Origin of the sequence: Roseovarius sp. Pro17, from assembly GCF_035599575.1 — a bacterium.
Taxonomy (GTDB): domain Bacteria; phylum Pseudomonadota; class Alphaproteobacteria; order Rhodobacterales; family Rhodobacteraceae; genus Roseovarius.
This window is the reverse complement of the sequence record NZ_CP141179.1, coordinates 3,728,232-3,783,102: the sequence shown is the minus strand read 5'-3', so window position 1 is coordinate 3,783,102 and position 54,871 is coordinate 3,728,232. Positions and strand designations below refer to the sequence as shown.

The 54,871-nt window shown below is 61.5% G+C and carries 59 protein-coding genes (2 of these 59 only partly in view); 27 read left to right on the top strand and 32 right to left on the bottom strand.

What is annotated here, in order from left to right:
• The 12 genes from U3654_RS18305 to U3654_RS18250 all read left to right on the top strand — a co-directional run.
• A protein-coding gene (locus tag U3654_RS18305) for a phage major capsid protein (RefSeq protein ID WP_324752964.1) crosses the window boundary here: on the top strand, positions 1-198 show its final stretch. Its footprint begins 993 nt before the window's first position; only the last 198 of its 1,191 coding nucleotides appear in the window; its start codon lies off the left edge, out of view; its stop codon occupies positions 196-198.
• Positions 199-351: 153 nt separating this feature from the next.
• Positions 352-951 carry a head-tail connector protein gene (locus tag U3654_RS18300; RefSeq protein WP_324752963.1) on the top strand — a complete coding sequence of 200 codons (600 nt, stop codon included), beginning with the start codon at positions 352-354 and terminating at the stop codon, positions 949-951.
• Positions 951-1,289: a head-tail adaptor protein gene (locus U3654_RS18295; RefSeq protein ID WP_324752962.1), complete on the top strand. Its 339-nt coding sequence runs from the start codon at positions 951-953 to the stop codon at positions 1,287-1,289. Before U3654_RS18300 ends, U3654_RS18295 begins: the two co-directional genes overlap by 1 nt.
• Positions 1,286-1,693 (top strand): DUF3168 domain-containing protein, encoded by a 408-nt coding sequence (locus U3654_RS18290; RefSeq protein WP_324752961.1) that lies wholly within the window; start codon positions 1,286-1,288, stop codon positions 1,691-1,693. Before U3654_RS18295 ends, U3654_RS18290 begins: the two co-directional genes overlap by 4 nt.
• Before the next feature lie 24 nt (positions 1,694-1,717).
• Positions 1,718-2,131: a phage major tail protein, TP901-1 family gene (locus tag U3654_RS18285; RefSeq protein WP_324752960.1), complete on the top strand. Its 414-nt coding sequence runs from the start codon at positions 1,718-1,720 to the stop codon at positions 2,129-2,131.
• A 1-nt stretch (position 2,132) separates the two neighbouring features.
• A complete protein-coding gene (locus U3654_RS18280) occupies positions 2,133-2,453 on the top strand; it encodes a gene transfer agent family protein (RefSeq protein WP_324752959.1) in 321 nt (106 codons plus the stop codon).
• On the top strand, positions 2,450-2,653 hold the full coding sequence (locus U3654_RS18275) for a rcc01693 family protein (RefSeq protein WP_324752958.1): 204 nt from the start codon (positions 2,450-2,452) through the stop codon (positions 2,651-2,653). Before U3654_RS18280 ends, U3654_RS18275 begins: the two co-directional genes overlap by 4 nt.
• A complete protein-coding gene (locus U3654_RS18270) occupies positions 2,646-3,308 on the top strand; it encodes a phage tail tape measure protein (protein ID WP_324752957.1) in 663 nt (220 codons plus the stop codon). The genes U3654_RS18275 and U3654_RS18270 overlap by 8 nt, the downstream gene beginning before the upstream one ends.
• A gap of 14 nt (positions 3,309-3,322) precedes the next feature.
• Positions 3,323-3,955, top strand: a complete 633-nt coding sequence (locus U3654_RS18265) for a DUF2460 domain-containing protein (protein ID WP_324752956.1) — start codon at positions 3,323-3,325, stop codon at positions 3,953-3,955.
• Complete coding sequence (locus U3654_RS18260; protein ID WP_324752955.1) at positions 3,952-4,839, top strand: DUF2163 domain-containing protein; 888 nt, start codon at positions 3,952-3,954, stop codon at positions 4,837-4,839. Before U3654_RS18265 ends, U3654_RS18260 begins: the two co-directional genes overlap by 4 nt.
• Positions 4,836-5,285, top strand: a complete 450-nt coding sequence (locus U3654_RS18255) for a peptidase (protein WP_324752954.1) — start codon at positions 4,836-4,838, stop codon at positions 5,283-5,285. Before U3654_RS18260 ends, U3654_RS18255 begins: the two co-directional genes overlap by 4 nt.
• Positions 5,285-9,298 (top strand): baseplate multidomain protein megatron, encoded by a 4,014-nt coding sequence (locus U3654_RS18250; protein ID WP_324752953.1) that lies wholly within the window; start codon positions 5,285-5,287, stop codon positions 9,296-9,298. The genes U3654_RS18255 and U3654_RS18250 overlap by 1 nt, the downstream gene beginning before the upstream one ends.
• On the opposite strand, the gene U3654_RS18245 is transcribed toward U3654_RS18250, so the two are convergent.
• Positions 9,295-9,651 carry a TraR/DksA family transcriptional regulator gene (locus tag U3654_RS18245; protein WP_324752952.1) on the bottom strand — a complete coding sequence of 119 codons (357 nt, stop codon included), beginning with the start codon at positions 9,649-9,651 and terminating at the stop codon, positions 9,295-9,297. The two genes, U3654_RS18250 and U3654_RS18245, sit on opposite strands and share 4 nt — an antisense overlap.
• A 66-nt stretch (positions 9,652-9,717) precedes the next feature.
• On the opposite strand from U3654_RS18245, the gene cysE reads away from it, so the two are divergent.
• On the top strand, positions 9,718-10,524 hold the full coding sequence (cysE, locus tag U3654_RS18240; protein WP_324752951.1) for a serine O-acetyltransferase: 807 nt from the start codon (positions 9,718-9,720) through the stop codon (positions 10,522-10,524).
• 135 nt (positions 10,525-10,659) lie between these two features.
• Here cysE and U3654_RS18235 read toward each other — a convergent pair whose 3' ends face one another.
• From U3654_RS18235 to U3654_RS18210, 6 genes are all read right to left on the bottom strand, one after another.
• Positions 10,660-11,580, bottom strand: a complete 921-nt coding sequence (locus U3654_RS18235; protein ID WP_324752950.1) for a hypothetical protein — start codon at positions 11,578-11,580, stop codon at positions 10,660-10,662.
• 188 nt (positions 11,581-11,768) lie between these two features.
• On the bottom strand, positions 11,769-13,082 hold the full coding sequence (locus U3654_RS18230; RefSeq protein WP_324752949.1) for a pyruvate dehydrogenase complex dihydrolipoamide acetyltransferase: 1,314 nt from the start codon (positions 13,080-13,082) through the stop codon (positions 11,769-11,771).
• Positions 13,082-13,336, bottom strand: coding sequence for a hypothetical protein (locus U3654_RS18225; RefSeq protein WP_324752948.1), 255 nt, complete (start codon positions 13,334-13,336; stop codon positions 13,082-13,084). Before U3654_RS18225 ends, U3654_RS18230 begins: the two co-directional genes overlap by 1 nt.
• Positions 13,333-14,706, bottom strand: a complete 1,374-nt coding sequence (locus U3654_RS18220) for a pyruvate dehydrogenase complex E1 component subunit beta (RefSeq protein ID WP_324752947.1) — start codon at positions 14,704-14,706, stop codon at positions 13,333-13,335. The genes U3654_RS18225 and U3654_RS18220 overlap by 4 nt, the downstream gene beginning before the upstream one ends.
• Positions 14,707-14,718: 12 nt before the next feature.
• Positions 14,719-15,729, bottom strand: coding sequence for a pyruvate dehydrogenase (acetyl-transferring) E1 component subunit alpha (pdhA, locus tag U3654_RS18215; protein WP_324752946.1), 1,011 nt, complete (start codon positions 15,727-15,729; stop codon positions 14,719-14,721).
• A 237-nt stretch (positions 15,730-15,966) separates the two neighbouring features.
• Positions 15,967-16,266, bottom strand: coding sequence for an FtsB family cell division protein (locus tag U3654_RS18210; protein ID WP_416384532.1), 300 nt, complete (start codon positions 16,264-16,266; stop codon positions 15,967-15,969).
• Positions 16,267-16,429: 163 nt separating this feature from the next.
• On the opposite strand from U3654_RS18210, the gene U3654_RS18205 reads away from it, so the two are divergent.
• Positions 16,430-18,058, top strand: a complete 1,629-nt coding sequence (locus U3654_RS18205; protein ID WP_324752945.1) for an acyl-CoA dehydrogenase family protein — start codon at positions 16,430-16,432, stop codon at positions 18,056-18,058.
• 69 nt (positions 18,059-18,127) lie between these two features.
• Here the strand turns inward: U3654_RS18205 and U3654_RS18200 are convergent, their stop codons facing one another.
• The 3 genes from U3654_RS18200 to U3654_RS18190 form a co-directional block, all read right to left on the bottom strand.
• On the bottom strand, positions 18,128-19,048 hold the full coding sequence (locus U3654_RS18200; protein WP_324752944.1) for an HNH endonuclease: 921 nt from the start codon (positions 19,046-19,048) through the stop codon (positions 18,128-18,130).
• Between the two features lie 83 nt (positions 19,049-19,131).
• A complete protein-coding gene (locus U3654_RS18195; protein WP_416384605.1) occupies positions 19,132-20,025 on the bottom strand; it encodes a fructose bisphosphate aldolase in 894 nt (297 codons plus the stop codon).
• An 88-nt stretch (positions 20,026-20,113) separates the two neighbouring features.
• Complete coding sequence (locus U3654_RS18190; protein WP_324752942.1) at positions 20,114-21,298, bottom strand: phosphoglycerate kinase; 1,185 nt, start codon at positions 21,296-21,298, stop codon at positions 20,114-20,116.
• 132 nt (positions 21,299-21,430) lie between these two features.
• On the opposite strand from U3654_RS18190, the gene U3654_RS18185 reads away from it, so the two are divergent.
• The 4 genes from U3654_RS18185 (at position 21,431) to U3654_RS18170 (ending at position 24,330) form a co-directional block, all read left to right on the top strand.
• Positions 21,431-21,937, top strand: coding sequence for a peptidylprolyl isomerase (locus tag U3654_RS18185; protein ID WP_324752941.1), 507 nt, complete (start codon positions 21,431-21,433; stop codon positions 21,935-21,937).
• The gene (locus U3654_RS18180; protein WP_324752940.1) at positions 21,930-22,481 is read left to right on the top strand and encodes a peptidylprolyl isomerase; all 552 of its coding nucleotides are present in this window, start codon (positions 21,930-21,932) and stop codon (positions 22,479-22,481) included. Before U3654_RS18185 ends, U3654_RS18180 begins: the two co-directional genes overlap by 8 nt.
• A gap of 1 nt (position 22,482) precedes the next feature.
• Positions 22,483-23,289 carry a DUF4336 domain-containing protein gene (locus U3654_RS18175; RefSeq protein ID WP_324752939.1) on the top strand — a complete coding sequence of 269 codons (807 nt, stop codon included), beginning with the start codon at positions 22,483-22,485 and terminating at the stop codon, positions 23,287-23,289.
• Between the two features lie 78 nt (positions 23,290-23,367).
• On the top strand, positions 23,368-24,330 hold the full coding sequence (locus U3654_RS18170; protein WP_324752938.1) for a DUF3179 domain-containing protein: 963 nt from the start codon (positions 23,368-23,370) through the stop codon (positions 24,328-24,330).
• A gap of 138 nt (positions 24,331-24,468) precedes the next feature.
• On the opposite strand, the gene U3654_RS18165 is transcribed toward U3654_RS18170, so the two are convergent.
• The 3 genes from U3654_RS18165 to secA form a co-directional block, all read right to left on the bottom strand.
• Complete coding sequence (locus U3654_RS18165; RefSeq protein ID WP_324752937.1) at positions 24,469-26,028, bottom strand: phosphate ABC transporter substrate-binding/OmpA family protein; 1,560 nt, start codon at positions 26,026-26,028, stop codon at positions 24,469-24,471.
• A gap of 23 nt (positions 26,029-26,051) precedes the next feature.
• Entirely contained in the window at positions 26,052-27,077 is a 1,026-nt protein-coding gene (locus U3654_RS18160) for a hypothetical protein (RefSeq protein WP_324752936.1), read from the bottom strand.
• Between the two features lie 129 nt (positions 27,078-27,206).
• The gene (gene secA / locus U3654_RS18155) at positions 27,207-29,927 is read right to left on the bottom strand and encodes a preprotein translocase subunit SecA (RefSeq protein WP_324752935.1); all 2,721 of its coding nucleotides are present in this window, start codon (positions 29,925-29,927) and stop codon (positions 27,207-27,209) included.
• 193 nt (positions 29,928-30,120) lie between these two features.
• On the opposite strand from secA, the gene U3654_RS18150 reads away from it, so the two are divergent.
• Genes U3654_RS18150 through mutT form a run of 3 tightly spaced genes read left to right on the top strand, consistent with a single transcriptional unit; the run spans position 30,121 to position 32,621 of the window.
• On the top strand, positions 30,121-30,990 hold the full coding sequence (locus tag U3654_RS18150; RefSeq protein WP_324752934.1) for a peptidylprolyl isomerase: 870 nt from the start codon (positions 30,121-30,123) through the stop codon (positions 30,988-30,990).
• Between the two features lie 6 nt (positions 30,991-30,996).
• Positions 30,997-32,226: a bifunctional glutamate N-acetyltransferase/amino-acid acetyltransferase ArgJ gene (gene argJ, locus U3654_RS18145; RefSeq protein WP_324752933.1), complete on the top strand. Its 1,230-nt coding sequence runs from the start codon at positions 30,997-30,999 to the stop codon at positions 32,224-32,226.
• A complete protein-coding gene (gene mutT / locus U3654_RS18140) occupies positions 32,223-32,621 on the top strand; it encodes an 8-oxo-dGTP diphosphatase MutT (RefSeq protein ID WP_324752932.1) in 399 nt (132 codons plus the stop codon). Before argJ ends, mutT begins: the two co-directional genes overlap by 4 nt.
• A 90-nt stretch (positions 32,622-32,711) precedes the next feature.
• On the opposite strand, the gene infB is transcribed toward mutT, so the two are convergent.
• The 5 genes from infB to pip all read right to left on the bottom strand — a co-directional run bounded on the left by infB (position 32,712) and on the right by pip (position 39,195).
• Positions 32,712-35,201: a translation initiation factor IF-2 gene (gene infB, locus U3654_RS18135; RefSeq protein WP_324752931.1), complete on the bottom strand. Its 2,490-nt coding sequence runs from the start codon at positions 35,199-35,201 to the stop codon at positions 32,712-32,714.
• Positions 35,198-35,830, bottom strand: a complete 633-nt coding sequence (locus tag U3654_RS18130; protein ID WP_324752930.1) for an RNA-binding protein — start codon at positions 35,828-35,830, stop codon at positions 35,198-35,200. Before U3654_RS18130 ends, infB begins: the two co-directional genes overlap by 4 nt.
• 22 nt (positions 35,831-35,852) lie before the next feature.
• Positions 35,853-37,466 carry a transcription termination factor NusA gene (nusA, locus tag U3654_RS18125; RefSeq protein ID WP_324752929.1) on the bottom strand — a complete coding sequence of 538 codons (1,614 nt, stop codon included), beginning with the start codon at positions 37,464-37,466 and terminating at the stop codon, positions 35,853-35,855.
• A gap of 5 nt (positions 37,467-37,471) precedes the next feature.
• Positions 37,472-38,053, bottom strand: coding sequence for a ribosome maturation factor RimP (gene rimP / locus U3654_RS18120; protein WP_324752928.1), 582 nt, complete (start codon positions 38,051-38,053; stop codon positions 37,472-37,474).
• A 170-nt stretch (positions 38,054-38,223) separates the two neighbouring features.
• Positions 38,224-39,195 carry a prolyl aminopeptidase gene (pip, locus tag U3654_RS18115; RefSeq protein ID WP_324752927.1) on the bottom strand — a complete coding sequence of 324 codons (972 nt, stop codon included), beginning with the start codon at positions 39,193-39,195 and terminating at the stop codon, positions 38,224-38,226.
• 48 nt (positions 39,196-39,243) lie between these two features.
• Here pip and ubiG point away from each other — a divergent pair, with 48 nt between their 5' ends.
• Positions 39,244-39,990, top strand: a complete 747-nt coding sequence (gene ubiG, locus U3654_RS18110) for a bifunctional 2-polyprenyl-6-hydroxyphenol methylase/3-demethylubiquinol 3-O-methyltransferase UbiG (RefSeq protein WP_324752925.1) — start codon at positions 39,244-39,246, stop codon at positions 39,988-39,990.
• On the opposite strand, the gene U3654_RS18105 is transcribed toward ubiG, so the two are convergent.
• From U3654_RS18105 to U3654_RS18090, 4 genes are read right to left on the bottom strand one after another with little or no spacing between them, the layout of a single operon-like run.
• Complete coding sequence (locus U3654_RS18105) at positions 39,987-40,433, bottom strand: MarR family winged helix-turn-helix transcriptional regulator (protein ID WP_324752924.1); 447 nt, start codon at positions 40,431-40,433, stop codon at positions 39,987-39,989. The two genes, ubiG and U3654_RS18105, sit on opposite strands and share 4 nt — an antisense overlap.
• Positions 40,433-41,263, bottom strand: coding sequence for a carbon-nitrogen hydrolase family protein (locus tag U3654_RS18100; protein WP_324752923.1), 831 nt, complete (start codon positions 41,261-41,263; stop codon positions 40,433-40,435). Before U3654_RS18100 ends, U3654_RS18105 begins: the two co-directional genes overlap by 1 nt.
• On the bottom strand, positions 41,260-41,517 hold the full coding sequence (gene grxC / locus U3654_RS18095) for a glutaredoxin 3 (protein WP_324752922.1): 258 nt from the start codon (positions 41,515-41,517) through the stop codon (positions 41,260-41,262). The genes U3654_RS18100 and grxC overlap by 4 nt, the downstream gene beginning before the upstream one ends.
• A 36-nt stretch (positions 41,518-41,553) precedes the next feature.
• On the bottom strand, positions 41,554-42,291 hold the full coding sequence (locus U3654_RS18090) for a ComF family protein (protein WP_324752921.1): 738 nt from the start codon (positions 42,289-42,291) through the stop codon (positions 41,554-41,556).
• A gap of 35 nt (positions 42,292-42,326) precedes the next feature.
• On the opposite strand from U3654_RS18090, the gene U3654_RS18085 reads away from it, so the two are divergent.
• Both U3654_RS18085 and hemH read left to right on the top strand, forming a co-directional pair.
• Positions 42,327-43,142 carry a methyltransferase domain-containing protein gene (locus tag U3654_RS18085; protein ID WP_324752920.1) on the top strand — a complete coding sequence of 272 codons (816 nt, stop codon included), beginning with the start codon at positions 42,327-42,329 and terminating at the stop codon, positions 43,140-43,142.
• Positions 43,143-43,212: 70 nt separating this feature from the next.
• The gene (hemH, locus tag U3654_RS18080; RefSeq protein ID WP_324752919.1) at positions 43,213-44,274 is read left to right on the top strand and encodes a ferrochelatase; all 1,062 of its coding nucleotides are present in this window, start codon (positions 43,213-43,215) and stop codon (positions 44,272-44,274) included.
• 71 nt (positions 44,275-44,345) lie between these two features.
• Here hemH and U3654_RS18075 read toward each other — a convergent pair whose 3' ends face one another.
• On the bottom strand, positions 44,346-44,534 hold the full coding sequence (locus tag U3654_RS18075; protein WP_324752918.1) for a hypothetical protein: 189 nt from the start codon (positions 44,532-44,534) through the stop codon (positions 44,346-44,348).
• Positions 44,535-44,678: 144 nt separating this feature from the next.
• The gene (locus tag U3654_RS18070; RefSeq protein WP_324752917.1) at positions 44,679-45,272 is read right to left on the bottom strand and encodes a L,D-transpeptidase; all 594 of its coding nucleotides are present in this window, start codon (positions 45,270-45,272) and stop codon (positions 44,679-44,681) included.
• A gap of 172 nt (positions 45,273-45,444) precedes the next feature.
• Between U3654_RS18070 and U3654_RS18065 the strand changes: the two genes are divergently transcribed.
• Entirely contained in the window at positions 45,445-45,963 is a 519-nt protein-coding gene (locus tag U3654_RS18065) for a CAP domain-containing protein (RefSeq protein ID WP_324752916.1), read from the top strand.
• 114 nt (positions 45,964-46,077) lie between these two features.
• Here U3654_RS18065 and U3654_RS18060 read toward each other — a convergent pair whose 3' ends face one another.
• From U3654_RS18060 to U3654_RS18040, 5 genes are all read right to left on the bottom strand, one after another.
• Complete coding sequence (locus U3654_RS18060; RefSeq protein ID WP_324752915.1) at positions 46,078-46,575, bottom strand: L,D-transpeptidase family protein; 498 nt, start codon at positions 46,573-46,575, stop codon at positions 46,078-46,080.
• Positions 46,576-46,657: 82 nt separating this feature from the next.
• Positions 46,658-47,872: a class I SAM-dependent RNA methyltransferase gene (locus U3654_RS18055; RefSeq protein WP_324752914.1), complete on the bottom strand. Its 1,215-nt coding sequence runs from the start codon at positions 47,870-47,872 to the stop codon at positions 46,658-46,660.
• A complete protein-coding gene (locus U3654_RS18050) occupies positions 47,869-49,023 on the bottom strand; it encodes a CCA tRNA nucleotidyltransferase (protein WP_324752913.1) in 1,155 nt (384 codons plus the stop codon). The genes U3654_RS18055 and U3654_RS18050 overlap by 4 nt, the downstream gene beginning before the upstream one ends.
• The gene (locus U3654_RS18045) at positions 49,020-49,625 is read right to left on the bottom strand and encodes a CoA pyrophosphatase (protein WP_324752912.1); all 606 of its coding nucleotides are present in this window, start codon (positions 49,623-49,625) and stop codon (positions 49,020-49,022) included. The genes U3654_RS18050 and U3654_RS18045 overlap by 4 nt, the downstream gene beginning before the upstream one ends.
• Complete coding sequence (locus U3654_RS18040) at positions 49,622-50,632, bottom strand: Hsp33 family molecular chaperone HslO (RefSeq protein WP_324752911.1); 1,011 nt, start codon at positions 50,630-50,632, stop codon at positions 49,622-49,624. The genes U3654_RS18045 and U3654_RS18040 overlap by 4 nt, the downstream gene beginning before the upstream one ends.
• An 82-nt stretch (positions 50,633-50,714) precedes the next feature.
• On the opposite strand from U3654_RS18040, the gene U3654_RS18035 reads away from it, so the two are divergent.
• Positions 50,715-51,158, top strand: coding sequence for an NUDIX hydrolase (locus tag U3654_RS18035; protein ID WP_324752910.1), 444 nt, complete (start codon positions 50,715-50,717; stop codon positions 51,156-51,158).
• Here the strand turns inward: U3654_RS18035 and U3654_RS18030 are convergent.
• A complete protein-coding gene (locus U3654_RS18030; protein ID WP_324755325.1) occupies positions 51,133-52,416 on the bottom strand; it encodes a fused response regulator/phosphatase in 1,284 nt (427 codons plus the stop codon). The genes U3654_RS18035 and U3654_RS18030 overlap by 26 nt on opposite strands.
• 154 nt (positions 52,417-52,570) lie before the next feature.
• Between U3654_RS18030 and U3654_RS18025 the strand changes: the two genes are divergently transcribed.
• Entirely contained in the window at positions 52,571-52,903 is a 333-nt protein-coding gene (locus U3654_RS18025) for an Hpt domain-containing protein (RefSeq protein ID WP_324752909.1), read from the top strand.
• A gap of 10 nt (positions 52,904-52,913) precedes the next feature.
• Here U3654_RS18025 and ilvA read toward each other — a convergent pair whose 3' ends face one another.
• Positions 52,914-54,152 (bottom strand): threonine ammonia-lyase IlvA, encoded by a 1,239-nt coding sequence (ilvA, locus tag U3654_RS18020; RefSeq protein WP_324752908.1) that lies wholly within the window; start codon positions 54,150-54,152, stop codon positions 52,914-52,916.
• Positions 54,153-54,210: 58 nt separating this feature from the next.
• Positions 54,211-54,871, bottom strand: partial view of a hypothetical protein gene (locus tag U3654_RS18015; RefSeq protein ID WP_324752907.1) — the 3' portion only. The gene runs 86 nt beyond the window's last position; 661 of the gene's 747 nt are visible here — the last part of the coding sequence; its start codon lies beyond the right edge, outside the window; it ends in the stop codon at positions 54,211-54,213.

The window sequence follows — 54,871 nt, the reverse complement described above, 5'->3', positions numbered from 1 at the left end:
GACATGGCGAGCGGTTCGATGTCGGTCGCGTTTGGTGATTTCGGCGCGGGCTATACCGTCGCCGAGCGCCCGGACCTGCGCGTTTTGCGCGACCCCTTCAGCGCCAAGCCGCACGTTCTATTCTATGCGACCAAGCGCGTCGGCGGTGACGTCAGCGACTATGCAGCGATCAAGCTGCTGAAATTCGCGACCTCCTAAGCGAGGCGCGGATCGGGCGGGGGTATCTGCCCCCGTCCGTGGCGCGCGCCGCCATTCACTTGATGCGTTGTCCAGCTGCTCCCCTCCGTCCGAGCAACGCTGGTGGCGCGCGCCTGAACCACCGGAGGGATCCGGGACTATCGGAGTTATTCCATGATGTTGATTGAAGAAACCGCCGTTCCCGAGGCCGCGCTGCCGATAGCGCAATTCAAGGCGCATCTGCGGCTGGGAACGGGATTTTCCGACGATGATGTGCAAGGCCCGGTTCTGGCGAGTTTCCTACGCGCTGCTATCGCGTCGATCGAGGCGCGCACCGGCAAGGTGCTGATCGAGCGGGTATTCTCGTGGGAATTGACGGCGTGGCGCACGGGCTATGGGCAGGCGCTTCCGATTGCGCCGGTGAAGGCCATCGAGGATGTCGTGCTGCGGCATATGTCAGGCAGTGAGGACGTGGCCAATCCGGCACATTTCCGGCTGGAGAAGGACACTCATCGGCCCCGGTTGGTGCCAGTGGGCACTATCCTGCCGCCCGTCCCGTCAGGTGGGGCCGTGGTGGTGCGATTTCGCGCAGGCTTTGGCGCGGCGTGGGGCGATCTGCCTGCCGACTTGGGCCAGGCGGTGCTGCTGTTGGCCGCACATTTCTATGAGTATCGCGCCGACACGGCGCTGGGCGGGGGCTGTATGCCTTTTGGCGTGACCAGCCTGATCGAGCGATATCGTACCGTGCGCCTGCTGGGCGGGGGGGCTGCGTGATGAAGCGTATCAACCTTAACCGGCATCTGGCGCTGGAGGCACCGGAGCGCGCACCCGATGGCGCGGGCGGCTACGCCGAGACGTGGCAACAAGTGGGTGAAGTGTGGGCGGAAATCATCGCGCGCACGGGACGCGAAGTCGTGGGCGGTACAGCGCAACTGTCAAGCATCGGCTACAAGATCACGGTCAGAGCGGCGCCCTATGGTGCGCCCTCGCGCCCAAAGCCCGAACAGCGGTTGCGCGAGGGCAGCCGCATTTTCAGGATCGAAGCGGTGACGGAGCGCGACCCGCTGGGTCGCTACCTCACCTGCTATGCGCAAGAGGAGGTGGCGGTATGAGCTATGGCGGATCGGCGGCGCTACAGGCGGCGGTTTACGGGCAACTCATCGGCGATGCGGAGCTATCGGCGCTGGTTGGCGGGGCGATCTATGACGCACCTCCGGCGGGCGCGCTGCCCTCGCTCTATGTGACGCTGGGTCCTGAGGATGTGCGGGATCGCTCGGACGCGACATCGGGCGGGGCGTGGCATCGGTTCACGGTGTCGGTCGTCAGTGATGCCGCCGGTTTTGCGGCGGCCAAACAAGCGGCGGCGGCGGTCGGTGATGCGCTGACAGACGCGGAGCTGAGTCTGGACCGGGGGCATCTGGCGGCGCTGAATTTCTACAAAGCACGGGCGCGGCGCGACGATCAGCTGCGGCGGATCGATCTGACGTTTCGCGCGCGCGTCGACGACGCAGTTTAACCTATTCAATCGGAGACGAGACACATGGCAGTTCAAAACGGCAAGGACCTTCTGATCAAGGTCGATCTAACGGGTGATGGCAACTTTGAATCGGTGGCAGGGCTGCGCGCGACGCGCATCAGCTTTAACGCCGAAAGCGTGGATGTAACGAGCCTGGAGAGTGCGGGCGGCTGGCGTGAATTGCTGGGCGGTGCCGGCATCAAATCGGCGGCGATCAGCGGATCGGGTATTTTCCGCGACGCGGGTTCGGACGAGCGGACGCGGCAGATCTTCTTTGACGGCGAGACGCCCGCCTTTCAGGTTGTCATCCCAGATTTCGGCATTATCGAGGGGCCGTTTCAGGTGACGTCGATCGAATATGCGGGCAGCCATGATGGTGAGGCGACATACGAGCTGTCGCTGGCCAGCGCCGGTCGCATGATCTTTACGGCGATCTGAGATGGCAAACCCTTGGGCAGGTGAGGTGGCGGTAGTCATCGACGGTGAGCGGCGCGCACTAAAGCTGACTTTGGGCGCTTTGGCCGAGCTGGAAGCAGGGCTGGCGGCAGGCTCATTGGTGGATCTGGTCGAACGGTTCGAAGCGGGTGCGTTTTCGACCCGCGACGTGCTGGCGCTGATCGTCGCGGGTCTGCGCGGCGGGGGCTGGCAAGGCACGTCGGGCGACTTGATCGCTGCCGAGATCGAAGGCGGGCCGCTGGCGGCGGCCCGCGCGGCGGCGGAGTTGCTGGCACGGGCCTTCATGTTGCCTGAAAACCGATGAGCGGGTTCGACTGGCCGGGGCTTATGCAGGCTGGGCTGCGAGGTCTGGCGCTGAGGCCCGCCGAATTTTGGGCGCTGACCCCCGCCGAGCTGCGGGTGATGCTGGGCGAGGCGCAAGGCGGCGCGCCTTTGGTGCGGGATCGGCTGGATGCCTTGATGCAGGCCTATCCCGATACGCGAGGAGAGAATGACGATGAGTGACGGTGAAAATCTTGACGCGTTGGACGCACAGATCGAGGCGCTGGACGGGTCTTTGGGCGCTGCCACAGATATGGCAGCGGCGTTCAACGCGGAGCTGGCAAGGGTACGCGGCACGTTCGAAAAGACCGGATATGACGTGGCAACCTTGGACCGCGGGATGAGCCGAGGTTTGAGGCGCGCGATCAAGGGGGCGGTGGTCGACGGAGACAGCCTGTCGTCATCACTACGCACGCTGGCCAGTTCGATGATCAACACGGCCTTTAACGCTGCCGTGAAACCGGTGAGCGATCATGTGGGCGGACTGTTGGCCGGTGGGGTCGGCAGCATTGTCGGGAACCTATTTCCCTTTGAGAAGGGTGCGAGCTTTTCGCAGGGGCGCGTGCAGCCATTCGCCAGCGGCGGAGTTGTTAGTGGGCCGGTGACCTTTCCGATGCGTGGCGGCACCGGATTGATGGGCGAGGCGGGGCCGGAGGCGATCATGCCGCTGGCGCGCGGCGCTGACGGCAAACTGGGTGTGCGCGGCGGCGGTGGCGGCGGAAATGTAAGCGTAGTGATGAACATCACGACGCCCGATGCCGAAGGGTTCCGCCGCAGCCAAGGCCAGATCGCAGCGCAGATGAGCCGGGTTCTGGGGCGCGGTCAGCGCAATCGGTAAAGGGGAGAAAGACCATGGGTTTCCACGAAGTAAGATTTCCGGCGAACCTGAGCTTTGGCTCGGTCGGCGGGCCGGAGCGGCAAACGGATGTCGTAACGCTGGCCAACGGATTCGAAGAACGTAACACGCCTTGGCAACATTCGCGTCGCCGCTATGACGCAGGCGTCGCCATGCGGGGCCTCGATGATATCGAGGCGCTGATCGCGTTTTTCGAGGCGCGGCGCGGGCAGATCCATGGTTTTCGCTGGAAGGACTGGGCCGACTATAAATCGGGAGGTGCGCTGCTGGATCCTGCCTATGACGATCAGCTAATTGCGTTCGGCGACGACCTGTCGCCAACCTTTCAACTGATCAAGACCTATCGGTCGGGCGAGCATACCTACGCGCGCCCCATTACCAAGCCAGTTTGCGGGTCGATTCGAATCGGCATTGGCGGGGACGAGCAGGACGAAGGCGTGCATTACCAGGTGGATTGCAGCACTGGGATCGTGACGTTCAACCACCCGCCGAACGACGGCGAACGGGTGACGGCCGGCTATGAATTCGATGTGCCGGTGCGGTTCGACACAGACCGCGTTTTGGTTAGTGTTGCAAGCTTTCAAGCTGGAGACGCACCGAACGTGCCCGTGGTGGAGATCCGGGTATGAGCGGGCTGGATAGCGCGCTGCACGCGCATTTGCAGACGGGTGTCACCACGACCTGCCGGGCCTGGGCGCTGGAGCGCAAGGATGGTGTCGTATTGGGATTCACCGATCACGACGGTCCGCTCAGTTTTAATGGGCTTACGTTTCGCGCCGATACGGGGCTGAGCGCCTTGGCGATTCAACAGACGACGGGCTTGTCGGTGGACAATACCGAGGCATTGGGTGCGCTGAGCGATACATCAATCCGCGAGGAGGATATCGAGGCGGGCCGCTATGACGGCGCCGAGATCCGCGCCTGGCTGGTCAATTGGCAGGACGTGCGCCAGCGGCATTTGCAGTTTCGTGGCACAATTGGCGAATTGCGCCGCTCGGGCGGGGCGTTCGAGGCGGAGTTGCGCGGCCTGACCGAGGCGCTGAACCGGCCCTTGGGGCGGGTTTACCAAAAGCCGTGCTCGGCTGTGTTGGGAGATCGCAGCTGTGGGTTCGATATGAATACTTCTGGCTACTCCAAGGAAGTGGCCGCAGATGAGATCGAGGATAGGCGGGTTTTTCGATTCGCACCCTTTGGCGGTTTCGACGCGGAATGGTTTCGGCATGGCCGTTTGATCGTTTTGGATGGCACAGCCAAGGGGTTAGGCGGGCTGATCAAGCGCGATGGTATGGACGGCAAACAGCGCGCGATCGAATTGTGGCACCCGCTGCGCGCGGATGTGCGCGTGGGCGACATTCTTCGGCTGGAAGCCGGTTGCGATAAGCGCGCTGTGACTTGTCGTCTGAAATTCCAGAACTTTTACAACTTTCAGGGTTTTCCGGACATTCCCGGTGATGACTGGTCGATCACTGATCCGTCCCGGTCCAGTAGCCTTGATGGAGGGAGTCGGCGATGACCGATATATTTCATCAGCGGGTCGTGAGCGCCGCACGCGGCTGGATCGGCACGCCTTATCTGCATCAGGCGTCTTGCAAGGGGGCCGGGACCGACTGTCTGGGTTTGCTGCGAGGCGTCTGGCGCGAGGTGCTGGGCACCGAACCCGAAACGCCGCCCGCTTATTCGATGGACTGGTCCGAGCCTGCGCGCATCGAGGCGCTCTGGCAGGCGGCGCAGCGACACTTGGTGCCCAAGAATCTGTCAGAGGAAGCGCCGGGCGATGTGCTGCTCTTTCGCATGCGTGACGGCGCGGTGGCCAAACATCTGGGCATTGCAGGTCGCCTGGGCGCTGAGGCGTCCTTTGTTCATGCCTATTCAGGTCATGCGGTCGTCGAAAGCCCGCTAAGCCTGCCGTGGCGGCGCCGGATTGTGGCGCGGTTTACTTTTCCCGAGGAGCGTATCTGATGGCGACTATTCTATTATCTGCTGCGGGTGCGGCCATTGGTGGATCAGTCGGCGGCACGGTACTGGGCCTGTCCATGGCTGCTGTCGGGCGGTTTGCCGGGGGGGTCATCGGGCGCTCGATCGATCAACGACTTATGGGACAAGGCTCGGACGTGGTTGAGACAGGCCGTGCCAGCCGTCTGCGCCTGACCGGATCAGGTGAGGGCGACGCGATCGCGCAGATCTACGGGCGGATGCGCGTCGCTGGGCAAATTATTTGGGCAACTGAATTCCGCGAGGAGGTGAATGTCACCGGAGGGGGCGGAAAAGGTGCGCCCAGCAGCCCCAAAACGAAGCAGTTCAGCTATTCGGTCAGCGTTGCGCTGGCGCTGTGCGACGGCGAGATCAGCCATGTTGGCCGCATTTGGGCAGACGGTAGCGAGATTGCGCGCGACTCGGTCGTAATGCGGGTCTATCCCGGTACCCGCGATCAGCTACCCGACCCCAAGATTGAAGCCGTTGAGGGTACAGGCACCGTTCCTGCCTATCGCGGCACGGCCTATGTGGTGATCGAAGATCTGGACCTCGGCCCATTTGGAAACCGCGTGCCACAATTCACCTTTGAGGTGACGCGCCCATCGCAACTGGAAGTAGAAGGCGCCGAGTTGGACCCGGTTCGCAGCGTGCGGGCGGTTGCATTGTTGTCCGGCAGCGGTGAATACACATTAGCGACGACACCTGTGACGCTGAATTACGGGCCGGGCGCGTCAGCGCTGGTTAACGTGAACACACCCTCGGGCAAAACCGATTTTGCCACGTCGCTTGAGTCGCTCACCGGTGAGTTGCCAGCCTGTCGCAGCACGTCGTTGGTGGTTAGCTGGTTCGGCGATGACCTGCGCTGCGATAATTGCAATCTGCGTCCGAAGGTCGAGCAAAAAAATTATGATGCGCGAAACATGCCGTGGTCAGTCGCTGGGCAGTCGCGGCGACAGGCACTTGCCGTTCCGCAAACCGATGAGGGCAATGCCATCTACGGTGGCACGCCGACCGATACGTCGGTCATTGAGGCGATCATTGCGCTGAAAGACGCCGGGCAGGATGTGATGTTCTATCCGTTCATCCTGATGGACCAGGTCGCAGGCAATGCCCTGCCCGATCCTTACAGCGATGCGGAGTCGCAGCCGCCCTTGCCGTGGCGCGGTCGCATTACGCTGTCCGAGGCGCCGGGACGCGATAACAGTACGGATGGAACAGGCGGGGCCGACGCGGAGGTTGCTGCGTTCTTCGGCACGGCAAGCGCCGCCGATTTCGGTCTCTACCCACAAATTCCAGAGACTCCCGCACCGATCAGCGGAGCGAGGGAAAACGAGTATTTTGATCTGTTGAAACTCGAGCCGCTCCAGCCGATCAGCCCGGTCACCTATACCGGTCCGGATGAGTGGAGCTATCGGCGATTTATTCTGCATAACGCTGCAATTTGCGCGATCGCGGGCGGGGTCGAGAGTTTCTGCATCGGCTCGGAGATGCGTGGACTGACGCAAATTCGCGGCTCAAACGGCAGCTTTCCTGCGGTGTCGGCACTGATCGATCTGGCAGCCGAAGTGCGTGCACTGCTCGGGCCCGACGTCAAGATCGGCTATGCTGCCGACTGGTCAGAGTATTTCGGCTATCAGCCGCAGGATGGATCGGGCGACCGGTACTTCCATCTGGATCCGCTCTGGGCGGATGAGAATATAGATTTCATCGGGATCGATAATTACATGCCGTTGTCCGATTGGCGCGACGGGCAGGACCACGCGGATGCGGCTTGGGGGTCGATCTATGATCTGGACTATCTCAAGGCGAACATCGAGGGCGGCGAGGGCTATGACTGGTTCTACCATTCGCCCGAGGCGGCACAGGCGCAAATCCGAACCCCGATCACTGATGACGCCTATGGCGAGCCGTGGGTGTGGCGCAACAAAGATATCCGGGGTTGGTGGCAGAACGTGCATCACGACCGGGTGGATGGCGTGCGCGCGACACAGCCCAGCGCCTGGGTCCCACGGTCGAAGCCGATCCGCTTTACCGAGATCGGCTGTGCCGCGATCGACAAGGGCACGAACGAGCCGAACAAATTCGTCGATGCCAAGTCGTCTGAATCGGCTCTGCCGAAATTCTCTAACGGGCGGCGGGACGATTTGATCCAGCGGCAGTATATGCGCGCCATGAGCGACTACTGGGCCGACCCGACGCATAATCCCGTGTCGTCAGAATACGGCGCGCCGATGATCGACATGGATCATGCGTATGTTTGGGCATGGGACGCGCGGCCTTTTCCGTTCTTTCCAAACAATCGTTCGCTCTGGGACGACGGGCGGAATCATGCGCGCGGACATTGGATCACGGGACGCACATCGGCACGGTCGCTGGCGTCGGTCGTTGAAGAGATCACCGCGCGCGCGGGTCTCCTGTACGTCGATACCTCGCAGCTCTTCGGTTATGTCAGCGGGTATTCGGTCGAACAGGTCGGCGAAGCGCGCTCGGCCCTTCAGCCGCTGATGCTGCGCTATGGATTCGACGCGATCGAGCGGGACGGGGTGCTGGTGTTTAGGATGCGCGATGGGCTCCCGGCGGCGCAGATTGGCATTGATCATCTGGTGCGCGACGCCGAAAGCGGCACGCGGCTGGAGGAGACACGCGGCGGCGCGGCCGAGATCGCCGGGCGGGTTCGCCTGCGGTTCATCGAGGCTGACGGTGATTTCAAGGTGATTTCGGAAGAGGCGATTTTGCCCGACGACGCCACCCATGCCGTATCAAGCTCGGAAGTGCCGCTGGCGATGACGCGGGCCGAAGGGCGCGCAGTGACGGAGCGGTGGTTGTCGGAGGCGCGCGTATCCATTGATACCGTGCGGCTGACGCTGCCTCCATCGCTGCTGGCGTTGGGCGCGGGCGACGTGATCGGGTTGGACGAAGCCGGGGGCAAGGGGTTGTTCAGGATCGACCGCGTCGAACAGATGGGCAATGCCCAGCGCATCGACGGCGTACGGATCGAACCCGAAAGCTATCAGCCCATTGACATCGCCGAGACGCCGCCCGACGTGCGCCCGTTCGTGGCGCCGGTTCCGGTGTTACCGCTATTTCTGGATCTGCCGCTAATGACTGGCGAGGAGGTGCCAAATGCGCCCCACCTCGCGGTAACGGCGCGGCCCTGGCCGGGGTCTGTCGCCCTCTTCTCCTCGGGAAGCGATTCCAATTACCGCCTAAACCGGACAATCGAGGGGCGTTCGAAGATCGGACTGCTGGAGACGGCATTGGCACCGTATGACGGCGCGTTGATTGACCGGCGCGATGGGCTGACGGTGCGGATGCTTTCGGGACGGCTCGAAGGTGTGGACGACGACGCGCTGTTGTCGGGTGCGAACCTCTGCGCGATCGGAGACGGCACGCCGGACGGATGGGAAATGGTTCAATTTCGCGACGCCGCTCTTATTGGGCCCGATACTCATTTTCTGAGCCATAGGTTGCGTGGCCAACTGGGCACAGAAAGCGCCGGAGCCAAGGGCTGGCCCGAGGGCAGTTTTCTGGTGATGATCGACGGAATCCCAGGCCAGATTGAACTGGCTGATGCGTTGCGGCGACGGGCGCAGCATTTCAGGATCGGTCCGGCCGGGCGTCCGGTGGACGATCCATCCTACCAGCATGCGGTTCTTGCATTCGAGGGAATCGGCCTGCGGCCTTACAGCCCAGCGCATCTACGCGCCGTTACGTCAGTGGACGGTGCCACGGACGTCACATGGATCCGCCGCACGCGAATTGATGGCGATCGTTGGGACTCGCCCGAGGTTCCGCTGGGCGAAGAAAGCGAAAGCTACCTTTTGCGCATCATGCGCGGCGGAACTGTATTGCGCGAAGTGACGCTGACCGCGCCCACGTGGCGTTATGACACCGCCCAAAAAACGGTAGATGGGGCCGGACCGTTTGAAGTGCATGTGGCGCAACTATCGGCAAAGTTTGGCCCCGGCATATTTGCGCAGGTGGCTGTCGCGGGCTAACCCCGCGCGCACGAAATGCAGAGCGGCGCGGCTGGATCTAAGTCCAGTCGCGCCGGAGCGATGGAATCACCGCAATCCACACAATAGCCGAATTCGCCCTCGTCCATACGGGCGAGCGCCCTCATAAGCCTTTGACGCTCCGCCGCGTGGCGAGCATGATGGGCCTTGGCCATCGCTTGGGCTTGCAATGCATCCATCCGGCTCAGACGGCCCACTGATTGCTGATCCAGCTGGACCGTTGCGCGGTTGTCCGCGCCCAACGCGTCCTCTTGGTCCAGAGAGCGCAGGCGCTTGGCAATCACGCAGCGTAGATGGGCAAGCGGCATATCATCCATTGCAGTGATCTGCTTCATCACGGCTTTGCATTTTGCCATTCCCTCGCGTGTGCTATAGTGGACATCGAAAAAAGGAGCTTGGCCATGGGCAAATCGCACGCACAGCTGACCGAATGCGATCCGGTCTGGCACCAGATTACCACCGAGGCCCAGGATGCGGTCAAGGACGAACCGCTGATGGGTGGCATGGTCCATTCCAGCATTCTGCATCATAGGTCGCTGGATTCCGCGCTGGCGTTTCGCATATCGATGAAGCTGGCCTCAAACGAAATGCCCGAGCAGATCCTGCGCGAAATCTGTGACTGGGCCTATCGCAGCGACCCCGATACCGGCATTGCTGCAAGGGCAGATATCGTGGCCGTCTATGACCGCGATCCCGCATGTGACCGCTACATCCTGCCGCTATTGTTCTTCAAGGGATTTCAGGCCGTGCAAGCCTATCGCGTTGCGCATTTGCTTTGGCGTGATGGAAGGCGCGATATGGCGCGGTTTTTCCAAATGCGGGTGTCTGAGGTGTTCGGGGTTGATATCCACCCGGCGGCAAAGATCGGCAAGGGGATCATGATTGACCACGCCCACAGCATCGTCATTGGCGAAACTGCCGTCGTGGGCGACAACGTGTCCATGTTGCACTCCGTCACACTGGGCGGCACCGGCAAGGAAGAAGAGGATCGTCATCCCAAGATCGGTGACGGCGTTCTGATCGGTGCTGGTGCCAAGGTGCTCGGCAATATCAAGGTGGGCCATTGCAGCCGAATCGCTGCAGGCTCGGTCGTGCTGGAGGAGGTTCCCCCATGCAAGACTGTCGCAGGCGTTCCGGCAAAAATCGTGGGCGAGGCGGGATGCGATCAGCCGTCGGTCAGGATGGATCAGCTTTTGGGCGTGCGCTGAGGCGCATTGCTATTCGCTCGTGAGGCAATGCGGCGACACTTCGATAGGTCTCGATAGGTTCAGCCTGCGCCAGCCCAAAAAAGAGCGGGCGGAGTTGTCCGCTCTTTCGTATTTCACCCTAGGCCCTCAAAGTAGTCAGTAGAGATTGTCGTAGAATGTCGACAGCGCATTGTGGCGCGGAGACATGGCGCTGCTTGCGGCGCTGTTCAGCGGTGCACCGCCGCTGCGGGCGCCCAAGGGGATTGTGACGCCAAATCGAATGGTATCCACATCCGTATCGGGCCCGACCGGATCAATCTTGGTGCGCGCCAGTTCCAATGACACTTGCGCGGGGACCCTCGCAATCTGGCTCAGATCATAGCCGACACCAAAACCATACGACGTGGCATCGATATTGCGCGCGTCAAAGTTCAAATGACTGATTGCGCCAAAACCAGTAAAACCGGCACCGAAATCATGGTCACCACCGACTCCGATACTGGTCACCTTTGTCTCGGCGAATATAGTGTCGATGTCGCTACGCATCCAATGACCCGCGAACTTGGTATATTGGGTCGGGGTATAAGCCACATTCACACCGTAGTCCGTCCAATCCGACGACGCGCCAAGCATGGTGGATGCGTCCGTTCCACCGAAAAACGCGGTGGCCTGAAGCAGCGAACCTTCATACCCCCCGGTCACGCCATAGGATGTCGCGTTGATATCACTGCCGAGCAGGCCGTTGCTGTCCAGACTCGCATATTCCAAATAAGCGCCGACAAGCGGACCGGACAGAAATCGGTAATTCAGCTGACCGCCTACATCGAACACGCCCGCATTGCCGCCCCGATCCGGATTGGCATGCAGGAGGGATCCGTCCACATCCAGGCTAAAGCCGCTCTGAAATGCGAACGTGCCCGCACCGTCCAGTGAAAAGCCGTTCACGTTGGGGCGGAAGCCAGAAACGGACGAATATGCGTATCCCAGCGTCGCGGCACCCGTAAAATCCTGCGCCAACCCCGCTCCCGGCACGGTCAGCATGGCGCACGCCAATAGTCTGCTTGATCTGGTCATCATGTTGCTCACCTCAGGTTTTTTATTTTTTTTATGAGGCTACTGAATCACACAGTGGATAGAGATTTCAAGATAATGTTTCAGTTTGATACCGCCCACTGAGTGGTTCGGATAGCCCAAGCGCGGAAAAGCGCGCCAGACTGGCGCGCTTTTATGTGGTCTCGGGGCTACGCCTGATGCCAGCTGCTATCTCAGGCCAGCATCACCATGGGGTTTTCCAGATTTTCAACGATATGCTTTAGCAGATCGGCACCCAGCGCGCCGTCGATCACCCGATGATCAACGCTAAGCGTGACTGACATGACAGTCGCGACAGCCAGTTCACCATCTGCGCCGACGACGGGTTTCTTCACGCCCGCACCGACGGCCAAAATCGCGCCGTGTGGCGGATTAATGACCGCATCGAAATTGTCGATGCCGAACATGCCGAGGTTTGAGATTGCGAAACTGCCACCCTGATACTCATGCGGGGCCAGCTTACGGTCACGCGCGCGCGCTGCCAGATCCTTCATTTCGGCCGACAAGGCCGACAGGGATTTCATATCGGCATCCTTGAGCACAGGGGTAAAGAGCCCGCCCTCGATCGCGACAGCCACAGCCACATCCGACGGCTTCAGCTGTAGCACCCGGTCGCCTGCCCACACGGCATTGGCAGTCGGCACGGATTGCAGCGCCAGCGCGCAGGCCTTGATGATGAAGTCATTGACGCTGAGTTTGACGCCTCTTCCTTCCAGTTGCTTGTTCAACTGACTACGGAATTTCAGCAGCGCATCCAGACGGATATCGCGACGCAGGTAGAAATGCGGCACGGTCTGCTTGGCCTCGGTCAGGCGGGCGGCGATAGTCTTGCGCATCCCGTCCAGCTTGACCTCGGTATACTCACGACCCTCGTAGATTTTGGCGACGGCGTCTGCCGATTGACCCTTGGGTGCACCTGCGGCGGGTGCGCCGGCAGCGCTTGCCTCGGCGACGTCCGCCTTTTTCGCGGGAACGGCACTTTCTACATCAGCCTTGACGATGCGGCCATGTGGCCCCGATCCGTCGATCTGGCTAAGGTCCAGACCCTTATCCGCCGCGATCCTTCGCGCCAGCGGTGAGGCAAAGATGCGTCCGCCATCAGCATCCTTGGGTGCAGCGGGCGCCTCTGCGGTGCTGGCGCCCTTGGCATCCTCTTCGCTCTTTGCTTTGGGCGTGCCGTCCTCGGATTTTGCAGGTTCAGGCGCAGGCTTACTTGCAGCATCCTTGATATCGTCCGCGCTTTCGCCCTCTTCCAACAGGACAGCAATCGCTGTGTTCACCTTGACGCCCTCGGTGCCTTCCGAAATCAGGATCTTGCCGATCGTGCCGTCGTCAACGGCCTCAAATTCCATGGTCGCTTTGTCTGTCTCGATCTCGGCCAGAAGATCGCCGGAGGCGACGGTATCGCCCTCCTTGACCAGCCATTTTGCCAATGTGCCTTCCTCCATCGTGGGGGAAAGGGCGGGCATTAGAATTTCCGTTGGCATCAGTCAATCTCCTCGACAAGAACACGGCTCCAGGGATCCTTGACCCAGCCGCCTTCGGTGCGGGCCGAATACGCGGACAGAATTTGCGGCAGGTGAGCGCGCAGCCAAGCGAGCCGATCCTCCTCGCTGGCGTCGTCCCCGGCTTCGTCGTTCACAAACTCACGCGGCACCACGATCCGATAGCGCGTCTCCCCTTCAGGCCCATCGAGCACATAGGCCTGCCGGGTGGGGTTGAAATGGAACGGTTCACTCATCTGTAGGTCACCTTATGCACTGCGTCCAAGACCTCTTTGGTCGACGTCAGCGCCAGCTTTTCGAGGTTTGCGGCATAAGGCATCGGCACGTCCTTGCCAGTGCAGCAGATCACGGGCGCGTCGAGGTAGTCGAACGCGCGCTCCATGATCACCGCCGACAGGTGGTTGCCGATACTCGCCACTGGCCAGCCCTCTTCGACAGTCACGCAGCGGTTGGTTTTCATCACCGACGCGATGACGGTGTCATAGTCCAGCGGGCGCAGGGTACGCAGGTCAATAACCTCGGCGGAAATGCCGTCCTCGGCCAGCTTTTCAGCCGCTTCCAGCGCATAGGTCATGCCGATGCCAAAGCTGACGATCGTCACATCCTCGCCCTCGCGCCAGATGCGTGCCTTGCCGAACGGCACGGTGAAATCATCCATCACCGGCACGTCAAATGATTTGCCGTAGAGGATCTCATTCTCAAGAAAGATCACCGGATTAGGGTCGCGAATGGCCGATTTCAGCAGGCCCTTGGCGTCGGATGCAGAATATGGCTGCACCACTTTCAGACCCGGAATATGCGCATACCAAGCGGCATAATCCTGTGAGTGCTGCGCACCGACCCGCGCGGCGGCGCCGTTGGGGCCGCGGAACACGATGGGACAGCCCATCTGACCGCCCGACATGTATAGCGTTTTGGCTGCCGAGTTGATGATCTGGTCGATCGCCTGCATCCCGAAATTCCACGTCATGAATTCCACGATGGGGCGAAGACCGCCAAAGGCCGCACCGACGCCGATCCCGGCAAAGCCATGCTCGGTAATGGGCGTGTCGATCACCCGCTTGGCGCCGAATTCTTCCAGCAGGTTTTGGGTAATCTTGTAGGCACCCTGATACTCGGCCACTTCCTCACCCATGATGAAAACGTCGCCATCGCGGCGCATTTCCTCCGCCATGGCGGTGTTGAGCGCATCGCGCACGGTCTGCTTTTTCGTCTCGGTGCCTTCGGGCCAGTCGGGGCTACGGTCGGGCTGGGGTGCCTTGGCTTCGGCAGGTTTCGACTTGGGCTTGTCCTGCTTCGGCTCGGCCTCTGCTTTGGGCTCGGCCTCTTTTTTCGGCGCATCGCCGATATCATCGGCGCTTTCGCCCTCTTCCAGCAGCACAGCGATGGCAGTGTTCACCTTGACGCCTTCGGTCCCGGCTTCGATCAGGATCTTGCCTATCGTGCCTTCATCGACGGCTTCGAATTCCATCGTGGCCTTGTCGGTTTCGATTTCGGCAAGAATATCGCCAGAGGCGACACTATCGCCCTCTTTGACCAGCCATTTGGCCAGCGTTCCCTCTTCCATGGTGGGGCTGAGGGCGGGCATGAGTATTTCTGTCGGCATGTATCTGGCTCCTCAGGCGTTCTGCGGCGCGGTTTCGGCGTAGATGTCTGTCCACAACTCAGCCTCGTCCGGCTCGGGGCTTTCCTTGGCGAACTCGGCCGAGGCGTTGACGATCTTCTTGATCTCCTTGTCGACAGCTTTCAGATCCTCTTCGGTCGCGTGCTTGCCGGTCAGCAGCAGGTCGCGCACATGCTCGATGCAGTCCTTTTCATCGCGCATCTTCTGCACTTCTTCACGGGTGCGATACTTGGCCGGGTCCGACATCGAATGGCCGCGATAGCGGTAAGTCTTGATCTCAAGGATATAGGGCCCCTTGCCCGAGCGGCAGTGCGCTACGGCCTTTTCGCCCGCTTCCTTGACGGCCAGCACATCCATGCCATCCACCGCCTCGCCGGGGATGCCAAAGGCCTCACCCCGCGTGTAGATATCCGGCGTCGAGGTCGAACGTTTCTGCGACGTGCCCATCGCATATTGGTTATTCTCGATCACAAAGACGACCGGCAACTCCCAAAGAGCGGCCATGTTGAACGTCTCATAGACCTGCCCCTGATTAGAGGCGCCATCGCCGAAATAGGTGAACGTCACGCGGTCATTGCCGCGATACTTATCGGAAAACGCAAGCCCGGCACCCAGTGGCACGTTGGCGCCGACGATGCCGTGACCGCCGTAAAAATGCTTTTCCTTCGAAAACATGTGCATCGAACCGCCCTTGCCGCGGCTATAGCCATCCTCGCGGCCCGTCAGCTCGGCCATGACGCCGTTGGGGTCCATGCCACATGCCAGCATGTGACCGTGATCGCGGTATGTGGTGATACGCTTGTCGCCCTCTTCGGCGGTAGCTTCCAGGCCGACAACAACGGCCTCCTGCCCGATATAGAGGTGGCAGAAACCGCCGATCAGGCCCATCCCATAGAGCTGGCCAGCCTTCTCCTCGAATCGTCGGATCAGCAGCATGTCGTGGTAATACGCTTTCAGCTCTTTCGCCGAAGCATTAGATTTGCTTGCTTTCTTCTGGGCAGCCATTGGCATGTATCCCCTTGGTTGGCACATAAGTCGAAAGATAGTTTAACGCTAAACTATACGCGGCACAAACAATTGCGCGCTCTCTTGATGATAGGCAGCAGTGTGGGGTCTACGCAAGGCGAGTCAAAGCGTTTCGCTCTGCATTTGAAACGGGGACCGTAGCGAAACGCGGTAAAGCCTATGAATGTTGAGGGCGTTTCGCCTTCGATACGTGACCGAAATTCAACGCGAAACGCTTCAGCGAATGACAATCTCATCGCTGCGCAGCAAGCCGATGACGGCGCGCGCCTGTTCATCCAAAAGATCCAGATCGAGGTAGGTGTCGGACAGCCGGTGGGTAAGATTCTCCATCACAGCGACTTCGGCGGTCAGCTGATTCAGTTGAACCTGAAGCTCACTCGCCTGCGCCTCGATCTCGGCGCGGCTGAAAAGGCCAAAGTCGCCCTGCACGGCGGCGAACGTAAAATACGTGCCCAGCGCGAAGGCGATGAGGAAATAGACGAACACGCCCAGCGGGGGCTTTTTGCGATTGATCACCAGTCTTGCCTCTTGGATATGCCTCTAAGCGGGCCTTTGGGGCACCTTGTCATATATGCCCCGCCTATGGAATCCCATTTCGCGGATGCCGTGCAAAGGTGCGGTTGGCGTTGCATTCTTGTGGCGGCAGCGCCTAAATGCACCCGTTAGAGGAGATCCGAGAATGCCCGACACCCGCCCGGACCGGTCCGGCCCGCATAGTGAGACCGACACGCATGAGGTGCTGAATCAACCCCCTCCGCGCGGCGATCTGGACCTGTGGGAGAGTGATCCGGCCCTGCGCGATCACGGCTTTGGCGCCGATGGCGATCATCTGGCGCTCTATGGGCGCAAGATCGGGCGCACGGCAATGCGCGACGCAGGGATCGACGCGAACCGCCACCCGCCCGAAGCGCGCCTGTTCGATGCAGGTGGGCGGCGACTGGACGAGGTGGCGTATCATCCCGCCTATCACACGCTGCTGCAAACCGGCCTTGGCGCCGGCTATGCCTCGCTACCGTGGGAGGGGGCGACGGGCGGCCATTCCACCCATGCCGCGATGGTCTATCTGACCTCGCAGGTCGAGCCGGGGGTCTGCTGTCCCATGACGATGACCTACGCCGCCGTCCCTGCCCTGCGCGCCTCGCCCGACCTGTTCGATCAATGGGTGCCAAAGCTGACCGCGCGCCTCTACGATCCCGCGATCAAACCGCTGGCGCAAAAGGCTGCAGCGACCATGGGCATGGCCCTGACCGAAAAACAGGGCGGCTCGGACCTCAGCCGGACGTCCACCCGCGCCGTGCGCGACGGGGATGCCTATCGGCTGCGCGGGCATAAATGGTTCTGCTCCGCCCCCATGTCCGACGGCTTTGTCACGCTGGCACAGGCCCCCGGCGGGTTGACCGCGTTCCTCGTGCCGCGCTGGCTGGACGGCACGCGCAACGCGATACATATCCAGCGGCTAAAGGACAAACTGGGCAACCGCTCGAACGCGCTGGCCGAGATCGAATATGCAGACGCACTGGCCTATCCGCTGGGAGACGAGGGCGACGGTATCCGCCGCGTGGTCGAGATGATCCATCACACCCGCCTTGATACTGCGATGGCGCCCGCTGGCCTCATGCGCGCGGCGCTGGGCGCGGCGCAGTACTGGTGCAGTCATCGCAGCGTCGGGGATGCCAAGCTGATCGACCAGCCGCTGATGCGCAGTGTGCTGGCCGACCTCACGCTGGACTGGGAGGGCACGCTGGCACTGGGCCTTGCCGTCGCGCGCGCCTTTGATGACACGACCGAACAGGGCCGCGCATTCGCACGTCTCGGCGTGGCGCTGGCCAAGTTCCTTGGCAATCGCCTGTGTCCGATGGTCGTCGGCGAGGCGATGGAGTGCCTTGGCGGCATGGGCTATATTGAGGATACCGGCCTGCCGCTGCTTTATCGCGAGGCACCGCTGAATTCGATCTGGGAAGGGTCCGGGAACGTCATCTGCCTCGACATTCTGCGCACGCTTCGCACCGTTCCGATGTCCGGCGAAGTGCTGAGCGACGCACTGGGCGAGGTCACTGGCGAATACCGCCGCTATGACGCGGCCCTGCGCGCCCATATGGGCCGTTTCCCGCGCCTGCCGGATGAGGGTCAGGCCCGCTGGTACGCCGATAGCCTGGGCACGCTGCTGACCGCGTCAGTCCTGATCCGACAAGCGCCGCCCGCCATCGCAGAGGCCTATATCGCAACCCGCCTCACCGGAGAGCGCGGCCGCGCACCCGGTGCGATTTCGGGCGTCGATACCGATGCCATCCTTGCGCGACTGAGCTAAGGGCGCGTTAGGCCGTTGGCGAGGATAGTTCGGCAAAAAGATGCAACAGCGTCATCGTTACGACCCCCCTTACGCCCACGGCACGGGGTCGGTCGTGACGACATGGCCGAACACATTCTCGCGGTGCCAGCGCAGATTTTCCGGGTGCGGCCAATCGCGTTGATCGCTTGGCAGGCACAGCTTGCCATCCGGTACGATCAGACGGTCCGTCACGTCGGATGGCACCTTATTGCGCGAAATCAGTATCGTGCGGTCCTCAGCCACCGAGATCAACCCGCGATCAAACATCCAGTGAAGTGTACCCGAGAGCGCCAGACCGTTACGAACGGAATCACTGCCGTGGCTTTCCACAGGGCGGATATGCGCCGCCTGCACTTCGGGGCGACCGCCGCCATTGCGTAGACGCAGACCAGACAGAGCGCAGCGATAGTCGTAGGCGTCGCGGACCTTGCGGCGAAACGCAACATCGCGGTAGGGGCGGCGCGTCAAACGCTCCAACACCGGGCGATGGAACGGGGTAGCTGCTTCGTCGAATCCGGCGGCGACAGTGCCGTAACGGGCGGCCTCAATCTGTTCCAGCTCTTGCGGCAGACCAAGATCGACAATTCTCGCAAAATCCTCCTCGGGCAGACGCCGGACGGCCAACTGCTGCGCACCGCCCTTTTTCGGCGTCCCATCGGCTTGCATCAAAGCGCGTTCCATCGGGCGACCGTCGCTCAGACGCGGCACCTCCCGGTCAAACGGCAGGTAGCTGCCCGGCTCAATCAGAGCTAGATACCGGCCCTCTACCCCTGGTTTGGGAATAACAGACATGATCTTGGCGACGGCGAAATAGCCGCGCGGGCCGGCCTTGACCGGCTCATAATAGATCGCCCAATCGCCGACCGCCTCGCGGATCGCTTTCAGGTAGCTTTTGGGAAAGTCATATTTTGCATCCGGCTCGTCCTCGTAGATCGAGTCGGCCTTGTGCAGCAAAACAAGTTTGGTCATCGCGCCGCGATCCTCTTGGCCCTCGCGCGGACCATTTTTGCACCGTATTTCGCAGATGACCAGGACGGCGCGAGTGCCCTACATCACCCCACGACAGACGCTGCGTGGATGCTGTCTATCGTTTTGCCGATGGTTGAGTTGAACTCGGCATCGGTCTGATCGGTCGACAGCCCCTCGGTCAGCGCGCGGCTAAAGCTGGCGACGATTCCACTATTCTGGGCTAGACGGCGGTTCGCCTCGTCGCGGCTATAACCGCCCGACAAGGCGACAACGCGCATGACGGCAGGGTGCTGGGTCAGTGCCTGATACTGGTTCGCCGTCTCGGGCAGCGTCAGCTTCAGCATAACTTCTGTGCCCTCGGGCAATGCGTCCAAATGGCGCGCGATCGTGTCCAGCAGTAGGGCCTCAGCCTCGGCCTTGTCGTTGATCGAGATGGTCACTTCGGGTTCGATGATCGGGATCAGGCCGTGACCCAGAATTTGCTGCCCCACCTCGAACTGCTGAGCAACAATCGCCTCAATCCCGCTGGCTGACGCCGCGTCTATGACCGAGCGCATCTTGGTGCCAAATATCCCGGCATCGACTGCGCGTTTGCACAGCGCATCCAGATCGGGCATCGGTTTCATCAGGCGCACGCCGTCGGATTCGGCCTCCAGCCCCTTGTCGACTTTGAGGAACGGCACGACGCCGCGTTCTTCCCAAAGGTAGCGCGCCGAGGGCTTGCCACCCATTTCGCGGTCCATCGTCATCTCGAATAGGATCGCGCCGATCACTTTGTCGCCGTTGAAATCGGGCGCCTGCGCGATGCGGGCGCGCATCGCATGTATCAGATCGAACATTTCGGCGTCCGAGCCATAGGCATCCTCGGCCACGCCATAGAGGGCCAGCGCCTTGGGCGTCGATCCTCCCGACTGATCGAGCGCCGCAACAAAGCCGTTCCCGGCGCGAATTTTCTCTGCTTGGGCTGCGTTCGGCATGGGTTCGGCTCCGCTCATCAAAATTTCAATGTCCTGCGCGCTTTTATGTCAGCGCCGGCTTGCTGGCAATTGTGGTCGCGCTAACGCTTCACCCCTTCAGGGCGGCGACACCAGGCAAATCCTTGCCCTCCATCCATTCCAGAAACGCGCCCCCGGCGGTCGAGATGTAGGTAAAATCATCCGCTGCCCCAGCCCGATTCAGGGCGGCGACCGTATCGCCGCCGCCCGCGACCGACACCAACTTGCCCGCGCGGGTCAGTTCGGCGGCGTGACGGGCGGCGGCGTTGGTGGCGGCGTCAAACGGTTCGATTTCGAATGCACCAAGGGGGCCGTTCCAGATCAACGTTTTCGCTCTATCCAGCGCTTCAGAGACGCGCGCGACACTGCGCGGCCCGGCGTCGAGGATCATCGCATCGTCGGGGCACAGATGCACCGCCAGAACCTCATTCGGCGCGTTCTCGGCGAATTCGCGCGCGACGACGATGTCGGCAGGCAGGATGATTTCACAGCCCTGATCGGCGGCTTTGCCCATAATCTGGCGCGCGGTTTTTGCCATGTCATGCTCGCACAGCGACTTGCCCACGCTCAGGCCCTGCGCCGCAAGGAACGTGTTGGCCATACCGCCGCCAATCACGAGGCTGTCGACCTTTTCAACAAGGTTGCTCAGCAGATCCAGCTTGGTCGATACCTTGGCGCCGCCAACGACGGCGACGACCGGGCGTTTAGGCGCGCCAAGCGCGGCCTCCAGCGCCTCCAGTTCGGCCTGCATCAAACGGCCCGCGCAAGAGGGCATCAGATGCGCGATGGCCGCCGTGCTGGCATGGGCGCGATGCGCGGCGGAAAAGGCATCGTTGCAATAGATATCGCCCAGCGCGGCAAGGCGGGCGGCGAATTCGGGATCATTCGCCTCTTCACCGGGATGAAAGCGGATGTTTTCCAGCAGCAGCACCTCGGCGGCGGCGGCCTCGGCCGTCAGGTTCTCAGCGCCTTCCAGCGTCTCGATCAGGCGCACACTATGTCCCAGCGCCTTTTCCAACGCAGGCAGAACAACGCGCAGGGACATATCCAGCACCACCTTGCCCTTGGGGCGTCCGAAATGCGCAATCAGGATAGGGCGACCACCTTTGGCGAGAATATCCTCGACCGTGGCCACGATCCGCTCGATCCGAGTGGCGTCGGTGACGCGCCCGCCCTCAACCGGCACGTTGATGTCCACGCGGGTCAGCACGCGCTTGCCCTTCAGGTCCATGTCGTCGAGGGTTTTCCAGTTCATGCCACTATCCTTGCCTAGCGAGGTCCGCCCCCTCTTGGCGTGACGACGCCGATGCGTCAAGACGGCCTGCTTGGCAACGCGCGCTCAAACGCCTAGATATCATGGCAATACATTCAAAAAGGAGGCCCATCCATGGCCGAGATCAAAGACCCCGAAAACACTATCCTCATTGAGCTGAAGGACGGCACCGTCGCGATTGAGCTTTTGCCCGACGTCGCCCCCGATCATTCCGAGCGGATGAAAGAACTGGCGCGCAGCGGCGCTTACGACAACGTGGCCTTTCACCGGGTGATCGACGGCTTTATGGCCCAGACCGGCGATGTGGCGAACGGCAACATGGAAAAGGACTACAATCCCCGCGGCGCGGGTACGGGTGGCAGTGACCTGCCGAACCTCAAGGCCGAATTCTCGAAGATTCCGCATGATCGCGGCACGTTGGGCGCGGCGCGCAGCGCGAACCCCGACAGCGCGAACAGCCAGTTTTTCATCAGCTTCAAGGACAACCATTTCCTGAACGGGCAATACACCGTCTATGGCCGCGTCATTCAGGGGATGGAGCATGTGGACGCCATCGCCAAGGGCGAGCCGCCCGCGAACCCCGACCGTATGATCAGCGTCAAGGTGGCCTCCGATGCGTAATATTCTGGCAGCAGTTTTAATGGCGACCGCCGCACCGGCGCTGGCCACTGGCCTTGAGATCGACATTGGAGGCGAGGCAAACGGCACCGTCACCATCGATCTCTTTGAGGATGTCGCGCCCCAGCATGTGGAGCGGATCACGGCACTGGCCAAAGACGGCGCATATGACGGCGTCGTCTTTCACCGCGTCATCAGCGGCTTCATGGCCCAGACCGGCGATGTGCAAAATGGCAAGCTGGAGGGTGGCAATTTGAGCCTCGCAGGCCAAGGCGGCAGCGACATGCCCGACCTCAAGGCCGAGTTTTCGGACCAACCGTTCGAGGCAGGCGTCATCGGCATGGCCCGCAGCCAAAGCCCCGACAGTGCAAACAGCCAGTTCTTTATCATGTTCGGCCCCGCACCGCATCTGAACGGCCAGTACACTGTCGTCGGCAAGGTAACCGACGGCATGGACGTAGTGAACGCGATCAAGCGCGGCGCCGGTAGCAACGGCGAAGTCGACGGCACACCGGACGTCATGCAATCCGTCAAAGTTATCGACTGACTTGGCACTGCTGAAAAATGCCACGGGCTATGAGCCACTGAACACGCTCAAGCCCGTGGCCGATGACATTTGGCTGGTAGACGGTCCGGCACTTAGCTTTTACGGTATGCCGTTCTCAACCCGCTGCACCGTGGTACGGCTGGAGAATGGCGATCTTTGGGTTCATTCCCCAACATTACTGACGGACGGGCTACGCACCGAACTGCACGCTCTGGGGCCGGTGAGGCATTTGATCGCGCCTAATTGGATTCACTATTCGTATGTCCGCGATTGGCAGCAGGCCTACCCCGATGCCGCCGCCTACGCCGCCCCCGGCGTAGTGGAACGTGCGGCGAAAAAGGGTCTATCGCTGGTGTTCGATACCGATCTCGGACAAGAAGCCGAGCCATCTTGGGCCGGACAAATCGACCAGATGATCGTTGAAGGCAGCAAGGTGCATCGCGAGGCGGTATTTTTGCACCGCGCCTCTGCCACGCTGATCCTGACCGACCTGATCGAGAATTTCGAGACGGCAAAGCTACCCACGTGGATGCGCCCCCTCGTCTGGATCGCCGGAATCGACGACAGCGACGGCAAGATGCCACCCGACATGCGCCAGACCTTTCGCAAGGCACCATTGGCCGAGGCCGTCGAGCGCATGATCGCATGGGAACCGCAGCGCCTGATCCTTGCGCATGGGCGCTGGTATCAAAGCGACGCCGTGGGCGAGTTGCGGCGCGCCTTTCGCCGCATCCTGCGGGACCGCGAATGGATCGTGGCGATGGAGCGGATCGAGGCAGAGCGCGCCAAGGGCGAGCATAGCGACTGATCCCTCGGCAAGTTTACTGGCCCGGAGCGCGCGGGTGGCTCATGCTGTAGCGAATCGCAACATGAGAGGACCGCAACCATGCTTCGCCTCGCTTTGATCGCGCTGACCCTGATGGCCACGGGCGCCGGGGCCGATCCCACATTCTGGAAACCTGAGTGGCCACAGACGAACTTTGCCAAGCGCAACATCGAAAGCTGGGCCGAAATTCTCTCGGGCGGCCCGCCCAAGGACGGCATTCAGGCCATCGACGCGCCAACCTTTCGCAAGGCGGTAGGCGAGACGCGCATCGACGGGCCTGAGCCAGTCATCACTGTCGAAATCGCCGGCACGCCGCCGCGCGCCTATCCGGTGCGCTATCTCATGTGGCACGAGATCGTGAATGATACAGTGGCAGGCGTGCCCATCGCCGTCACCTTCTGCCCGCTCTGCAACTCGGGCATCGTGTTCGACCGGCGCACCGCGCATGGCACGCTCAGCTTTGGTGTCTCGGGCAAGCTGCGCAATTCGGATATGGTCATGTATGACCGCGAAACCCATAGCTGGTGGCAGCAGGCACAAGGCCTCGCCATCGTTGGCGATCTCACGGGAACGCAGTTGACCGCCCTGCCCGCATGGATGGAAAGCTGGGACCAGTTCCGCGCCCGCGCGCCCGGCGGGCTGGTGATGGAGCCGCCACAGCAAGGCCCGCAATACGGACGAAACCCCTATGCGCGCTACGACAGCGCATCGCGCCCATTTCTATACAGCGGCGATCCTCCGCCGCATGGCATCCCGGCGCTGGCACGCGTCGTGCGTGTCGGTGCGCGTGCATGGCCGTTGACGCGGCTGCGCGAAGCGAGAGAGATACGCGAGGCAGAGGTGACGCTCTCTTGGGAGGCCGGACAGGCATCTGCACTAGATACCACGCGGATCGGAGAGGGGCGTGATGTCGGCACTGTGCGGGTGCGGGACTCCAGCGGGCGGGACGTTCCACATGACGTAATGTTCGCTTTCGCCTACCACGCCTTTTGGCCTGATGGGCAATGGATGCTCAGTGAATGAGCCGGAGCCGCGTCCGGCGGGAGTATTTGTCGAACAATGAAAGTTGTCTAAGCGCGGTCCTCAGGCATTCCCTTCGTAAAGATACTCCAATCCTGCGGTGCGGTTCACATTGAAAGCCCGCAGATCAGGCGCTGGGCGCTATTTCATCCAGATCTCGACCCGGCGATTGGCGCGGCGGCCCCATTCGCTGTCATCGCAGGCCATGGGCATCGCTTCGCCGAAAGCCTCTATATCCATCTTGAGCCGGTCTAGTTGCGCGGTTTCGGCAGTTCGAATGACCGCGTCCTGCACGGCCTTTGCGCGGCGCAAGGATATGGTGCGGTTGGCGTTCGCCGGGCCCTCGCCATCTGAAAAACCGACAAAGACTAACTGTCGCCCGTCGTAGAAACCGCTTTCCAATGCCCGCGCCAGACTCTCAACATTTGAGCGTGACTGCGCGTCCAGCCGGGCCGAGCCGGGTTCGAATCGAAAGGTTGTCGTCAGACGTTTCAGCGGGCTAAGCACGCGCGTCATACGTTGAAGATCGCTGAGCGTGATTTCCTCTCCGGCGCGCAGCACGGCGTTGGCAAAGCGATCGCCCTGATCGTTGATCGCGATCTCTTCGGGCAGTTGGTCGACAAATCCGGCGCGGCGAATCACCAATTGCGCTGCTGGCTCGCGGGTAAACGCGAGGAATTCGCGCATCAGCTTGGGTAGGCGGCGCGCGGGTAGGTATAAGAACATTGGCGCGGTAAGGGGGTAATCCTCAGTCTTGACCGCGCGACGGGTGGCCTGCATCGCGAATCCGCAAGCTCCGGTCAGGGCCAGCTCAAAGGTCAGGCCCTTTTCCGAGCGGCTGCCAATGCCCAGCGAGAATGGATCCTGCGCAACAGCCTGCGACAGCGCGTCACCATCCAGGTGATGTATGGCGCCGGCGACGAATTCCGTGGCCCCGCCTTGTAGCATCCGCCTTTCGGTTGATTGGCCGAGGCCGGTGGTGGGGTCATGCAGATGCACCGCGATAGGCGCGTCGGCGCCGCCGAGTTGCACCCAATCGGTAATCTCACCAGCCAGCACCTGTGCCAGTTCGGGTGTGGTGATCGTCGTCACCGGATTGCCCGCCGATACCAGCGGCACCAGCGCATCGAGCGCCAACACGCGGCTGCGTCGGGCGTCGCGCAGATCGCCAAGGCCCACTTCGCGGCCACGTATCGCCTCCTTGCGAGTGACCTCGCGCAGTGACATGGCCATGTCGGCCTCGCCCGCGAGCAGATCGGCAAAGCCCTCATCGGTATTGGTCAGGCGCACATGAAAGCGCCCGCGCGCCTCATGTGTAGCTGGATCGGAAAGGGTGTAGGCGAAAATGATGTCGGATATGTTGTCGCGCGAAAGCTCCAGCCCTTGGCGCAGTGCGAATGCCTCGATTAGCGCGGGCATCAACACGCGGCCGATGGTTGGCGCGCCCGACAGGGTCGCCTCGGCGACATATGCGTTCAGGTTGGGGCAGCCCGGTCCCTCGCACAGCACGCCCGAGCCGTCGACTGTCAGCTCACCGTAAATGGTATCGACGCGGTAGAACTCGCCATCGAAACCCTGCAGATCGCCGGTAATCGTCACCTCGCCATCGCGCGAGGTCAGCGTCACGTCCTGCGCGGCAGCGGGCAGGGTGGCGAGACATGGGAAAAGTGCGGCGAAAATCGCCGCACGTAGCTGTGCCATCAGTATCCCCTTGAGCGCAGGTGTCAGTTGCGCACGATGGTGAGGTCATTCAGCAGGTTTTTCAACACCAGAAAGTCACCTACCGCACCACATCCAGGCATCATCAGCGTCACGTCCTGCACGCGCAGGCTGCCGCCGGGCTGCATTTGCAGTGCCTGTGCATCGATATCGCGGTTGCAATTGAGCGGCGTCACCTCGGCCTCAACAAGCAGGTTGACGTCGCCGTCGCGGCCCGCCAGCAGGCTGGGAAAGGTATATATTTCGGCCATCAGTGCCTTGGGCTGATCGGCGGCGCCGAGCCGCGTGAGAAAACCGCGATTGCCATCTGACGCCGCCGCAACATCGCGCGGTGCACCCGACCAGACATGGCCATCATCGTCATATCCCGCACCAAATTCCAGCGCATGCAGCTGCATGCCTGTATCGCCCTGCCACTGCACTGCGACGCGCTGATAATAATTTACACTATCGACCTCGGCATTTGCGACGGCGCCTTCGCCATTTGCAAACGCGGCGATGAACGACGCTTTCAGCGCGAGGGCGGGTACCAACATGCTGGCATGGCCGTCATCATCGGTCACCCCGGTGAACATCATGCCGTTGTGATGCATCGTAAACCGCTCGCTGGTCGCACAGGGCGCATCCAGCGACAGGGACACCATCGCAGCGGGCGCCGCGTCGGCGGTGAGCGTGTAGTTACAGGCAAGGCTGGGCGCGGGCTCTTCCAAGGGCAGCGCATCGGTCAGCGTTTTGGTCGTCGAATCGCGCAATGTCGCCTCTCGAATCAGAGGCGTGTCGGGCGTTTGCGGCAGCAGCGCAGGCATCAGCGCTGCACTGGGCGGCGACGGAACGGCGGAGATGAGTGTGATCGACGACAGTTCCAGCGTTTCAGTGGCGGCATCGCTGAGTGCCGCGCTGGGGGCGGGCACCTGAGTGCTTTCGTCCTGCGCTACCGGGTCAGTTACCGTGCGGGACTGCATGAAATGACCGGCGCCCAGCGCCAGCGCCAGCGTTCCGCATCCCACCGCGATCATTTTGATCTTTCGCATCTGATAACTCCACACACCTAAAAAATTTGGTTGTGCAGTATATCTAGCGAGCGAAAAGGGCGGCCATGTGGCGCAGATGTGGAGTCATTCGGGCCGCATGATGACGGCCCGAATGACGCGTTCAGATCGTCAGGCGAGGCGTCCGTGGCAATGCTTGAACTTAGCACCGGATCCGCAGGGGCAGGCCGTGTTGCGGCCCGGATTGCCCCATGTCGACGAATCGTTTTCGTCAAAGCCTTGCAGCGGTGCCTCGGACGGAGTGGCGGCGGACTGCTTGCCATCCTCGCGCGTGATCGCAGCGTCGGTCTGGGCCTGAAGCGCGGCGCGCTCGTCCATCATTTGCTGCATCATGCGCTGCTGATCGGTTTCTGACACCGGCTGGACCTGACCCAACTTTTGGGTAACGTCCTGACGCAGGCCGTCCAGCATCGTCTCAAACAGGGCGAAGGCCTCGTTCTTGTACTCGTTCAGCGGATCGCGCTGTGCATAGCCACGAAAACCGACGACGCTGCGCAGATGCTCCAGCATCAGAAGGTGATCGCGCCATTTGCTGTCGATGGTCTGCAGCAGCAGCTGCTTTTCGATCAGCCGCATGTTGCCCGGACCAAAGGCGACGGCCTTTTTCGCCATCATCTCGTTCGCGTGCTTTTCAATGCGCTCGCTGATGTCCTCGTCGTCGACGCCTTCTTCATCGGCCCATGCCTGCACCGGCAGATCCATGTTCAACTGCTCGGCGATGGCGGTATGGAGGCCCTCCATGTCCCACTGATCGGCGTAGGTCTTGGGCGGCATGAATTGGTCGACCAGATCGTCGATCACCTCGCCGCGCATGTCCTTGACGATGTCACTCAGGTCGGCGGCGCGCATGATATCCAGGCGCTGCTTAAAGATCACCTTGCGCTGCTCGTTCATCACGTCGTCGAATTTCAGCAGCTGCTTGCGCATGTCAAAGTTACGGCCTTCGACCTTGGCCTGCGCGCGCTCGAGCGATTTGTTCACCCATGGGTGAATGATCGCCTCGTCCTCTTTCATGCCGAGGCCGGACAGTACCTTTTCCAGGCGCTCCGATCCGAAGATGCGCATCAGGTCATCGTCCAGCGACAAGAAGAAGGAAGACTGCCCCGGATCGCCCTGACGCCCCGAGCGGCCGCGCAGCTGGTTGTCGATCCGGCGACTCTCGTGGCGTTCAGTGGCAAGGACAAAGAGACCGCCAGCATCCTTGACGGCCTGCTCCTCGGTCTTGTGCCCCTCTTCGATACGGGCGCGAATTTCGGCAGGATCGCCATCGGGATCGGCGGCGATCGCCTCCATGATCTTCATGTCGATATTGCCACCGAGTTTGATGTCGGTGCCACGCCCGGCCATGTTGGTGGCGATGGTCACTGCGCCCAACTTGCCCGCGTCACCGACGATCTGCGCCTCTTTTTCGTGCTGGCGCGCGTTCAGGACGTTGTGGTCGATGCCCGCATCCGTCAGTAGCTGGCTGATCGTTTCCGATTTCTCGATAGACGTGGTGCCGACCAGCGTGGGCTGGCCCTTGACGCTGGCCTCTTTGATCTCTTCGACCACAGCCTTGTACTTTTCCGCCGTGGTGCGGAACACCGCGTCGTCCTTGTCAACGCGCGCTATGGGCTGGTTTGTCGGCACAGCGACCACGCCAAGACCATAAATTTCGGCAAACTCGTCCGCCTCGGTCAACGCGGTGCCGGTCATGCCGGACAGTTTTTCATAGAGGCGGAAATAGTTCTGAAACGTCACCTGCGCGAGCGTCACGTTCTCGGGCTGGATATCGGCGCCTTCCTTGGCCTCGATGGCCTGATGTAGGCCATCGGACAGGCGCCGCCCCGCCATCATGCGGCCAGTGAATTCGTCGATCAGCACGACCTCGCCGTCGCGGACGATGTAATCCTTGTCCTTGTGGAACAACTTGTGCGCGCGCAGACCCTGATTAACGTGATGCACGATTGTCGTGCTTTCAGGATCGTAGAGCGATTGATCCTCGGGCAGCACGCCACGCTCGACCAGAAGGGTTTCGAGAAACTCGTTGCCCTCATCGGTAAAGGTGCAGCTGCGCGCCTTTTCGTCGATCTTGTAATGCTCTTCGGCCAGCTCGGGAATCAGTTTGTCGATCGCCAGATACAGATCGCTGCGATCCTGCGCCGGCCCCGAGATGATCAACGGCGTCCGCGCCTCGTCGATCAGGATGCTGTCGACCTCGTCCACGATGGCAAAGTTATGGCCACGCTGGTGCATCTGGGTCAGCTCGGACTTCATGTTGTCGCGCAGATAATCAAATCCCAGCTCGTTGTTGGTGGCATAGGTCACATCACAGGCATAGGCGCGCTGTTTCTCGTCCTCGGCCTGCTGCGGATAGATGACGCCCGTGGTCATGCCCAGCGCACTGAAAACGGCGCTCATCCACTCCGAGTCACGCTTGGCAAGGTAGTCGTTGACGGTGACGACATGCACGCCCTTACCGCCCAGCGCGTTAAGATATGCCGGGAAGGTGGCGACCAGCGTCTTGCCCTCGCCTGTCTTCATTTCGGCAATATTGCCCTGATGCATGAAAATGCCGCCCATCAGCTGCACATCAAAGGCGCGCAGGCCCAGCGCGCGGCGCGCGGCCTCGCGACAATTGGCGAAGGCCTCAGGCAGAAGGTCGTCCAGCGACTCGCCCTTTTGCAAACGTCCGCGCAGCTCATCCGTCTTGGCAATCAGCCCGGCATCATCCAGCGCCTTGATCTCGGGCTCCAGCGCGTTGATCTTGTCGACCAGCGGGCGCGTCGCCTTGACCTTTCGGTCGTTCGCAGTGCCGAAAACCTTACGGGCGACCGTTCCAATACCCAGCATGTTCAATACGTTCCCGTCTTGTGATCTGTTGTGTTCGGCAATGCCTTGCCCCGTTTCGATTGTCACCCTATGTCGGGCGGGGTATCAGCGGGATGTGCCTGTATTCAAAGGCGATGTAAGGGTCCGCTTGCTTAGTGTCAACGTCGCGCGCCCTGTGCGCCGCCAACCGCCGCAAACTGTGAAGGAACGCCATATGCTCGACCGTCTCAAACCGATTGCCACCTGTGCCATGCTGATGGGGATACTCGGCGCCGCGCCGGTCGTCGCCGCAGATGACACCGAGAGCGCAGTCAATGCCGACACCGTCGTCGCCACAGTGGGTGGGACCGACATCACGCTGGGTCACATGCTGACTCTGCGCGCCGGTCTGCCTGAGCAATTTCAGCAGGTGCCTGCCGACGTTTTGTACCCCGGTATCTTAGACCAGTTGATCCAGCAGACGCTACTGGCGGATGCCAGCAAGGACGACCTGTCCAAGCGTGCCGCACTAGCGTTAGAAAATGAGCGCCGCGCGCTGATCGCCACCGAAGAAATGGCCCGCATCGCCGAGACTGCAGTCACCGATGAGGCCGTCCAGAGCTATTTCGATGAAAACTTCCTGAACGGCGAGGATGTCTCGGAATACAAGGCCGCCCATATTCTGGTCGAGACCGAAGAAGAGGCTCAAAAGCTGGTCGATGAGCTGAAAGACGGCGGCGATTTCGCCGCACTGGCGCAAGAGCATTCCACCGGCCCCTCCGGCCCGTCGGGCGGCGCGCTTGGCTGGTTCAGCGAGGGCATGATGGTCGAGCCGTTTCAGATGGCCGTCGAAGGAATGGAGGCCGGTAGCGTCAGCGATCCGGTCCAGACGGATTTCGGCTGGCACGTGATAAAACTGGAAGAGACCCGCATTAAGGACGCACCCAAACTGGACGAGGTCCGCCCCCAGATCGAAGAGGCGCTGCGCCAGAAGGCTATAGAAAAGGAAATCACCCGTCTGCAAGAGCTGGGCGATGTAGATCGCACTGCTGGCGATGCGATGGACCCGGCTGTGTTGAACCAGCTCGACCTTCTGGAAGAGTAAACGCGCATGGCCAAGAACACCTCTGTTTCGCCGCTCGCACCTGCCGATTTTCCTGATCTGCCTGTGATCGAGGGGGTGCGCTTTGCCAGTATCGCCGCCGGTGTGCGCTATACAGGGCGCACTGACGTAATGCTGGCGCATCTGGCGCCCGGCAGCACGGTGGCAGGGGTGTTCACCCGCTCGGCTACTCGGTCCGCACCGGTGCTGGATTGTCAGGCCAAGATTGCGCGAAGCGGCGATGAGGGCGCGGCGTTCCTCGTAAATTCCGGCAATTCCAACGCCTTTACCGGGCGTCACGGTGTTGAGTCGGTGCGCGCAGTCACGTCAGGCGTCGCGGAGGTGCTTGGTCTGCCGGAACACCGCGTCTTTTCGTCCTCGACCGGTGTGATTGGCGAGCCGATGAAGCATGAGCGCATCGTCGCCAAGCTGGCCGATCTGAAAGAGGCCCTGACGACCGGCGGCATCGCCGATGCCGCCCGCGCGATCATGACGACCGACACTTTTCCCAAAGGCTCGGCGACCGAAGTGGACGTTGACGGCCAGACCGTGCGTATCGCCGGCATCGCCAAGGGTTCGGGCATGATCGAGCCTGATATGGGCACGATGCTGGTCTACATCTTTACCGACGCAAAGGTGCCGCAGCCGGTGCTGCAATCCATGGTTTCGGCGCTGAACCGTACCACATTCAACTGCATCACCGTCGATAGCGATACCTCGACCTCCGACACGCTGCTGGTAGGCGCGACCGGCGCTTCAGGTGTCTCCATAACCGAACATAGCATCGGCTTTATGGAGGGGCTTCGCCGCGTCATGCTGGACCTCGCTCAGCAGGTGGTGCGCGACGGCGAGGGCGCGACCAAGCTGGTCGAAATCTCGGTCACCGGTGCTGCCAGTGACGACGACGCGCACAAACATGCGAAATCCATTGCCAATTCGCCCTTGGTGAAAACCGCCATAGCGGGCGAGGACCCGAACTGGGGCCGTGTCGTAATGGCCATCGGAAAATCCGGCGCGCGTGCAGATCGCGACACGCTGGCAATCTGGTTCGGTGATATCAAAGTCGCCGAAAACGGCTGGGTCAGCCCTGATTATTGCGAGGATGAGGCGGCCGCCTACATGAAGCGGCAAGAACTGATCATCCATGTCGATCTGGGCCTTGGCGGCGGCACCGCGCGCGTATGGACCTGCGATCTGACGCATGGGTATATCGACATCAACGCCGACTATCGCTCGTGAAAACTGTCGTCGTCTCGGCTGTCGCGCTGATTGACGTGGACGGACGTGTGCTGCTCGCGCAGCGCCCCGAGGGCAAGTCGATGGCGGGCCTTTGGGAATTTCCCGGCGGCAAGGTCGAGCAGGGCGAAACGCCCGAGGCCGCGCTGATCCGCGAATTGCAGGAGGAACTGGGCATCGACACATGGGCCAGCTGCCTCGCACCGCTGACCTTCGCCAGCCATTCCTATGATGATTTCCACCTGCTGATGCCGCTTTTCGCCTGCCGCAAGTGGGACGGGATAGTGCAGGGGCGCGAAGGGCAGGCACTCAAATGGGTGCGCGCCACTGATCTGAGGGATTATCCAATGCCGCCTGCGGACGTGCCGCTGATCCCGATCCTGCGGGATTGGCTATAGAGCCGTTTTATCCGGCTCAAAAAACGCATCATGCAAAGCAAAAGGGGCGCTCATTAGAGCGCCCCTTTCGAATTCCAGTCTTGGCGTAGATCAATCCAGCGTCCGGACGATTTCTTCGCGCTCAAAGATCTCGATCACGTCATCGGGGCGAATGTCTTCGTATCTCTCAAAGGCCATACCGCATTCCTGACCGGATTGAACCTCGGGCACTTCGTCCTTGAAGCGCTTGAGCGTTTTCAGCGTGCCCTCGTGGATCACGACATCGTCGCGCAAGAGGCGCACACCGGCGGAGCGGCGGGCGACGCCCTCGGTCACCAGACAACCAGCAACCATGCCGACGCCAGTAACCTTGAATACTTCCTTGATCTTGGCGTAGCCGATGAACTTTTCACGAATTTCGTTGCCCAAGAGGCCCGAAGCCGCCGCCTTCACGTCGTCGACCAGATCGTAGATGACCGAGTAGTATCGGATCTCGACACTCTTCTGGTTCGCGCTCTGACGGGCGGGGGCATTGGCACGCACGTTGAAGCCAAACACCGGCGCACCGGATGCCTCGGCCAAGCCGATATCGCTCTCGGTAATTGCACCAACACCGGAATGCAGGACGCGCACGCGCACCTCGTCGTTGCCGATCTTTTCCATCGCTTGAACGATCGCCTCGGCGCTGCCTTGCACGTCGGCCTTCAACACGATGGGCATTTCGGCCACGTTCTGGCTTTCTTTGGCTTGCACCATCATCTGGTCCAGCGTCACGGCAGCGCCTGCGGCTGCACGCTTTGCCTTGGCAGCGTTGGCACGGTATTCCGCGATCTCGCGGGCCTGACCCTCGGACTTCACGACGTTCAGGACATCGCCTGCCTCGGGGGCACCGCTAAGGCCCAGAACCTCGACAGGAACCGACGGGCCGGCCTCTTTGACCCGCTCGCCATGATCGTTGATCAGCGCGCGGACCTTGCCGAACTGCTCGCCCACGACAAAGATGTCGCCTGTGCGCAGCGTGCCCTTCTGGACCAGGACAGTCGCCACGGGGCCACGGCCAACGTCCAGCTGCGCCTCGATCACGGCACCTTCGGCGGCGCGATCAGGATTAGCCTTCAGTTCGAGGATTTCGGCCTGAAGCGCGATTGCCTCTAGCAACGTGTCCAGACCCTGGCCAGTCTTGGCACTGACTTCGACGTCCTGCACATCGCCCGACATCGCCTCGACGACGACCTCGTGTTGCAGCAGGTCGGTACGCACCTTTTGTGGGTCCGCTGCCGGCTTGTCGATCTTGTTGATCGCGATGATCATCGGCACCTTGGCGGCCTTGGCGTGGTTGATAGCCTCGATGGTCTGCGGCATGACCGCGTCATCGGCCGCAACGACCAGCACGACGATATCCGTCACCTGAGCGCCGCGGGCACGCATCGACGTAAACGCCGCGTGGCCGGGTGTGTCGAGGAACGACAGAACCGCGCCGTTGGCCGTCGTCACCTGATAGGCACCGATATGCTGCGTGATGCCACCAGCCTCGCCAGCGACAACCTTGGCATCGCGGATGGCGTCCAGCAGCGACGTTTTGCCGTGGTCGACGTGACCCATGATCGTGATGACGGGTGGGCGCGGTTTCATGCTTTCGGGCTTGTCTTCGACCTTGGCGATAACGTCCTCCACATCCGCGTCAGAGACGCGCACGACCCGGTGACCGAATTCCTCGATGATCAGCTCGGCAGTGTCGGCGTCGATTGCCTGATTCTGCGTGACCATCATGTCATTGTTCATCAGCGCCTTGATCACATCGCCGACACGCTCAGCCATACGCTGGGCCAATTCGCCGACGGCGATGGTTTCCGGCAACTGCACGTCGCGAATGATTTTTTCACGCTCTTGCGTGCCGCCCATCGCCTTTTGACGCGCGCGCTCTTGCTTGCGCTTCATGGCGGCCATGGATTTCTGACGGCCACCTTCGCCGCCAGACAGCGCCTGGTTCAGCGTCAGCTTGCCCGAGCGGCGATTATCGTCGCCCATGCCCTTGCCTTTGGTGCGCTTTTGCTCGTTTTCACGATCTTGCTTGCGCGGCGCGGATGTGGGCGCGGGACCGCGCGGGGCGGTGCGGGATGCCTCAGGCTGGACCGCGGGCGCCGGTGCTGCTGCCTGCTTGGCCGCGTCGGCGGCTGCGGCGCGCTGGCGCTCGTCCTCGTCTGCCTTGGCTTTGAGGGCATCGACGCGCTCTTTTTCTTCGCGCTCCTTGGTCTCGGCCTCTTCGCGCCGGCGCTGGCGGTCGGCCTCGCGCTCTTTCTCATCGGCTTCGCGGCGCAGGGCCTCTTCGCCCTCACGCGCCTTCGCAGCATGAAGCGCCTTCATCCGGCGTTCCATTTCCGCATCGGAAATTCCTGCGGGCCGCTTGGACGGATCGCCAGTGGGGGAAGGTTTGCCAGCGCCAGCCAAGTTTCCCGCACCCGGTTTGGGCACGACAACGCGCTTACGCTTGGTTTCCACCACGACGTTCTTGGTCCGGCCATGGCTGAAGCTTTGCTTCACATTGCCCGCACGCGGACCGCCACGGACACCCAATGTCTTTTTACCGTCGTTGTCGCTCATGAGGTCTTCTTTCCTTTCCGATGGCCGCTGCCATCGTCCGAAACGCGCAGGCCTTTCAGCCTTGCCGCTTCCTCTACAACACGTTGCGTCAAACCGCCAGCGCCCAGTACCGCGTGGATCGTTGTTTGCCGCCCAAAGGCCTGACCCAGTTCATCGGCGGTGAGCCACCCGATGAAAGTGCCGTAATGCGGGGTGCTAAGCTTGGATTTTCCACGCTCGGACCCGTCGCTGGCCTGTATCAAAACTTCGGCCTCTTCCTTGTCGAGGCTGCTCTTAACCTTTTCGTAGCCCGACACGGCACGCCCGCCTTTACGCGCGAGGCTAATCAGATTGACCACCCGCTGTGCCAGCAGCTTTTCGACCCAATCGGTCAGGCCGTCAGGCACCTGCACCGGCTGTTTCGCGGCGCGTGCAAACAGGCCCTTTGTCGCCGCCTTATCCAGCGCGGCTCGATCCGCCGCTACCCAGATGCCGCGGCCCGGCAGTTTCTCCATCAAGTCCGGCGCTATCTGGCCATCCGGACCTATGACGAAACGAATGAGCCCATACTTTGGTTGCACCTCGCCCGTGGCGATGCATTTGCGCTCTGGACCGTCACTTCGGTCTTTGGATTGCCCGCCGCGCCCCATCAGGTGTTTCCGAAGCCTGAAATCAGGCTTCGGATTCCTCCTCGGGTTCGTCGTTTTCGTCCGGCTCGCCCTCAAGCTCGGTGGGATCGACCCAGCCGAGCATGACGCGCGCGGTCATGACCATATCCTGTGCTTCCTCCAGCGAGAGGTCGAAAGGTTCCAGTAGGCCGTCATCCTTGATCCGCTCACCGTCCTGAATCGTCCAGCCGCCGGCCAATTCCCAATCGGCGCAGGTCGCGAAGTCTTCCAGCGTTTTCACTCCATCTTCGGCCAGCGCAAGAACCATTTGGGGTGTCAGACCTTCAAATTCAACCAGGCTGTCCTCGACGCCCAGTTCGCGCGCCTTGTCCAGCGCCGCCTTGGCCTTGGCCTCAAGGATGTCGCGGGCGCGGGCCTGCAGTTCCTTTGCGGTGTCATCGTCGATACCGTCGATCACCAGCAGCTCGTCCAGTTCGACATAAGCGACCTCTTCGAGATTGGTGAAGCCCTCGGAGACCAGAAGCTGGGCAAAGAATTCGTCCAGATCCAGATTTTCCATAAACAGGCCGGTGCGCTCTTCGAATTCTTTTTGACGACGCTCGCTATCCTCGGCCTCGGTCATGATGTCGATATCCAGACCTGTCAGCTGACTGGCGAGGCGCACGTTCTGACCACGGCGACCAATGGCAAGGCTCAGTTGGTCCTCGGGCACGACAACGTCGATCTTGCCTGCCTCTTCGTCCAGAACCACCTTGGTGACCTCGGCGGGTTGAAGCGCGTTGACGAGGAAAGTCGGTTGGTCGTCGTTCCACGGAATGATGTCGATCTTTTCGCCTTGAAGCTCGTTCACGACGGCCTGAACGCGGCTGCCGCGCATACCGACGCAGGCGCCGACAGGGTCGATGGAGCTGTCATAGCTGATGACGGCGATCTTGGCACGGCTGCCGGGATCGCGCGCGACGGCCTTGATCTCAATGATGCCATCGTAGATCTCGGGCACTTCCATTTTAAAGAGTTCGGCCATGAATTCCGGCGCGGTGCGCGACAGGAAGATTTGCGGGCCGCGCTGCTCGCGGCGCACATCCTTGATGTAGCAGCGGATGCGGTCGTTCGGGCGGTATGCCTCGCGGCCGATTTTTTCGTTGCGGCGCAGGATGGCTTCGCCGCGGCCCACGTCGACGATGACGTTGCCGTACTCCTCGCGCTTGACGAGGCCGTTGATGATGGTGCCAGCGCGGTCTTTGAATTCCTCGAACTGGCGGTCACGCTCGGCTTCGCGGACTTTTTGCAGGATCACCTGTTTGGCCGATTGCGCCGCGATGCGGCCCATTTCTACGGGCGGAACCTCTTCGATGAACTCTTGGCCGATCTCTGGATCGGTCATGTATTCTTTGGCCTGCTCGACAGTGAACTCGGCCTGATAATTTTCGACCGCGTCATCGGCGACCACGGTGCGAACGCGGGTAAACGTCGCGCGGCCCGTCTTGCGATCAATCGATACGCGAATGTCCATTTCCGCGCCGTAGCGGGATTTTGCAGCGCGCGAGAGCGATTCTTCCATCGCTTCGACCACCAGACCGGGGTCGATCATCTTTTCGCGGGCCACAGCCTCGGCTGTTTGCAGCAGCTCCAGCTGGTTTGCGGATGTAATTGCCATGGATTTCAGTCCTCCTCAGAACCGGTATCAGTCTGGATTTCGTCAAACTCGGTTTCATCAATATTAGTGTCGCCCGCCGCCTTACGCTGACGCAGCATTTCCTTGATCAGTTCGTCGGTCAGGACCAACTTGGCATCCGCCAGCCAGTCAAATTGCAGGCCGATGGTGCCTTCTTCGACATTGATCAGCACCTCGGTGCCTTCAACGCCAGCCAACATTCCCTTAAAGCGCTTGCGCCCGTCGATCAGATCGTTCGTCTCGATCTTGGCCTCGTAGCCCTCGAACGCCGCGAAATGCTTGAGCATCGTGAGGGGCCGGTCGATGCCGGGGCTGCTGACCTCAAGCGTATAAGCCTCGGTCAGCGGATCCTCGACATCCAGCGCAGCGCTGACAGCTGTCGATACCTGCGCGCATTCGTCTACCTCGATGCCGCCCTCGGGCCGCTCGACCATGATTTGCAGCGTGTGATACTTGCCGCCCATCAGCCGCACGCGCACCAGATCGAATCCCATATCCTCGATCACCGGAGTGATGATCTCGGCCATGCGGCGGTCGATGGCGGCTTTGGCGATAAGGTCGTTAATCATGGTATGTCGGTCAGTCTTTCTCAAAGGGTCTTCAAGCACAAAAAAACGGGCGCGCGGCCCGTTGAATTATCCGGTGGGCATCTCGGTGTGGACCCGAAGCGCGCCGCTGTTGGAGGGGATATAGCGAGGAGGGCGGCGGGATGCAAGGGGATTGGCGCGGCCCCCGAAGATTAGGCGCGACGCAACCCATCCATAACACGCACCAACTCGGCGCTGATTCCCGGCTCGGACAGGGCGTGACCGGCGACGGGGATCATATGCAGGCGGCTGCCGGGCCAAGCGTTCGACAGATCATAGGCGGTGGCAGGCGGGCAGATCATGTCATAGCGCCCCTGCACGATTGTGCCGGGCACATCTGTCAGCCGGGCCATGTTGGCCTTGATCCAGCCGTCATGCTCGAGGAATCCGGCATTGGTGAAATAGTGATTCTCTAGCCGGGCAAAGGCACGGGCATAGTCTGCTGGACTGTCACCACCCACGCCGGATGAGCGGACAGTCGCCAGCGCGTTTTCCCACGCGCTCCACGCTTTGGCGTGCCGCACTTCGACGTGATGATCCCCCGAGAAAAGGCGCTTGTGATAGGCTGCGATCATATCGCCACGCTCGTTCTCGGGGATCAGTTCCTCGAAACGCGCCCATGTTTCGGGCCAAAACCGACCAGCACCGCCGCCATAGAACCAGTCCAGTTCGGCCTGCGTCATGGTGAAAACGCCGCGCAGCACCAGATGTGTGCATCGCCGGGGGTGGGTGATTCCGTAGATCAGCGCCAGCGTCGCACCCCAACTGCCGCCAAAGACGATCCAACGCTCAACGCCCAGCGTTTTGCGGATCAGTTCAATATCATCCACCAGATGCCAAGTTGTGTTCGCCTCGACGCTGGCATGAGGTTTTGAGCGTCCGCAACCGCGCTGATCGAACAAAATAATTCGATAGATTTCAGGGTCGAAATAGCGACGCATCGCAGGGCTGCACCCGCCGCCGGGACCGCCGTGGAGCACGATGACAGGTGCGCCCCTAGGATTCCCGGATTGCTCGACATAGACCTCGTGACCATCGCCGACATCCAGCATCCGACGGTCGAACGGCTCAACCGGGTGGTATAGGTACTGGACCGCGCTTTTATGCCCCGAGATTTTATCCATGATCGTCCTATGTTAAGCCCTAGCATAATTGATCATACGGAGAGCGGAATGCAAAGGGCAGCGACCACCATAGACGATAGCGAAGTCGCCAAGTTTCAGGCCATGGCCGAAGAATGGTGGGATCCCACAGGCAAGTTCAAGCCGCTGCACATGATGAACCCCTGTCGGCTGGACTACATCACCCGCCAGATCGCTGCCGGGTTCGAACGTGATCTGGGCAGCGACGCGCCGTTTGCGGGTCTGCGCATCCTTGATATCGGTTGTGGCGGCGGCCTGTTGGCCGAGCCGATGGCGCGACTGGGTGCCGAGGTGGTCGGCGCGGATGCCGCCGAGCGGAACATCCCCGTCGCGCAACTGCACGCCGAACAATCGGGTCTAGAGATAGACTATCGTCATACCACCGCCGAGGCGCTGGCCGAGGCAGGCGAACAATTCGACGCCATTCTGAACATGGAAGTGGTCGAGCATGTGTCGGACCCGCTGACCTACCTCATCGCCTGTCGTGAATTGCTAAGGCCCGGCGGGCTGCAAATCTGTTCGACCCTCAACCGCAATCCGAAAAGTTATGTCGTGGCGATCATCGGGGCCGAGCACATGATGCGCTGGCTGCCCAAGGGCACGCATGACTGGGCGAAATTCATCACGCCAGATGAGCTGTATGATCTGCTGCGGCAGGCGGGGCTGGAGCCGGTGGATCGCAAAGGGTTCGTCTTTAACCCGGTTAGCTGGAAATGGTCGATTTCGGACCGGGATCTAAGCGTGAACTACGTCACGGCCAGCCGCAAACCAAGCTAGTCATCCGGCTCTAACCGGGCGCGCAGGCTGCGCAGCACTGGCAGGGCGGCGCGCACCTGAGCCTCGCCCAGTTCGGACACCACCTCGGAAATGAGCGGCGTGATCGACGATATCGCCGCTTCGCGCGCGGTTCGGCCAGCGGGGCTGATCGACACACGCTTGCGCCTTGCATCGTCCCAATCGGGGCGAACATGGACATAGCCGGCCCATTCCAGCTTGTGCAGAGTGTTGGTCATCGCGCCGCGCGTGACGTGAAAACTTTTGGCCAATTCTCCTGGGCTACGCTCGGTGCCCGCGCGGGCCAAATGGTTCAGCACAGAGAAGTGTGAAATTTCCATGCCCTTAGGCAGAACGCGACTTAGCTGATTGCGAATGAGCTGGTCGTTCGTCAGGATTTCGCTGAAAAGTGCGACGGCAAGGGAGTTTGTGGGCGTATCGTCCATCACGGGCCGCCGAATTCTGGATCATGCGTCAGCGCCGGAATGCGCTGGCGTGCTAGCGTAACCTCGGCCATGTCCAAATCAACGTAAATCACCCCCGGACCCTCGCCGCCATCGGCCAAAACCTCGCCCCAAGGCGACACAGCGAGGGAATGGCCATATGTCTGGCGCGGCTTGCCTTGCGACGCTGCGTGAGGGCCGGTCTGTGCCGCGGCCAGCACATAAGCGCCCGTTTCGATCGCGCGGGCGCGCAGCAAAGTGTGCCAATGCGCGGCGCCGGTGACGGGGGAAAAGGCGGATGGGATCGACAGGATCTGGCCCCCTCTCTGCGCGAGGTTCCGGTAAAGATGCGGAAAGCGCAGATCATAGCAGATCGTCATGCCCAGAGCGCCAAAGGGCGTCTTGGCCAACACTGCTTGCGTTCCGGGGCGATACCCGGCCGATTCGCGATAGCTTTCGCTCTCGCTGATCGTGACGTCGAACATGTGGATTTTGTCATAGCGCGCCACGGTTCGGCCGTCCGGCGCAATTAGATAGGACCGATTGGCAAACCGGCCATCTGCATCGCCCGTCTTGATCGCCAGTGAGCCGATCAACAGCCATATGCCGCGCTGCGTCGCCAGATCGCGCAGCGCGGCGAGGGTAATATCCTCGCCCTCAAGCGTTAGCACATCCTCTTGCCGGGCGCGGCTAGAGGACACGCAATTCGTAACTTCGGGCGTCAGGATAAACCCCGCGCCGCCGTCTGCCGCAGCGTTTACCAGCGCCTCGGTTACCGGAAGATTGGCCGCAGGATCGTCGCCGCTGTTGAGCTGGATCAGCGCGGCCTTCATGCCGCGAGCAACGCGTCCAGCTTGCCCGCCCGCTCCAGCGTGAATAGCTCGTCACAGCCGCCGACATGCGTGTCGCCGACGAAAATCTGCGGCACGGTGCGTCCGCCATTCGCGCGCTGCGTCATCTCGGCGCGGCGCGCAGGCTGCGCCGCCACGTCAATCTCGGAAAAGTTGACGCCCTTTTGCGCCAGCAGCCGCTTGGCCGCGTGGCAAAAACCGCAAAGCGGCGAGGTGTAGATTTCGACAGGCTTCATGGCGCATTCCTCGGGATTCAGAAACTTGCCCTGAATTTAGGCATCCTTGGCCGCGCGCGCCAGTACCAGAATATCGACGCCAATAGCGCCGCCCGCGCGGCACGCCTCGCTCGCCGCGGCAAGGGTCGCGCCTGAGGTCATGACATCGTCCACCAGCAGCACGTGACGCCCGGCAAGGCGATTACGACGACGTGGATGGACGGCGATTGTGCCGTTCAGCGCGGCAAAGCGGGCATCGCGACCCAGCCCGCCCAGCGATGGAGTGGCGCGGGGACGAATCAGCAGATCTGGGCATATCGGGCGATCCACTTCACCCGAAAGGGCGCGCGCCAGCAGCGCTGCCTGATTGTAGCGCCGCTTGAGCAGCCGCAGCCAATGTAGCGGCACGGGCGCGATCAGCGTATCCGGCTTCAGCAGCGGCTGAGCCGCGCGCGCCATCCAGGTCGCGGCCGGGCCTGCCACATCTTGGCGGTCGCCGTGTTTCAGCATCAGGGCCATTTTGCGCCCGTTGCCCTTGTAGATCAGCGCGGCACGGCCAGCATCCCAAGGGCGCGGCAGGCTGAGACATTCATCACAGGTCAGAACGTCATCCGGCGCATCCGGCCCCGCAGGCAATGGCACCCCGCAAAGATCGCAGACCTGCCCGGCGATAAAGGGCGTGTCGCGCCAACAGGGACCACAGAGGCCGAAATCACTGTCGACCAGATCACCGCAAAAGGTGCAGCGCGGCGGATAGACCAGCCGAATGGCCGATTGAAACCGGGTCGCCTTCATCTATAAGTTCCCCGCATGAGCAAGGCGATCCCCCTATGACAGCAGCCCTGACGGACCGCGCCGCATTGATGCGCCAGCGCGACCGCGCCGCCGCTGCGCCCGCGTTGTTCCTTCACGACGCCGCAATTGACGAAGTGCATGATCGCCTCTCGATGGTTAACAAACCATTTACCGCGCCCGGCATCGTCACTGGCTGGCCCGAACCGTGGCGCGCGGCCTTTCCAGATGCGGTGGTCGTGGCGGATGACGACACGCTGGCGCTGACGCCCGGCGCGCATGATCTGGTGATCCACGCATTGTCGCTGCATTGGGCCAACGATCCGGTCGGCCAGCTGATCCAATCGCGCCGGGCCCTGAGGCCCGATGGCCTGTTCCTCGGCATTATGCCGGGTGGCACCACGCTGCACCAGTTGCGCGCCAGCCTCGCGCAGGCCGAGGCCGAGGTGACCGGGGGTCTTTCGCCCCGCGTTGCGCCGACGGGCGAAGTGCGTGATCTGGGCGGCCTCTTGCAACGTGCGGGCATGACCCTGCCGGTCGTGGACAGTGCGCCTCTGACCGCCAGTTACGCCGATATGCGCGCCCTGATGCACGATCTGCGCGCCATGGGCGAGGGTAACGCGATGCAGACCCGACCGCGCCATTTTGCGCGGCGCGCGGTTTTTGAGCGAGCGTCGCAAATCTATACCGAGCATTTCACGGGCCCGGATGGCCGGATTGAGGCCACCTACGATCTGATCTTTCTCACCGGCTGGTCGCCCGACGCCTCGCAACCGCAACCGCTGCGCCCCGGCTCGGCGAGGACGCGACTGGCCGACGCGCTGAACACTGACGAGACGCCGCTGCCCGATTGACCCCCGGCCCATTTCGCTTATGTCCGAAGGCAAGCCGCCCCTCCCCGGCGCAGGACAAAGGAAAGACCCCATGACACAGCCGACCAAGGGTGCCACCTGCCCCGTTCACGCGCCCAAGGATCACCCGGCGATTCCGCCGCAGAAAACCGGCATCCTGCTGGCCAATCTCGGCACGCCTGATGCGACCGATTATTGGTCGATGCGCCGCTATCTGAGCGAATTCCTGTCCGACCGCCGCGTCATCGACTACGCCCCATGGAAATGGCAGCCTCTGCTGCAACTGGTCATTCTAAGCAAGCGGCCCTTTACCAGCGGCAAGGCCTACAAATCCATCTGGAACGAAGAGCGGGATGAAAGCCCCCTCATGACGATCACCCGCGACCAGACGGATGCCCTACGCAGAACGCTGACCGAGGAACACGGCGATGATGTCATGGTCGATTTCTGCATGCGCTATGGCAATCCTTCGACCCAAACCAAGGTGCGCGAGATGACCGAGGCAGGCTGCACCCGCATCCTGTTTTTCCCGCTCTATCCGCAATACGCAGGTGCCACATCCGGCACGGCAAACGACGAGTTCTTTCGCGCCCTGATGAAGGAAACGCGCCAGCCCGCCGCGCGCACGATACAGCCCTATTTCGATCATCCGGACTATATCGACGCGCTCGCCTGCTCGATCGAGGCGGCGTATGCTGGCACCGCAACGCCCGAAATCCTCGTGGTATCCTATCACGGGATGCCCCAGCGCTACCTCACGCAGGGCGATCCCTACCATTGCCAATGCCAGAAAACGACGCGCCTGCTGAAGGAGCGACTGGGCTGGGATGCCGCCCAGATCACGACCACGTTCCAATCCGTGTTCGGCCCGGAGGAATGGCTGAAGCCCTACACCGTCAAGGAGGTCGCACGCCTCGCCAAGGAAGAGGGCAAGCGGCGCATCGCCGTGGTCGCGCCGGCCTTTTCCGCCGACTGCATAGAAACGCTGGAAGAGATCAACGAAGAGATCCGCGAAAGCTTTGAAGAGGCGGGCGGTGAGGAATTCACCTATATCCCCTGCCTGAATGACAGCCCGGCGCATATTGACGCGCTGACCCAAGTGATTCGCGAGAATTTGCAGGGCTGGGTCAGCTAAGGCGTTGACGCAACGAAAAAGGCGCTGAACCCAGAGGTCCAGCGCCTTTCAATGCGAAAAAATGGCGTAGCTTAGTCGGCTATGATGACAGCTGCGACGATTGCCAGCAGAACCAGCGGAACCCAGACGCCAGCGGACGACGAGCTTGCATTGGTATCTTCGACGATGACCGGTGCTTCCATGACCGGGGGCTGCATGTTGCCAGCATAGCCAGCGGTTGCAGCGGCGGACAGTGCAGCGGCGAGAACGAGTTTCTTCATTGTATTCTCCAGAAATTAGCCAGTACCGCACATCACGGCAGCAAGCACCCAAGACGATTACCTCATGTCAATTCACTAACGCGCAAATTTACGTTGTTGCAATTGCAACTGGGTCGACTTTGACCATGAGGCACCGAAATATCGTCAAATTAGCAACACTTGTGTGCCCACTCTGGTGAGGCTGAATAGCTCGGCGATATGCCGATTATAAAGCCCGATACAGCCACTCGACGACTTTCGCCCGATCTTGCGCGTATCGTGGGTGCCGTGGATGCGGTAATACTTCCACCCCAGATACAGCGCATGGGTGCCCAGTGGATTGTCGGGGCCGGGCGGCACGTATTTGGGCCAATCGGGGTTACGCCTAAGCATATTTGCCGTCGGGCTCCAGCTGGGGCCAGCGACCTTGCGCGTCACGCTGGTGCGCCCGCGGCGGGTCAAATCCTCGGACAGGGGAATCGACGACGGATATAGCTTGTAGGTTCTGCCATCCGCGCTCCAGAAATGCAGGGCACGCGAATCGATGTCGACCAGCACAGCTCCGTTTCTGAGAGACTTGAAGTAAGGCTGCCAGGTCAGCGAGCGAAAACTCGAGATGTTGCGGCGCTGGCTTTGGGTAATTTCGCGCTCCATCTCGATAGTGCCGACGTTCTGCGCCAGCGCAGGCGCGCCGATTACGGCAGCGGCACCAGCGATAAAGCCACGTCTGTTCAGTGACTTGAGGGGAGAATGTGTCATGTTTGCCTCCACGGGGGCCGGGTTGCATGTGATGAAATCAACCATATGGCGCGAAAGTCGCAGTCGCAATTCAAACTATTGCCTCTGCCAAACTTCCGATCATGTGGGTTTGAATCGCAACGCCCGGCACTGTAGGGATTGGCGAAACAATCATTCTGGATGGTCCCTGCCCATGACGCGCATTCTGGTTCTTCTCGTCTCCGCCCTTCTCGCCCTCAGTGCTTGCGCCCCGCCACCTCCGGCCCAGCCGCAAATCGGCGCCGACGGCAAGCCGCTACCAAAAGTCTATCGTATCGGACGGGGCGATTCGTCGGCGATCCAATACCGCATGCTCGATTCTGTGAACGCGCTGCGTGGCGCCGCTGGCCGCCAAGCCGTTCAACTGAACGCACAGCTCAATGCCGCTGCCGCGACCCATTCACGCGACATGTCGGTGCAAAACCGACCTTGGCATTTCGGCTCGGACGGCTCGTCGCCGATCGACCGGATAGAGCGCGTCGGTTATTCCGGCGGCCTCGTCGGCGAGGCGATCTCGGAAACCTACGAGACCGAGCTTGAGACCCTGTCCGCTTGGATGGAAGAGCCCGGCACACGCAACGTGATCCTGTCACCCAAGGCAAGCAACATGGGCTTTTCCTGGCTTCAGGAAAGCAACGGCAAGATCTGGTGGACGCTGGTGATGGGTCGCTAAGGCACCCACCCGGCACTATTGATGAAACGAAAAAGCGCCGGGATGGATATGCTCCGCCCCGGCGCTTTCATTGTTCCGTAAATACTCATACCCGGCCTGACGCCAGACGCACCATCACGGATAGAGCGTGATGGGTGTTCCGTCCCTCACCATGGCATAGATCCATTCGATCTCCTTGTTGGTGACCGCAATGCATCCGGCGGTCCAATCCCGCCCGTTCTTGCCCTTAAAGCCATTCGGCTGACCATGGATAAAGATATCGCCACCCGGGCTCTTTTCGCGCAAATGTGCCTGCGCCCGATCAAAGGCGTTGGGGTAGGAAATGCCAATCGACAGATGGAACTTGCTGTTCGGATTGCGCCGGTCAATCAGGTAAGTGCCCTCGGGCGTGCGCCCGTCGCCTTCCTCGGACTTGTGACCGGCGGGCATGAATCCCAGATCAAAGTCGTAATCTTCAAGCACCTTGTCGTGGTGCAGCAGATACATCTTGCGCTCGGATTTCACCAGCACGACGTGTGTGACCTCAGGACCCTTGTAGGTCTTGAACTTCGAACCGCAGGCCGACAGACCCACAACCAACAGCGCGATTGCCAGAAACTTTAGTACTTTCATGTGCCCTACTCGATTTGCTCTTTTTTCGCTTTTATAACCCGAAACGGGCGCAATGAGATAGGGAAATTTCACATGATAGCGCTCACGCCAGCGTGAAGCGGGCCGCCAGTTCGACATGGCTGGACCATCGGAACTGATCGACCACCCGCAGCGCATCGAGTTGATAGCCACCGGCGATCAACGCCGCGGCGTCGCGCGCAAATGTGACGGGATTGCATGATACATAGGCAAGGCGCGGGACACCTGCCGTGATCAACTGTGCGACCTGTGCTTCAGCCCCCGCGCGGGGCGGGTCGATGACCGCGCCGTCGTAACGCGCCAGCTCGTCCGGCAGCAGTGGCCTGCGATAGAGGTCGCGCGCCTCGACGCTCACCTGTTTCAAACCGGCCGCCTTGCGCCACCCGGCATCCAGCGATTTGGTCATTGCCGAATCACCTTCGACGGCATGAACGCGTGCAGTTTCGGATAGCGGCAATGCAAACGTGCCGCATCCGGCGAACAGATCGACAATACGCGCCGCACCAGTCATCGCCTCCCGCACATCCGCCAGCAACGCCGCCTCACCCTCAGCCGTCGCTTGCAGGAATGCGCCGGGCGGCGGCATCACCTCGACTATGCCAAAGCGCTGGACGGGCGGGCGGCGCATCGCAATCACCTCCCCTTCCCATGCAAGACGTGCGAGGTCATGGGTTTCGGCCAATTGCGCCAGCATCACGCGCAACGGCCCATCCAGCGGCTTGCCGCCGGTGACAAGCACGTCGAGGCCGCCGCGCGTCAGGCACACCGCCACGTCCAGCGCGCCCTTGCGGCTGGCCGTATGCAGCGCCAACGCCTCGGCCACCGGAATTGATTTCATCAGATCCGGGTGCAGCAATTGGCAGTCCGGTATCTCGACGATCACGTCCGACGCGCGCCCGTGAAAGCCTGCCATCGCACCTTTTTTCGTCCGACGCGCCGACAGCGTCGCTCGCCGCCGCGCCTGCGCAGGCGACGTGGCGATGGGCAGAAATGTGGTTTCCAGCCCATGCGCGGCTAATGCAGCTCGCACGACGTCCTCCTTCCACGCAGCGACAAAAGCGTCATTCGCGTGCTGCAACTGGCACCCGCCGCAGGCCTTGAAATGGCGGCAGGGCGGCGCGACCCGTATGTCGCTGGGCGTCTGGATGCGTATATCGGTCAGGCGCTGGCCGTCCAGCGTGCCTGTCACTTGCTCGCCCGGCAATGTCATGGGGGCAAAGACCGGCCCAGCAGCAATGCCGTCACCCTGATGGCCCAGACGTTCAATCAGATAGCTCATTTACCCTCTTTCAGCAGATCGCCCTTGGTAAGGGCAAAGCCCGAAGCAATCCACCGCTCTTCCAGCATTTTCAGCCTGCCGCCAAGGGCGGCTCCTTGGAATTCCGGCATGAGGTCGGCCGCCGCGATGGGTAGGACGGCCTCTGCGCCCTCGGTCGCCGCCTCCAGCGCCGCCTTGTCCAACGGCTGCTCTAGCAAGGCGGCGCGCAGCAGTAGAATATCATGCGCGGCGTCCGCACCATGAAGGTAGCCCAGCACGCCTGCGTCGGTCATGCTGCCGACCTCCCGACGCAAGAGGTCAAGCCGCGCGGCGTGAGCATTGCTTAACCGCAGGCGGTCGCGTACATCCTCACCGCCAAGTGCGGCAAGGCGCCTTATGGCATCAGGCGGGGCTGCAACCTCCCCCTCCAGATGCACCAGCGGCGCCAGCGCGCGGTGATCCGCGCCCGGCAACACGCGCGCCAGTGCGCCGACCTGCGCCATCGCCGCGACCGCCGGGCCGGGATCGGGCGCGGCCAGCATCCGTCGCATTTCGGACCCGACACGCTCGCGCGCCAGGCCATCCAGACCGTCCAAATTATCCGCGACGGCGGCCAGCCCGTCGGCGTCAATTCCGCCATCCCCGCCATATTGCGCATGAAAACGAAAGAACCGAAGGATGCGCAGGTAATCCTCTTCGATCCGCCTATGCGCATCCTCGATAAAGCGCACGCGCCGCGCCAGCGCGTCGGGCAGTCCGCCCAGCGGGTCGATCACTTTGCCATCCGAGGCCGCATAGAGGGCGTTCATCGTGAAATCACGGCGGCGTGCATCGCCTTCCATCTCGCCGGTAAAGGCGACGGTGGCGCGGCGGCCATGCGTTTCGACATCGCGGCGAAAACTCGTGATCTCGAACGGCACTCCGTGCGCGACCAGCGTCATGGTGCCATGATCTACGCCCGTGGGTATCGCCTTGATTCCGGCGGCACGTGCCAGTTCTGTCATCTGGTCTGGCGTCGCATCGGTGGCGAGGTCCAGATCACCAATCGCCTCGCCGAGTACAGCGTTGCGCACCGCACCGCCCACCAGATAGGCGTGATGCCCTGCCGCCTCGAACGCAGCAAAGATCGCCGTCAGCGGAGCGTCCGTCAGCCATGGCGCGTCGATCCTCATGGGCCTTCCGCCGCCTCGGCCATCGATCGCAGCATCCGCGCGGTGGCGCCCCAGATGTAGTAGGAGCCGAACGGCACGGTGTAGTAGCGCCGCATTGTGCCGCGCCAGTACCGCTCCTCGACCCGGTAGTGGCTGCGCATCAGCACATGTTCCAGCGGCACATCGAACACTTCGGCCACCTCGCCCGCCTCAGGAATGGGCGAGAAGGGCGTAAGGACGCGCCCCACAACCGGCGTCACCGCGTAGCCCGTCACCGTCTCGTGCATAGGCAGATGGCCAAGCACTTCGACATTGGCGGGGTCCAGTCCGATCTCTTCTTGCGCTTCGCGCAGGGCGGCGGCAGTGACATCCGCGTCACCCTCATCCTGCTTACCCCCTGGAAACGCGATCTGGCCAGGGTGCTGCTTTAGCACCGACGAGCGCTGCGTCAGCATCACCCGGGCGCCGCCGGGCGTCATCATCAGGGGCACCAGCACCCCCGCAGGACGCAGTTTGCGCCCCTCGGGCAGTATCGTGCCGGGGTTCAGGTCGAAATCCGACGTCGCCGCGCCGGTCCTGCCCAGCGCCTTGGCGAGTTGCGCGATGGGATCCGTCGCGCTCATGCCGTGTCGTCGCCGCCTGCGCCCTGATCAGAGTCGAAACCCAGCGTGGCCGGGTCCAGATCGTAATGCGAGCCGCAGAACTGGCAATCCGCCGTGACGCGACCATCATCCGTGGTCATCGTCGCGATATCCTTGGCCGAGTAGATCGACAGGCTCTGGCGCACGCGATCCTTCGAACAGGTGCAGCCGAAACGGATAGGCTGTGCGTCGTATACGCGCGGTCCTTCCTCATGAAACAGCCGCAAGAGCAGGTCGGTCGGCGCGACGCTTGGCCCAATCAGCTCGAGCGCGTCAACAGTATCCAGCAGGATGTTCGCGCGGTTCCAGTTCTCGCCTTCTTCGCCGTCGGGCGCGACATCGTCGGGCTGCAAAAGGCCACCCTCACCACTGCCGCCTTCTGGCGTGGCTGCAAAGGGGGAGGCCTTGGGCATATGTTGCAGCATAATGCCGCCAGCGCGCCAATGCTCGCCCGTATCCCCTTCGGTAGACCGACCGAAATTCAGCGCAAATCGCGTCGGTATCTGTTCGGACTGGGCAAAATACGCCTCGGCGCACGCGCGCAGGCTACCACCGGCCAGCGGGGTGATACCCTGATAGGGCGCGGTGCCCTTGCCCTGGTCGATCATGATGGCGAAATACCCCTCGCCGACCTGCTCAAAGGGGCTGGCATCGGTCAGACGCTCGGCGTCATAGCTGGCATAGGCACGAATGCGCGCGGGCTCACCGTCCTTTTGTGGGCCATAGTAGTCCGTGGCGATCATACGCACCGGGCCATTCGATTGCACTTGCAGGGACAGCTTCCAACGCAGCTTGATCGTCTGGCCAATCAGGGCCGTCAACAAGGCCATCTCGGCTACCAACGCTTCGACGACCAAGGGGTAGTCGTGCTGCTTGAGGATGCCGCCCAGCACGCCGTCCAAACGCGCTACGCGTCCCCGAATGTCTGATTTATCCAGCTGGAACGGCAGGACCGTATCGTCCCAAGCGATTTTTTCACCAAAGTTCATTGGGGTTTCCTTATGTGCCGGAGATTGGCATATCGCGAAGATATAGGCAGGGGCAACCCGGCGTCCAAGAGGAGCAAGCCAGATGATTAGACGCGTAGGCCAGCCGCCGCACCGGGGACAATCCTATCAGATGCGCCATGGCGTCTATGCGATTCTGCCGGCGACGGGTGGCCTACTGGTGACATTGCAGCACGAACCGCAGCCTGAATTGCAGCTGCCGGGCGGCGGGATCGATCCGGGCGAATCACCTTTGCGCGCGCTCTATCGCGAGGTGATCGAGGAAACCGGCTGGACCATCGCCGCGCCGCGCCGTTTGGGTGCATTTCGCCGCTTCGTCTATATGCCCGAATATGACATGTGGGCCGAAAAGCTGTGCACAATCTACATCGCGCAGCCGGTACGCCCGATCTGCGCGCCGACCGAAGCGGGCCATACGCCGCTGATCGTTGATCCCCGCGTCGCCGCCGCCGAGCTGGGCAATGAGGGGGATCGCATGTTTGTCAGCCGCTGGGCCGGATTGGCTTGATCTCGAGCAGGATGGCCGAGACATCGTCCGCGAAAGTATCGTCGCCGGCGAAATCGGCCAGCTTCCAGATCAGTGATTCGAGGCAGGACATGGCGCGCGCGCCGCGCAACCCTTGCAAAATGCGCGCGAGTCCCTCGTCGTCCAACAGCGTACCGTCGGGTGCCGCACATTCCGTCACTCCGTCCGAATGGATCATCAGCCGGTCCCCCGGCCGCAACTGCACCTCGAACTCTTGATATTCCGCGCCGGGAATCAGCCCCACGGGCAGTCCGCCCTCGCCGACCATCTCAACGCTGCCATCTGCCCTTTGGACCGCCGGATAGGGATGCCCCGCTTGCGCCATCACGACGCGCCCGGTGGCCAGATCGACATCAGCCAGCAGCAGGGTAAAATAATGCTCGGTTTCGAGCTCGCTGAGGAAAAGATCGTTCAGCGCAGCGATGGTCTGTCCCGGTCGGCGCGGCGCATAGCCGCCGTCCGGCAGCCGCTCTAGCGCGACGTTCTGTTCGGGCGCGGCGCCCGAAAGGTATCCGGCCAGCCGCGCCGTCATCAGAGCCGAGCTAACTCCGTGTCCCGACACGTCAATACCGTAAAGCCCGATCCGCGTATCGCTGACGGGAAACATCCCGACCAGATCGCCACCCACATGCCCGGACGAACGCAGCAGCATCGACACTTCGGCCGTGCCATAGTCGCGGTGCCTGTCTCTGACCAGCGATTGCTGCAACTTCTTGGCCTCGATCAAATCCGCGTCGAGCGATGCATAGAGCGTCTGCAGCTTGTCCAAAGTGGAATTCACGAGGCGATTCTTTTCGGTCAGTTCGCGCTCCATCTCGAGAATGCGCTCTCCTGCGGTTATACGCGCGCGCAATTCGCCGGGATCGACCGGTTTGGTCAGGAAATCATCGGCGCCAACATCGAGGCCATGGGCAATCTCGGCCTTGTCGGACTTCGACGTAAGCAGGATAAAATAGCCGTAGTTATCGCGCGACATGCGTCTGAATTCAGCGCAAAATTCAACACCTGACATACCCGGCATCATCCAGTCGCTCAGCACCAGATCCGGAGGCGTGTCGCGGCAAATTTCGAGCGCCTGATCACCTGATTCGGCCTCCGTCACTGCAAAACCCCATTTTTTCAGGGATGCGGTCAGAATGCGTCGTTGCAGCCGGCTGTCATCGACCACCAGAACGCGCTGAATCGCCCGCGCGGGCCGATTAGCTGAGTCGATTGATGACTCAATATGTGGATCGGTCAGATGGGACAAAATTTTTCCCTTTGCGTTCAATACCCCAGTCTTAGCCGGGCCGGATTAACAGTCAGTGAACGCGATCCAGACTGCACAAAATGTTGGTCGGTAACGCGCCCTTAAGGGCTTTCATTCACGGTCAACGCAACCGGAAGGAGGATGCATGATCGACTGGAAAAGGATCGCCGAGCTTCGCGATGAAATCGGTGCCGAGGATTTCGGCGACGTGGTCGAGCTGTTCTTGGAAGAGGTGGAGGGCGAAATCGCGCTTCTGCGTGAGGGATGCGCTGAGGATGCACTGGAATCGCGGCTGCATTTCCTGAAGGGTAGCGCGCTGAACCTAGGATTTCGCGCGTTTTCAACCTTGTGCCAAAACGGCGAGAGCGCAGCGGCAGCCGGTCAGGCCCAGCGCGTGGACCTGCCCGCGACATTGGCCAGCTTTGATGACTCGAAAACCGAGTTCATGGCGGGATTGTCCCGACTGGATAAATCGTGACGTGCAGCGCTCAGATGAGGAATTCGGCCAGCACCCGGTCGTCCGTAATGTCACGATAATCAAAACCGGCGGCGGTGAAGGCGGCCAGCAGGCGCACGAAATTCTCTTCTCGGCTGGTCTCTATCCCGATCAGGACCGAGCCGAAGTTACGTGCCGATTTCTTGAGATATTCAAACCGGGCGATATCATCGTCGGGGCCAAGCAGATTGAGAAAATCCTTCAACGCACCAGGGCGCTGGGGCATGCGAAGGATAAAGTATTTCTTGACGCCTGAATGGCGTTGCGCGCGCTCCTTTACCTCGGGCAGGCGCTCGAAATCAAAATTGCCGCCGGAAGTGACACAGACCACAGTCTTGCCGCGGATGCGGTTCCTCATGTCCTTCAGCGCATCGACAGCCAGCGCGCCTGCGGGCTCCAGCACGATGCCCTCGATGTTCAGCATCTCGATCATCGTGGTGCAAAGGCGATCCTCGTTGACAGTCACAGCCTGACCGGGGTCCAGATGGCTGAGCCGCCGAAAGGTAAGCGCTCCGATCTGCGCGACTGCCGCGCCGTCAGCAAAGTTGTTCACGTAATCCAGCCGGACGGGCGCGCCCGCCATCAGCGCCGCTTGCAGGCTGGCACCACCCTGAGGCTCGACCAAGGTGATTTCCGCGCGATCACCAATGTAGCTGGTTACACCTGCCGATAGGCCGCCGCCGCCGACAGGCATGACGATATGGTCGGGCATCCCGCCCAGATCACGCTCGATCTCGACCATGACCGATGCTTGGCCTTCGATCACGTCCTCGTCGTCGAAAGGCGACAGGAAGTGCCCGCCAGTTTGCGCGCAATAGTCCTGCGCGGCCGCCAGCGTCACGTCAAAATAATCGCCCGTCAGTTCGATCCGCACGTTGTCGCCGCCAAAGATGCGTGTCTTGCCGATTTTTTGCTGAGGGGTCGTGACGGGCATGTAAATCACGCCCTCGACTCCGAAATGCCGGCACATGAATGCAACGCCCTGCGCGTGATTTCCAGCGCTCGCGCAGACGAATGTCGGCGCATCACCGCCACGCGCCAGAACCTTGCGCATGGCATTGAACGCGCCGCGCAGCTTGTAAGAGCGCACGGGCGTCAGATCCTCCCGCTTGAGCAATATGTTAGCGTCGTAGCGCTCGGACAGATGCTCATTCCGCTGAAGCGGTGTTGCGTCGAAGACCGGGCGCATGGCTGCCTCGGCGGCTTGGGCCTTTTGCTGAAAATCACTCATGCCGATATGCCTGCCTCAAGCGAACGGGCTGTGCAAGAGGCACGCCGCCTGCGCCCGATCAGTCACTTGCGTCACCCAGCGGGCGACCGTCAATGTAATAACCATAGATCGTCGTGAGGATACTGGCGTTTAGCAGGCCCAGCGCCGCCGTCAGCATGATCGACAGGATGGCCCCGAGGACGGGGATAGATCCTGTCAGCAGAACGTCAATCACGCTGGCCAGTTTGGTTACGACCATCGAGAGGATGATGATGATCACGATGGCCCCTGCACCGGGCCGGGTAGCATCCCACGCGGCCCGGATCCCCAGCGTCTCGCCAACCGCCGCTGCCGGCAAAATTGGTGAGATCCGGTAAAACCCGTAGGCCATCAGGCCGACCCAGATCATCTGCAACACGCCGGTCAATCCGCCCAGTATCACCATAAGCACGACAAACGGAATCAAAGCCACGATGACCATCAGTATCATTTGCACCAGCCGCCACAGATAGGCGCCGATGGCGTCCCGGCGCAGCGGCGGCAGCCATCCGGAAGGATATTCGGACAACAGGATGAAGCGGTGCCAATTGACCAGCATCCAGGCCATTGCAAGCACCCAGATCAGGACTGAAATCAGCCCGGCTAGGATCATGGGCCCGCGCGCCGCCACCTCGCCACTCGCCGAATGCGACTGTGGCAGCGCAACCCCGACCACCACAAAGGCCACGGCCCCGAGGGCG

Coding starts and splice junctions, on each gene's coding strand:
- U3654_RS18085 (WP_324752920.1), top strand. CDS start 42,327: ATGACAGCAGCCCTGACGGACCGCGCCGCATTGATGCGCCAGCGCGAC.
- U3654_RS18060 (WP_324752915.1), bottom strand. CDS start 46,575: ATGAAAGTACTAAAGTTTCTGGCAATCGCGCTGTTGGTTGTGGGTCTG.
- U3654_RS18105 (WP_324752924.1), bottom strand. CDS start 40,433: ATGGACGATACGCCCACAAACTCCCTTGCCGTCGCACTTTTCAGCGAA.
- argJ (WP_324752933.1), top strand. CDS start 30,997: ATGGCCAAGAACACCTCTGTTTCGCCGCTCGCACCTGCCGATTTTCCT.
- U3654_RS18220 (WP_324752947.1), bottom strand. CDS start 14,706: ATGCCGACAGAAATACTCATGCCCGCCCTCAGCCCCACCATGGAAGAG.
- U3654_RS18160 (WP_324752936.1), bottom strand. CDS start 27,077: ATGCGAAAGATCAAAATGATCGCGGTGGGATGCGGAACGCTGGCGCTG.
- U3654_RS18200 (WP_324752944.1), bottom strand. CDS start 19,048: ATGACCAAACTTGTTTTGCTGCACAAGGCCGACTCGATCTACGAGGAC.
- U3654_RS18245 (WP_324752952.1), bottom strand. CDS start 9,651: ATGAAGCAGATCACTGCAATGGATGATATGCCGCTTGCCCATCTACGC.
- U3654_RS18025 (WP_324752909.1), top strand. CDS start 52,571: ATGATCGACTGGAAAAGGATCGCCGAGCTTCGCGATGAAATCGGTGCC.
- U3654_RS18255 (WP_324752954.1), top strand. CDS start 4,836: ATGACCGATATATTTCATCAGCGGGTCGTGAGCGCCGCACGCGGCTGG.
- U3654_RS18250 (WP_324752953.1), top strand. CDS start 5,285: ATGGCGACTATTCTATTATCTGCTGCGGGTGCGGCCATTGGTGGATCA.
- ubiG (WP_324752925.1), top strand. CDS start 39,244: ATGCAAAGGGCAGCGACCACCATAGACGATAGCGAAGTCGCCAAGTTT.
- secA (WP_324752935.1), bottom strand. CDS start 29,927: ATGCTGGGTATTGGAACGGTCGCCCGTAAGGTTTTCGGCACTGCGAAC.
- U3654_RS18295 (WP_324752962.1), top strand. CDS start 951: ATGAAGCGTATCAACCTTAACCGGCATCTGGCGCTGGAGGCACCGGAG.
- U3654_RS18070 (WP_324752917.1), bottom strand. CDS start 45,272: ATGACACATTCTCCCCTCAAGTCACTGAACAGACGTGGCTTTATCGCT.
- U3654_RS18280 (WP_324752959.1), top strand. CDS start 2,133: ATGGCAAACCCTTGGGCAGGTGAGGTGGCGGTAGTCATCGACGGTGAG.
- U3654_RS18050 (WP_324752913.1), bottom strand. CDS start 49,023: ATGAGGATCGACGCGCCATGGCTGACGGACGCTCCGCTGACGGCGATC.
- U3654_RS18265 (WP_324752956.1), top strand. CDS start 3,323: ATGGGTTTCCACGAAGTAAGATTTCCGGCGAACCTGAGCTTTGGCTCG.
- U3654_RS18100 (WP_324752923.1), bottom strand. CDS start 41,263: ATGAAGGCCGCGCTGATCCAGCTCAACAGCGGCGACGATCCTGCGGCC.
- hemH (WP_324752919.1), top strand. CDS start 43,213: ATGACACAGCCGACCAAGGGTGCCACCTGCCCCGTTCACGCGCCCAAG.
- U3654_RS18055 (WP_324752914.1), bottom strand. CDS start 47,872: ATGAGCTATCTGATTGAACGTCTGGGCCATCAGGGTGACGGCATTGCT.
- infB (WP_324752931.1), bottom strand. CDS start 35,201: ATGAGCGACAACGACGGTAAAAAGACATTGGGTGTCCGTGGCGGTCCG.
- U3654_RS18290 (WP_324752961.1), top strand. CDS start 1,286: ATGAGCTATGGCGGATCGGCGGCGCTACAGGCGGCGGTTTACGGGCAA.
- pdhA (WP_324752946.1), bottom strand. CDS start 15,729: ATGGCTGCCCAGAAGAAAGCAAGCAAATCTAATGCTTCGGCGAAAGAG.
- U3654_RS18150 (WP_324752934.1), top strand. CDS start 30,121: ATGCTCGACCGTCTCAAACCGATTGCCACCTGTGCCATGCTGATGGGG.
- U3654_RS18185 (WP_324752941.1), top strand. CDS start 21,431: ATGGCCGAGATCAAAGACCCCGAAAACACTATCCTCATTGAGCTGAAG.
- U3654_RS18045 (WP_324752912.1), bottom strand. CDS start 49,625: ATGAGCGCGACGGATCCCATCGCGCAACTCGCCAAGGCGCTGGGCAGG.
- U3654_RS18170 (WP_324752938.1), top strand. CDS start 23,368: ATGCTTCGCCTCGCTTTGATCGCGCTGACCCTGATGGCCACGGGCGCC.
- rimP (WP_324752928.1), bottom strand. CDS start 38,053: ATGATTAACGACCTTATCGCCAAAGCCGCCATCGACCGCCGCATGGCC.
- U3654_RS18270 (WP_324752957.1), top strand. CDS start 2,646: ATGAGTGACGGTGAAAATCTTGACGCGTTGGACGCACAGATCGAGGCG.
- U3654_RS18205 (WP_324752945.1), top strand. CDS start 16,430: ATGCCCGACACCCGCCCGGACCGGTCCGGCCCGCATAGTGAGACCGAC.
- ilvA (WP_324752908.1), bottom strand. CDS start 54,152: ATGAGTGATTTTCAGCAAAAGGCCCAAGCCGCCGAGGCAGCCATGCGC.
- U3654_RS18165 (WP_324752937.1), bottom strand. CDS start 26,028: ATGGCACAGCTACGTGCGGCGATTTTCGCCGCACTTTTCCCATGTCTC.
- U3654_RS18285 (WP_324752960.1), top strand. CDS start 1,718: ATGGCAGTTCAAAACGGCAAGGACCTTCTGATCAAGGTCGATCTAACG.
- U3654_RS18180 (WP_324752940.1), top strand. CDS start 21,930: ATGCGTAATATTCTGGCAGCAGTTTTAATGGCGACCGCCGCACCGGCG.
- U3654_RS18300 (WP_324752963.1), top strand. CDS start 352: ATGATGTTGATTGAAGAAACCGCCGTTCCCGAGGCCGCGCTGCCGATA.
- U3654_RS18190 (WP_324752942.1), bottom strand. CDS start 21,298: ATGAACTGGAAAACCCTCGACGACATGGACCTGAAGGGCAAGCGCGTG.
- U3654_RS18130 (WP_324752930.1), bottom strand. CDS start 35,830: ATGGGGCGCGGCGGGCAATCCAAAGACCGAAGTGACGGTCCAGAGCGC.
- U3654_RS18275 (WP_324752958.1), top strand. CDS start 2,450: ATGAGCGGGTTCGACTGGCCGGGGCTTATGCAGGCTGGGCTGCGAGGT.
- U3654_RS18065 (WP_324752916.1), top strand. CDS start 45,445: ATGACGCGCATTCTGGTTCTTCTCGTCTCCGCCCTTCTCGCCCTCAGT.
- U3654_RS18040 (WP_324752911.1), bottom strand. CDS start 50,632: ATGAACTTTGGTGAAAAAATCGCTTGGGACGATACGGTCCTGCCGTTC.
- U3654_RS18225 (WP_324752948.1), bottom strand. CDS start 13,336: ATGAGTGAACCGTTCCATTTCAACCCCACCCGGCAGGCCTATGTGCTC.
- U3654_RS18260 (WP_324752955.1), top strand. CDS start 3,952: ATGAGCGGGCTGGATAGCGCGCTGCACGCGCATTTGCAGACGGGTGTC.
- U3654_RS18090 (WP_324752921.1), bottom strand. CDS start 42,291: ATGAAGGCGACCCGGTTTCAATCGGCCATTCGGCTGGTCTATCCGCCG.
- cysE (WP_324752951.1), top strand. CDS start 9,718: ATGGGCAAATCGCACGCACAGCTGACCGAATGCGATCCGGTCTGGCAC.
- U3654_RS18075 (WP_324752918.1), bottom strand. CDS start 44,534: ATGAAGAAACTCGTTCTCGCCGCTGCACTGTCCGCCGCTGCAACCGCT.
- U3654_RS18195 (WP_416384605.1), bottom strand. CDS start 20,025: ATGCCGAACGCAGCCCAAGCAGAGAAAATTCGCGCCGGGAACGGCTTT.
- U3654_RS18230 (WP_324752949.1), bottom strand. CDS start 13,082: ATGCCAACGGAAATTCTAATGCCCGCCCTTTCCCCCACGATGGAGGAA.
- U3654_RS18035 (WP_324752910.1), top strand. CDS start 50,715: ATGATTAGACGCGTAGGCCAGCCGCCGCACCGGGGACAATCCTATCAG.
- U3654_RS18235 (WP_324752950.1), bottom strand. CDS start 11,580: ATGATGACCAGATCAAGCAGACTATTGGCGTGCGCCATGCTGACCGTG.
- pip (WP_324752927.1), bottom strand. CDS start 39,195: ATGGATAAAATCTCGGGGCATAAAAGCGCGGTCCAGTACCTATACCAC.
- grxC (WP_324752922.1), bottom strand. CDS start 41,517: ATGAAGCCTGTCGAAATCTACACCTCGCCGCTTTGCGGTTTTTGCCAC.
- nusA (WP_324752929.1), bottom strand. CDS start 37,466: ATGGCAATTACATCCGCAAACCAGCTGGAGCTGCTGCAAACAGCCGAG.